The sequence below is a fragment of the Bacillus sp. LR_5 genome (assembly GCF_042709275.1).
In genome coordinates, this window is record NZ_JAVAXX010000031.1 from 1 (window position 1) to 40895 (window position 40895).

Genomic DNA, 40895 nt, shown 5'->3' on the forward strand with positions numbered 1-40895 from the left:
CTATTTCTGTCAATGATAGATTATCTCCACACATCGTTGGCAATGTCGATGACATGGCGAAGCTTTGCCCATTGCTGCTCCTCTGTCAGAAGGTTGCCTTCTTCTGTAGAGGCGAAACCGCACTGCGGGCTCAGGCATAGCTGGTCCAAGCTGACAAAACGCGCGGCTTCATTGATACGGCGTTTCACATCCTCAGGATTTTCAAGCTCGCCGTATTTCGATGTGATCAAGCCGAGCACAATTTGCAGATCCTTGCGCTTCACAAAACGGAGCGGATCAAAGTTTCCGGAGCGGTCATCATCGTACTCCAAGAAAAGGCCGTCAAGGTTTAAGCCGTCCAAAATCGTTTCCGCTACAGCGTCGTACCCTCCTGATGCCGCCCAGGTTGAGCGGAAGTTGCCGCGGCAAATGTGCATTGTGATCGTTAAATCGTCAGGCCGGTCTGCGACGGCATCGTTAATTGTTTTGGCAAATATGGCTGGCAATGTTTCTGGATCACCGCCGAGCGCCCGGACAACCTCTCTGCCTTTGTCCTCAAAGAAGAGAGACCATGACGTATCATCAAGCTGGAGATAACGGCAGCCAGCATCATAGAAGGCTTTGATTGCTTTTTTGTACGCTTGGGCCAGATCATGAAAGTATTCCTCTTGATCGTCATAAATCCCTTTATCCGCCTTTTCGCCAAAAAACAGCATATTTGGGCTGGGAATGGTCAATTTTGGCGTCGCGTTACCAGCAATCTCATGTAAAAATTGATAATCAGCAAGCGCTGGGTAGCTCGTAAAATCGAGTTTTCCCGTCACTTTGATGCTGCGCGCTTTCGTTTTTGTGTTATGGAACTGAATTCCCTCAGCCGGGATGAACGGTTCCACACCGTCAAGCCCTTCCAGGAAGTCATAATGCCACCAGGAACGTCGGAATTCCCCGTCTGTTACCACATCGAGACCGATTTCTTTTTGTTTTTCCACGATGCGGGTGATCTCTTGATTTTCGATATCACGAAGCTGTTCCGCTGTCATCTCACCAGCCGCTTTTTTTTGCCGGGATTCCTTCACCGGAACGGAACGAAGCAAACTGCCGACATGATCGGCGCGGAAAGGTGCTTTGCGTTGTTTTTCTGTTTTTTGTCCTGCAACATTCGTTTGTTGAGCCATGTTATTCGCCTCTTTTCTGAAATATTGAGCATGTAAAAAGCTCTTCCTTTGTGTAAGGAAGAGCTTGAACGATCAAATCTCCGCCTCATCTGCAAGAACGCAATGTTCTTAAGGATTTAGCACCATTCTGTTTGAAACAGCGGTTGCCGGGTATCATAGGGCCAGTCCCTCCACCTCTCTTGATAAGGTACAACTTCATATTCAGATTTCAATTATCTTAATATTATTACTTTTGGATCAATTGTCAATGCTTTTTAGAAAATACTTTCATCTTCATCGTTATATAAAACCATATCAAGCACGATAGCGATGGCAGTGCAAATCAGAACATCTCCCTCGTTTGCAATCTGCAAGTGATAGGAATCACCCCAACTGAGCCACTTTTTGCTCACTGACATCCGGACATTTTCCCCGTCCGTCAGCTGGAATTCATCCCTCCATAAATCACCATCGATTTCCCAGTTAAGCCCGGAAATCACAAATTTCGGTTTGAAAAACGTTACTTTCTTCGTTACCTCACAAACTGTTTTCCCGCCAATTGAAATCTCATAGCGCGGCAATAAAGACATTAGTTTTTGTTCTATGGAAACGAGCGTTTTCCCAGATGAGTCTGTCATTTGTAATGAGTCTCCTAACGAGAAAAAACGCCCCTCCACCTTGAATGTTTCTTGTTCATCCCGGTCATAAATGTGAAATGCATCTTTAAATGAGAACATTTTTTGTTTCATAAATAACTCGATCATTGCTGAAGTCTCCTTTGGGTTTGCCTTGTATGAAATTACGGATATGTGGCGAAAAGGTTTCAGGCTCTAAATCAAAACAATTTTAAAAGGCTGCGTGATTCAGCAGCCTTTTCGTTTGAAATATAGAATTAGGAAAGATGCATCCGGCGTTTTTGGCGGATGGCGTCAAGGTCGATTAGGTTGTTGTGATGAGGTGCGGCTGCTGGCAGAGGGCTTGTCTTTTGCGGTTTGCGGCGATTGTCCTTGCTGAAAGAAAAAAGAAGATAGCCGCATAATGCGATGATAATAAATAGGATCATATTACATACCTCCCAAAAAAAGTTTTGGTACTCTCTATTGTACGGATAAAATGCCAAAAAGTATTCAAAAAATTCAAAATCAATAAATAACAAGAAACTGTCCCTCTAAAACAGTATTACCTGATGACCTGAAAATAGTCTTGAATTACGCTGTTTGCTCTTGTTGATGATTGGTTCTATAGTTACTATCGACGATAAAATAAATTCCTTTATATAACTTTTAACCTAAGTTTACGTAATTCGAATTACCTGTTTTTGGGTGCTGTTTTCTTGCTTGTTTGGTTTATACCCTATTTTGCGGAATTGAACACAAAAAACCCAAATTACGGAGCATTTGGGCGGTACGGGTGAATACGGATTGTATTTAGGGGATTTGATGTTTTATTTGAAGAAGCGTTTGAACATTTTTCTGATTTTTTGAAATGGGCTGGATTTCTTTTGCATGTTAAGCGGCCTGGAAATGATCCATTTTTTCAAGAGACTCTTGGCAGCGATTGCATGTTTTGTCATTGTTTTTCCTCCTCATTTGTTGATACTTGTTTTACGGAGGACGTGTTTAAAATGTTTCATTTTCACACAAAAAAGCCAGTCCTTTTTTGGACTGGCTTTTGGCATTATGCTTGCGCTTCAAACTGTTTTGCAATCTCAACGATGACATTTACGGCTTTGACCATGTTGTCAACTGAGATGTATTCAAATTTGCCGTGGAAGTTTTCCCCGCCTGTAAAGATGTTTGGCGTCGGAAGCCCCATGTAGGACAGCTGTGATCCGTCGGTGCCGCCGCGGATGGGGGAAATCTTCGGTTCGATGCCGAGGTTTTCCATCGCTTGCTTGGCAATGTTGACGATTTCGATGACAGGTTCAATTTTCTCTCTCATGTTGTAGTATTGGTCGTTCATATCCAGCAGAATCCGGTCTTGCCCGTATTCGTTTTGAAGTTCTTCAACGGCACGCTTCATTGTTTCTTTTCTGTTTTGGAAATTCTCTTTGTCAAAGTCTCTGATAATGTAGTGGAGCTTTGTTTCCTCTACGTCTCCTTGAATCGACAGCAGGTGGTAGAAGCCTTCATAGCCTTCCGTATATTCAGGCGCTTCGTCTGCCGGCAGCAGGCTGTTCAGCTTCATCGCGATTTTCGCAGAGTTGATCATTTTTCCTTTAGCTGTTCCGGGATGTACGTTGTTGCCTTTAATCGTAATTTTTGCGGCAGCGGCATTGAAGCTTTCATATTCAAGCTCGCCGAGCGGCCCGCCGTCAACCGTGTAGGCAAAGGATGCATTGAACCGTTTCACATCAAATTTGTGCGGCCCTCTTCCGATTTCTTCATCAGGCGTAAAGGCGACTCTGATTGTGCCGTGCTTGATTTCAGGGTGTTTGATGAGGTAATCCATGGCTGTCATGATTTCAGCGATACCGGCCTTATTGTCTGCGCCGAGAAGGGTGGTGCCGTCTGTGGTGATGAGTGTATGGCCCTTATAGCCAGACAGCTCAGGGAATTGATCAGGTGACAGGGTGACCTGCAGCTTTTCGTTAAGAACGATGTCTTTTCCATCATAGCTTTCGATGATTTGCGGATTCACGTTTTTGCCGGTAAAGTCTGTAGCGGTGTCGACGTGAGCGAGAAAGCCGATTGTCGGCACGTCTTTTTCAGTATTGGAGGGAAGAGTTGCCATGACATAGCCGTTTTCATCAATGGCTGCATCCTGCATGCCGATGGACTTCAATTCATCAACGAGCATGTTTCCTAATGTCAATTGGCCGGGTGTGGAAGGACAAGTGTCAACGGATTCATCGGACTGTGTGTCGACTTTTACATATGTAGTAAACCGTTCAATGATTTCTTCTTTCATTTCCAATCATCTCCTTTGTCTTATTTTAGCATGGCGGGATGAGAGATTTCTATTGCACAATACCGTTTCGAATGGCAAAAACGACTGCCTGTGTCCGGTCTTGGGCATTGCATTTTTGCAGGATGCGGTGCACGTGGGTTTTCACAGTGCTTTCACTGACGAAAAGCTTTTCAGCAATATCCTCATTTCTCAGCCCGTAGGCCATTTGCTGAAGAACCTCAAGCTCTCTTTTGGTGAACGGCTCTGCCAGTTCTTCTGGATGGGGCTGTTGCTTCGCCCGAAATGTCTCACTGATAATTTTAGCAGCTGTGACTGTACGGAAAATCGCCTCGCCTCTGGCCGCAGCGCGAATCGCATCTATCAACTCTTCAGGAAGTGTATCCTTCAGCAGATAGCCTACTGCTCCCGCACGGATGCCTTCAAATACGTATTCTTCCGTGTCAAAGGTGGTTAAAATGACTATCTTTGTATCTGGAAGTGCGGACATAATGTCTTTCGCCGCTTCGATGCCTGAGCAATGCGGCATCTGGACATCCATGAGGATGACATCGGGTTTTGTTTGTTTTGCGAGTGCTATAATATCGTGACCGTCGCCGGCCTCGCCAGAAACCGTCATATCCGTCTGTGCGTTGATGACGTAGCGGAAGCCTTCACGCACAAGCGGCTGATCATCGGCAAGCGCGACGCGTATTTTATCTTTGTTCATCTTTTTGCTCCTTATTCGTTGTCATGAGCGGCAATGACAGCTCAATTTTCAGGCCGCTCGGCTGTACGGCACTGAAAGTAAGGGAACCGCCTGCTTTTTCTGCGCGCTCTTTCATTCCTGTCAGGCCAAATCCATAAGTAAGGCTGCCGGTGAATTGTCCATCGTCGGTGATTGTGATATAGAGATGGGACTTGTCGTTAGAAATGACGGCCGCCGCATGGGAAGCGTCAGCGTGACGAATGATATTGGTCAGCGCTTCCTGCAAGATGCGGTAGATCGTTTCGCTCACGTTTGGAGGCCAAGACTCTTCTGACAGTCCGGCAGTATCTAAAGAAACGTGCAAGCCGCTCCGTTCCTCCACTTGATGAATGAGCCCCCGCAAAGCGGTAAGCCCCACCATCGATTCACTACGGCCCATTTGGTGAACGACAGACCGTACTTCTTGAAGACATTCCCTGGCGACACTCAGTACATTTTGAATGACTTTTTCTGAATCCTCCTTGCTGCTTTTAAGGATATAGGGAAGGGATTGAAGCTGAACAATCACAGAAGTCAGCTCGTGACCGATGCTGTCATGAATGTCGCGGGCAATTCTTGTACGCTCCTCAAGGACCGCGTACCTTAATGAAAGAACAGAAGCCTCCTGCAGCTCTGCATGTGCTTTCTGGAGTTCTTTATGAGCATGCTCCAGCTGCACATGCATTTTTGCCAATTCAGCATGATTCCGTTCAGCCTCCTTTCTCGCTTCTCGTCTGAAACGCATGGAGGAGAAGAAGACGTAGAGTCCGATCATGATCGAGATGTTGCTAATGATGGTTTCCAAGCTTCCTCCATGTGAGGATAGGAGGAATATGTTGCCTCCAATTAAACATGCTGTGAAGATCAAGGATAGCCGTGAAGGGAGTCTAAAGGCGGCATATATCATTAAAAATACAATCAAAAAATAGGCGGCACTCTGCTCTTGGCCGGAAACAGCCCAAAAGAAATCGGTCAGGAGCCAAAGCCCGATGAATATGCTCAAACTAACAGCAGTGGATGCCACATAGGGAATGATCCAAATGAATGCTAAGTATACCGCAAATACAAATGCTAACAAAATGGGATCAGCCTTAGTTGGATGAGATAAAAATTGTATGCAATTCAAAATGAGAATAAGGCTCGGCACAAGCTTCTTGTAGTAGTGCCGAGCCGGAGTTTGTCCGTTCATGCTGGTCCTTCTTTCGGTTATGGAATGGATACTTTGCCGGCGGTCAGCCGTCTGTATGCTTTGTAAAGCATGATGTTGCGGGCTGTGATGGTGCCGAGGGGAACGAAGAACATAGAATGAATAATGGCAATAAACATCTCGTTGCTCTCAGGCAGCCATGTTCTCGCGGCCATGCGCAAAGAAAGTATCACTAGAATGAGGATAACACTCCCAAGTGAGCCGCGTGAAGTGACCTTTCCGGTTTCCGGGTGAATCCGCACATTTACCATCTTCCCAATGCCAAACCCGCAGACCAGCCCGATCAGTAATAAAATGCCGCTGATCGCCACATGTAATACGGAATGAAAATACGCCGGCTGAAACGATGCAGATACGCCCCATAAGAGCAGCAGTGGAATGATCAGCAACTTCCCGGGCTTTACCGTTCTTTCTCGATACATCGATAAAATAATAAGAATCAATACAATAAAAATATAAGGGCTCATCGCCATGTCATCAAATCCTTTCTGCATTAAGCATAGCGAAAATAGGAAAGAAAAACGTCAACCGGCAGATTGATTTTTCAGCTCTATACTTGTTCGCGCTGCATAAAGTCATGTAACATGGCGTGAAAATGCTGAATGTCTTCGCTGTTTCTTTTCCACATCATAAACGTTTGGGACGCAGGCAATTCTAGATGTGCAGGCGTGCTTACAGCCATCAGCTTTTTTTCGGCTTCTTCCTGTTTGATAATGTAGGTAGGGAGGAAAGATGCCCCCATTCCCGCTTTCATCATGTGGACAGCCGTATCCGTCTGCCCGACAGCCATCATTTGAAGAGACGGGTAATGTGATCGGATGTTATCTAAAAAGGCATCCCCATAAGACGGATGATCATGCGTTAGCAGCCGATAGCGGGTTAAGACGGATGCAGCATCCGGCCTGCTTTCTTGGAAAGGAGCCGCCAGACAAAGCGTACCTTCGCATATGTGCTGATAATAAAGAGTGTTGGTGTTCGGGTCTTTCCGCGACAAACCAATATCAGCTTCATTGTGTTCCACCGCTTGTTTAATAGCGTCAGATCCAGCCACATGAGTTGAAAGCTCGACATTCGGATGTTTTTGGATATAGGCTGGCAGAAATCGAGGCAAGATATAGGACGCAATGTAGGGGTGTACGGCCAGCGTGAGTGATCGGCTGTACCCCTGTTTCCATTGGCTGACTTTCTGCTTTCCAGCTTGGTAAACATGGATCATTTCTTTGGCATAAGGCAAAAAGAGCCTGCCTTCGTCAGTCAGTACGATTCGTCTTCCGCTATGCAAAAACAACCTCATGCCCAGTTCATCTTCCAATTTCCTCATATGCTGAGAAACGGCAGGCTGTGTGAGATACAGACGCTCAGCCGTCTTCCTGAAGCTCTCTGATTCCGCTGCGGCAATAAAGGTTTGCAGCCACTTTAAATCCATGAAATATCTCCTTCACTGCAAGTTATCCATAACAAATTGTTACGTTTACATGCGCATTTGTTTATCACTGATTATACATCCATTCGTTTAGTATACCTATAGAACGAGAAAATAGAGAGAGGGATTCATATGAACATATACGTAGAAGCAAATCCATATTTACATGACAAGTATTCAAAATACGCGGATGAAAAATATAAGAGAGAAGGAAACCCATTTGTATCCTTTCCGATTCATTTTGATGACATCCCGTCCGGAGCAAAGACGCTCGCACTTACTTTCATCGATCATGACGCCATTCCCGTATGCGGATTCAGCTGGATTCACTGGACAGCGGCTAATATTCCGGCTTACATCGGAGAGCTTCCTGAACATGCGAGTGAGGAAAGACAGGACTTGATGATACAAGGGCAAAACAGCTTTGCTTCACCGCTTGCGGGAAGCAACGATCCAAAGGTGATTCACCAGTATTGCGGGCCGACACCGCCTGACAAGGATCATGCGTATACATTGACGGTCTATGCTTTAGATGCTGAGCTGAATCTTCAGCCGGGCTTTTACTTGAACGAGCTCTATCAAGAAATGAAAGAGCACATTCTTGCTGAAGCCTCTATCGAATTGCTGGCAAGGGTTTAAGCTAAAAAATATGAAAAAACTATTAATAAACGATTAAACTTCTTAAAAATGGATGTGGACCGGTTTTAAACACTATATAATGAAAACAGGTCATTTTTTAGGAGGGTTACATCATGGCAATACTTGTTACTGGCGGTGCCGGGTACATTGGCAGCCACACATGTGTTGAACTATTGAACAGCGGCTACGAGATTGTTGTTCTTGATAATCTGTCTAACAGTTCGGCTGAGGCGCTGAACCGTGTAAAGGAGATTACAGGAAAAGATTTAACGTTCTACGAAGCGGATTTATTGGACCGGGAAGCGGTAGATTCCGTTTTTGCGGAAAATGAAATCGAAGCTGTGATTCATTTTGCGGGGTTAAAAGCAGTCGGTGAATCTGTGGCGATTCCGCTCAAATATTATCATAACAATCTGACAGGAACGTTTATTTTATGCGAGGCCATGGAGAAATACGGCGTTAAGAAAATCGTGTTCAGTTCATCTGCGACAGTGTACGGCGTTCCGGAAACATCGCCGATTACGGAGGACTTTCCATTAGGTGCGACAAATCCTTATGGGCAGACGAAGCTCATGCTTGAACAAATATTGCGTGATTTGCATACAGCCGACAATGAGTGGAGCGTTGCGCTGCTTCGTTACTTTAACCCGTTCGGCGCGCATCCAAGCGGACGGATCGGTGAAGACCCGAACGGAATCCCTAATAACCTTATGCCGTATGTGGCACAGGTAGCAGTCGGGAAGCTCGAGCAATTAAACGTATTCGGAAATGACTATCCGACAAAAGACGGGACAGGCGTACGCGATTATATTCACGTCGTTGATCTCGCAGAAGGCCACGTCAAGGCGCTGGAAAAAGTATTGAACTCTACAGGAGCCGATGCATACAACCTTGGAACAGGCACAGGCTACAGCGTGCTTGAAATGGTCAAAGCCTTTGAAAAAGTGTCAGGGAAAGAGGTTCCGTACCGTTTTGCGGACCGCCGTCCGGGAGACATCGCCACATGCTTTGCAGATCCTGCGAAAGCCAAGCGGGAACTGGGCTGGGAAGCGAAACGCGGCCTTGAGGAAATGTGTGCTGATTCCTGGAGATGGCAGTCTTCTAATGTGAATGGGTATAAGAGTGCGGAATAAGAATGGAGGCCTTCTCAATAGAGAAGGCCTTTAAAGAACAAGGGTGCCTGAACAGGCACCCTTGTTAGCTGTTATTTGATTTTCACAATAACATCATTACTGAATTTTAGTTTCCAAGTGCCTTTTGCATAAGCTTCCTTGTCAACTTCAAATGCTTTTACACCTGTTACTTTAATATTAGGATTTAGATCACTCAAAATTTTAGAGTTATCAACTTTTGTCTCAGTTGCATAGTTTACAGAAGCATCAATATCAGAATCATAAGAAGTACCATCAGCATCAACTAATTTAACAGTTGGAATTGAAAAAGAACTTATTGGCTTTTTAGATACGTTTTTAATTGTATATTGAACAGCTACAATTGTACCACCATCAGATGCTTTCTTTTCAACATATTGAGTACCGACAGTATCTCTGTCCTCTACCTTCGTAACTGTCACTTCAGTTTTTTCAGTTTTTACAGTATCACCGATATTGTATGTTTTTTCAGTTTCTGCTTTGCTTCCGCTTGATGTTTTGGAAGTGGCTTCTGAACCGCCTCCGCCGCCAATCATATTACCGATAATAATGATGACAACAACTGCGAGAATAAACGTAATGATTTTATGTCGCATAAAAAAGTTACGTTGATCCTTACCGCAGTTAGGACATTTTTTTACACCCTTTGCAATTTCTTGACCGCAAGCTTTACAGGGTACTAGTTTTCCTGCCATTATATTTCCTCCTATGTAATAAAATATACGAAACATATGTACTATAATGCCTATATTATTTCGCTTAGTCAATATAAAATTATGAATTTCTTATAATTATTATCATTTATAGTTAAATTAACTTGTAAAATATATGCTTTTTTTCTTATCGGTTATATCTGTTCTTTTTTTAATAGATAAATCATATTTTCTTCCAGCTTATCCGATGAAAACTCCGCAAATACCCCTTGAACCAATTCGAACCGTCCCTTATAATGCTAATATTGGAAAGTGAAAAGGATATGATAAAAACAGTGGTTTTCTAGGGTTCCGCAATGCAAATTGGACTGTGACCGAGAGAAAACACATAGCAGTTTGGCTGTTATGACACGGTGGGATAAAAGCCCAGGAGTTTCTGCTCTTTTTCGAGAGCGTTCTCCTGGGTTTTTTTATTTGCTAGAACAGAACAATGAGAAGGAGTGTTTTCGTGATGAAAAAGAGAATGCTGGATGTACTTATGCTTGTGATTGGCGCTTTTTTCTTCGCGCTTGCGGTTAATTTATTTGCGATTCCCAATGATCTTGGGGAAGGCGGAGTCACTGGGATTACGCTGATTTTGTATTATCTGTTTCAATGGTCTCCTGGTGTCACGAACTTTATCTTAAATGCGTTTTTGCTTTTAATCGGCTACAAGTTTCTGGATGGAAAAACAACGGTTTATACGATCATTGCGGTTGCGGCAAATTCGCTTTTTCTTCATCTGACACATGGGTGGAGCATTCCGTCTGATGAATTGATCATTAATACGATTTTCGCAGGTGTATTTGCGGGAGTCGGGATCGGCATGATTATCCGGGTCGGCGGGACGACTGCTGGTTCCGCGATTCTGGCCAGAATTGCTAATAAATATTTAGACTGGAATATCAGCTATGCACTCTTGTTTTTTGATTTAATCGTAGTATTCAGCTCTTATTTTATTATTGGTGCAGAAAAAATGATGTTTACGATCGTGATGCTGTATATCGGTACCAAAGTGATGGACTTCATTATTGAAGGTTTGAATACGAAAAAAGCGATTACGGTCATTTCAGAAAATAAGAGTGAGATTGCAGAGCAGGTAAATACCTTGATGGATCGGGGCGTGACGATTTTATCAGGGAAGGGAAATTATACGGGCCAATCAAAAGAGATTTTGTATATCGTCATTAACAAACAGGAGCTGTCTATGCTGAAAAAAATCATTAGAAGCTGCGACAAAAAAGCGTTTGTGATCGTTCATGACGTACGCGATGTGTTTGGCGAAGGGTTTGTGGATATATCTAAATAAAGAAAAATCCCTCTGTACTTGAAGCAGAGGGATTTTTTCATTTAGAACGGATATTTGCGGTATTGCTTCTGTATCGAAATCCATTTCGTCACGGTAAATTCCTCTACTACCCATGGGTTGCCAAAGCGGCCGACACCGCTTGCTTTGTTTCCGCCAAAGGCAATATTCGGCGAATCATTGACGGACTGGTCGTTGACATGGGTCATGCCGCTGTCAATTTGCAGGGCGAACTTTTCGCCTTTTTCTAAATCAGAAGTGAAAACCGCAGAGCTGAGGCCGTATTCGGTATCATTTGCCATGTCAATCGCTTCCTGGTCGCTGCCAGCTTTAATAATGGTCGCGATTGGGGCAAACAGCTCCGTTTGGGCAATTTTGCTGTTGTTGTCCGCACCGACAAAGACGTACGGCGTCAGCACGTTTCCGACGCGTTTTCCTTCAACCGCAAGCTCTATGCCGTCTGCCTTTGCCTGCTCAATGATCTCCAGTGCTTTCTCGATTTGGCGCTCGTTGATCAGCGGGCCGACAACGGTTTTTGGATCGGTTTGATCGCCGTACGGAAGCTGTTTGACACGGGAGGTGAACTTTTCTACAAACTCATCGTACACATCTTGATGAACGATGATCCTGTTGATAATCATACAGATTTGTCCCTGGTGAATAAATTTTCCGAAAATCGCGGCATCCACAGCACGATCGACATCCGCATCTGAAAGAACGGCAAATGGATTGTTGCCGCCGAGCTCAAGTGCCATTCGTTTGAAGGCACGCCCGGCGATTTCACCGATGTGGCGCCCGACTGCTGTTGATCCTGTAAAGCTGATTAATCTCGGGATTGGATTGGTGAGCATGCCGTCCCCGATTTCCTTTACATCCGTCAGCATGACGTTAAGGACACCGGCAGGAAGACCGGCGTGTTCAAACGCTTTCGCAATGATGGTCCCGCCGGAAATAGCAGTTTGGATATCAGGCTTGTGAACAACACTGTTACCCAGCGCAATTGCGGGCGCAATGGATCTCATGGATAGATTCATTGGGAAATTAAATGGAGAAATCGATGAAATGACACCTAGCGGAAGGCGGTAAATCTTATTGGTTTTCCCTTCAATGTCGGATGGCACCTCTTTGACGCCGCCTAATTCACCAGTATACGTCATGGCTTCATCTAAAATCGCAATCGTTTGTTCCAGCTCGATTGTTGATTTAATGATCGTTCCGCCAGTTTCGCGGGCGATCATCATAATGATGTCTTCACGGTTTTCCTGTAAATAGCCGCGCGCTTTTTGCAGGACGGCTTTTCGGTCTTCCGTCGTGCTCTTGGCCCACTCTTTTTGGGCTTTCTGTGCAATGCCAAACGCATCCTCCAGCTGTTTGCCCGTTGCCAAAGATGCTGTTGTGATCACAGACTGGTCATACGGATTCAAAATGTCCTCCGTACGTCCGCTTTCTCCCTCAGTCCATTTTCCATTGATAAAACTTTTGTTTAACGTTTCGAAACTCATAAGATGGCCCTCCTTTGGTCCTGCATATCCTCTTCTATTTCCGCTGAAGCCAATATGTAAACGAATGAGGTTTCCCTTTCAGTTTCTCGTCTATCTATACCGGATATACTCTTTTTTAGTGGAGAACATGTGTGTTTCGCCTTATACTGAATATACAGATCCTTACATAAGAGAGGAGACTCTATGAAATCGCTGCTGGCTATTTATCCCGGTTCGATTGTGTCTGAGGAGCTTTGCATAAGGGAAGGCTGTCTATGTTTTTTTGATGAGAGCAATCAGAGGTATATCTCCATTCCGAAAACAGAGATCAGTGAAAAAGAAGTATTGGTGCTGCAATCATTTTTGACGCCTGCGGATGAGGGCAATCAACTGTCTATGAAATCACCTGAGGAAAACAAGTGGTTTTCGTTCCTTTTTTCCAGAGGGGAATTGCCGGCGTACATAAAGAAACGGACGAGATTTGTTCACTTTCATTTATTCGGCAAAATAGAAAGGACGTCCTTTACAGAAGCGGTTCGCCATTTTTGGCCGGTGTCTTTTGTGATTGTGTGGATTCATGAGGACAGAGGCGTGATTGTCGAGCAGGAAAGTGAAGCGGCGGCGAAGAAGGGCGAACTGGAATCGCTCGCAAAAGTTCTTGAAAGTGATTTCTACTTCAGTGTCCGTTTTTACGCCGGAAGATTTTACGAGCCGGATGAGTGTCTGCGAAAACATTACACTCGTGAACAGGCGTATTTCCTGTTTGCTGAAAAACGGCTGCCTCAGGTGCAGAGTGTGACCTTTGAGATGATCTTTCCTTTTCTATTATTAGAAACAGAAAAAGAAAAACTAGAAACACTGCTCTCTGAAGAAGCTGAGCTTTTATTTGGAAGTGAATCTGAGCTAAGGAAGACCATTAAGCTGTTTATTGAAAACAACTCAAACGTCACATTAACAGCGAAAAAGCTGCATCTGCATCGCAACAGCCTGCAATATCGGATTGATAAATTTATTGAGCGGTCAGGGATAGATATCAAATCGTACAAAGGCGCGCTTCTTGCCTATTTTATCTGCCTGCAAAATGAAAGTTCAGAATAAATTGGAAATATGCACGAAAAATGGCTGGGTGATTTTATGAACGCTGCCCATTTTAGCGAGAGAGAATTGCTGTTACACTCAATATAAGAAAGCGTTTACAATAACAAAGGGGGATGTTAGATGGCTGAATTGCGGATGGAGCACATTTATAAATTTTATGATCAAAAGGAACCGGCGGTTGATGACTTTAACCTTCATATTGCCGATAAGGAATTTATCGTATTCGTTGGCCCGTCCGGCTGCGGGAAATCAACGACGCTGCGAATGGTCGCAGGACTTGAAGAAATTTCGAAAGGCGATTTTTATATTGAAGGAAAACGGGTCAATGATGTAGCGCCAAAGGACAGGGATATCGCGATGGTATTTCAAAACTACGCGCTCTATCCGCATATGACGGTCTACGATAATATCGCGTTCGGGCTCAAGCTTCGGAAAATGCCGAAGCCTGAAATCAAAAAAAGAGTCGAAGAAGCCGCTAAAATTCTCGGGCTGGAGGAATATTTGCACCGTAAACCGAAAGCGCTCTCAGGCGGACAGAGACAGCGGGTTGCGCTGGGCCGGGCAATTGTGCGGGATGCAAAGGTGTTCCTGATGGATGAGCCTTTGTCAAACCTGGACGCGAAGCTGAGGGTGCAAATGCGGGCGGAAATCATTAAGCTCCACCAGAGACTGCAGACTACTACGATTTATGTGACGCATGACCAGACAGAAGCGCTGACAATGGCGACACGGATTGTAGTCATGAAAGATGGGAAAATTCAGCAAATCGGGACGCCGAAGGATGTATACGAGTTCCCTGAAAACGTCTTTGTCGGCGGGTTTATCGGATCACCAGCGATGAACTTTTTCAAAGGGAAGCTCACGGATGGCTTAATCAAAATCGGTTCTGCGGCATTAACCGTCCCGGAAGGAAAAATGAAAGTGCTGCGTGAAAAAGGCTACATCGGCAAAGAGGTCATCTTCGGCATCCGTCCTGAGGATATACATGATGAATTGATTGTCGTGGAATCATATAAGAACTCTTCGATTAAGGCCAAAATCAATGTTGCAGAGCTGCTCGGTTCTGAAATTATGATTTATTCGCAGATCGACAACCAAGACTTTATTGCGCGGATCGACGCCCGCCTCGATATTCAATCGGGCGATGAACTGACGGTTGCATTTGATATGAATAAAGGCCATTTCTTTGACAGTGAGACAGAAGTGAGAATTCGATAAGATCAAAAAAACCGGACATGGGGATGTCCGGTTTTTTGCTATTGAAAATCTCAGAATCAAACCGATGAAAAAGGAGGAAGAAATAGACAGAAAGCAGGAGAACGATGAAACGATTGTTTTTAAGCATCTTTCTTTTGGGCAGCTGTTTGGCTCTTGCGGCTTGCGCTGATCAAGAGGCGAATGCAGAGCAGCCGATGCCAAAAGCGGAACAAAAGAAACCGGAAAAAAAGGCAGTACAAGTTCAGAAAAAAGAAGACGATACATCCGCATGGATCAAAACAGAGAAACCGGCAAAGCTGCCGATTTTGATGTACCACAGCATTTCTTCAGGAAACAGCCTCCGTGTGCCAAAGAAAGAATTCGAGGCGCATATGAAGTGGCTTCATGATAACGGCTATCAGACATTAACGCCGAAAGAGGCATATCTCATGCTGACGCAGGATAAAAAACCGAGTGAGAAGTGCGTGCTGATCACATTTGATGACGGGTACACCGACAATTATCAAGATGCGTATCCGGTGCTGAAAAAGTACGAGATGAAGGCAACGATTTTTATGATCGGCAAATCGATCGGACATAAACACCATCTGACAGAGGAACAAATGAAGGAAATGGCACAGCACGGCATATCGATTGAAAGCCATACGATTGACCACCTTGAGCTGAACGGATTAACGCCTCAACAGCAGCAAAGTGAGATGGCGGATTCGAAAAAGCTGTTCGACAACATGTTTCATCAGCAAACCACCATCATCAGCTATCCGGTAGGGCGCTACAATGAGGAGACGCTGAAGGCCGCTGAAAAAACAGGCTATCAAATGGGCGTGACGACAGAACCGGGCGCGGCTTCGAGAGACCAGGGAATGTATGCCCTCCATCGAGTGCGCGTGTCCCCAGGCATGTCAGGCTCGGCTTTTGGTGCGTACATCGAATCAATGAAGTAAAAAAAGGCGGCGTTTAATCGCCGCCCCCTCCGCCGCCACAGCCGGAATCGCTGAAACCTCCGTCACTGCTGCATCCATCATGGTGTGAGCCGTTGTCTGAATAACCGAAATACCCGCTGTCCGCCTGCTGGCGGCTTTTATTATCCGATGACTGCGGCTGAATGACTGAAAGAAAAACAATAATAGCTATTATCAATAAGATCACTATCACTTCTGCTCACTCCCTTTTTTCACCATATCTGTTATACGGATGAAACGCTGACCGGTTTCATTTCAAAGTGATTGATTCTTTCAGGCGGTCTCTGAGCCAGCGCTTTAGCACCCCATGTCCTTTGTTTGACAATAAAGTGCCGACACGCCAATACATAGGGGGATGAGGAGCGAACTGAAAATCAATCAGTCTGAAAAGCCAGCTTTTATCACGGGTGAGAGAATCAATTTGAAGCTCGTCTTCACCTGCTTCAGAGCTGTAGGCACTTTGTTTCTGTATGTCCTCATCCTGCCGAACCGCCAAGATTCTCAAGGCTTCAGCCATTTGTTTGTAACCGCCCTCCAGCAATGATGCGCCAAGGTTGTCAGCACGCACCTCCATCCATTGTGAACAAAAGGATTGATAGAGCTGGAACAGGATAATGATTGCCATAATGAAAGCCCAAAGCGCAATTTTGTGGGCCTCGGGATGGGTGATATGCTGCTCAAACAAGAGGAAAATCCCAACGACAGCTCCAAGATATAGAAAACGCAAAAGCTGTGATGACAGAACGTCACGTTTTTTGATATGAATTGCCTCATGGGCCAGAATGCCTTCGATGACACGCTGTGGAAGTGTTAGTGTGGCGCTTGTCAGGATGACCATTGACCTCCCGACATTCATGCCTACTGCCATTCCGTTGTAATCATCACTCTCCGTTTCGTATATGCGGACATGGGAAATGCCGACCGATCGGAAAATCTTATCGGCCGCTGCCTGTACATGCGGATGATGACAAGGCTTGGCGTCCATCGCCGCCCGCAACACACGGTCTGACATATACATGTTGAATACCCAATACAGGATTACGGCAACAGCCATGACCCATGGAGAGGCGTGTAATGCGTATAACGCGAGCACCAATAAGGCGTAAGCGGATACCCCTTTTACGCTGGCGGCAAAATAAAGCTTACCGAGCAGCCGCTTCACATTTTTTCTATGATAAAACGGCAAAACAGAAATTACATTGTCCACATCGTTTTCTGCATCTGTGTACTCCTGGAGAATTGTTTTCCATTTTTGCGGTTCCTTCACCGTCAAAAACAGTGTTTCGCCGGGAAGAGACAGTTTAATGACTTGCTGAAAGCTTGTTGTTAAATCTAGACGTGATGAATACATCGTCAGAAGCGGATGGAGCTTTAAGAGATCTGCCGTTGATTCAAGCTGAATATCCTTCAAATCGGAAAGCGGGTATGTACGGGTTTCATAGTGTGAGCTGATATGCAATTTTTCTAAGGCAGCTGAATAAAAAACCTTTACGCTGAAAACATTCAATATACGCTTTACCAGTGCCCCTCCGCCGGAAATCATGCCGAGAAGGATCACATATTTGAGAGGGCTTGTGTCAGGTCCATAGATGAAAAAAATAACAGCCCCTGCAAACACAATGGCGGTCAGCGTAATGTCTGACAGGAGACGTGTTTTGTTTCTGGCCAGCTCGATTTCCTGCCAGTCTCCCGAAGGTTTTTCCACACGCTCTGAAACAATGAGATCCATTGCAGTCCAATAGCAGAAGAACATTGTCGCGATTGAGACAATGCCGTCCATGAATGAGAGATGAGAGAAGATGTAAACTGCAGCGCCGACCCAAAGAACAATATCAATCCAGAAGTCTACGGCCGGAATGAGTTTTGCTGCCAGGGCTGATATCAAATAAAATCCCAGCCCGAGAAGCATAAAGAGAAATAGATGAGTTCCCATAGGCATGCCATATTCCTTTCTATCTAGTATTTCCAACTATTACTATAGCATGAGGCGGGAACTTGCAAAAACATGGACATGCAAAAAAGCAAGCTCTTTCGTTTGACGAAGAACTTGCTTGCGGGGATCAATAAAACTGGTGCAGCAGCAATAAGGTTAAGGATACTGTAATCGCTCCCCCGATGCGGGTAGACACTTGGGCGAAAGGCATTAGCTCAAGCCTTTCAGCGGCGCTTAAAATGGCAACGTCACCCGTGCCGCCTTGCCCAGAATGACACGCATTGATTATGGCGGTTTCAATCGGATACATGTTCAGCCATTTTCCAGTGAAGAAGCCAACTGCCATCATGGTCACAACGACAGACAGAATCGTAATAATATTGCTGAGGTTAAAAGCGGCGACAAGCTTGTCCCACGGCGTCATGGATACCCCAATCGCAAAGAGAAGCGGGTAGGTCACAGCTGTTGAAAAGAAGCGGGACACTCCAAACGCGCCATTTTCAATTGAGGCAGGCACCAATCTGAACAGCTTGATTAGAACAGCCAGTAACAGCATGGCAACGGGTGCCGGAAATCCGAAAAAGTCATGGGCGAGCATGCCGACTAAGTATAAAGAAACAGCAAGGATACCGCCTGACGCAAATAAAGAAAGGTTGAACATTTGCTGTCCGCTTTGAGATTCCTCCAGCGCAGGGGACTCTTCTTCGGAGCGGTCCACTTTGCCGTTGCCTGTCCATTCCGGTTTTTTCTTTCCGATGCGGTTCAGCAATCCCGCTAGAATAATCGCGCACAAGCTGCCCAGCATAATCGATGGCAGAACAAGTGCAAACGCTTCCCCTTGAGAAATGGGCATGATGTCAGAATATCCGATGGACAGCGGGATAGCGCCTTCTCCGACTCCTCCAGCCATAATCGGAATGACAATGTACAGCAGGGTATGCTGAAATCCGAGTCCGAGCAATGTCCCGACAGCCAGTCCGACAATAGCGGCTGTGACAGATCCGACAATAAGCGGAATAAAGATTTTCATGAATGCTTTTACGAGTGTTTCTCTTTTCATGCCGAGAATGCTTCCGACGACAATACCGGCGATAAACAAATATAGAAAGTTTGAGTTTTCTGTAAATTCTGTGGTGGATTTGACGATATCATTAGGCAGCAGGTGATAGTACACGACAGCGGACGGAATAAAAGTAGCTAGGATGGCCGGGCCGCCGATAGAACGAACAATCGGTATCGATTTGCCGATTTGGGCAAAGGTAAACCCGAAAAACGCCATGACGGCAATGGATGTCAAAATGTCACTTTTTACATCGTGATGCATAACAAAAACAGTGATTAATATAAACAGCAAGGCATACACAGGAAGCGGTATGATGCCTACTTTTATATTCATGGCTTTCGCAAACCAATTCTCTTTTCGAACCCCTTCGTGAATTGTATCCGTTTGCAATTGCATGTGTGTTTGAAGCTCTCCCATTGAAAAACCTCCCCTATTCTTGATGCAGTGAAATTGTTCACTATGTTAAGTATACTAAAAAATTGAAATTATTAATATATTAAAAATTTACTATTCAACTTTTCTCCACTTGCCGGTTCAAATGAAAAGAGGCATCCTGCCTAAAATCTGTTTATGACGGAGTGCTGAGAAACGAGTGCTGGTGCAGGGCAAGCATTTTGTTCGCAAGGAACGATGTGTTGATGTACGATAATAAAGGGTCATTTATCCTAGCAGCCGACATAAATAAGCAACAAAATAGACAAAAATCCGTCACATAGGGCGGGACTTTTTAGGTATTTTAGGCTTTATTTTTGAAATGAATCGTTGTAAAGTACTTAATATGAACCAGTCAGAGATTGTGTCATTTGGTCAGTCTGGCAATCTTGTCTCATATTGGACGACTTTTTGACACATTTGTGAAATATTGAACAATATTTTTTTCGTCTATTTTGTGAATTACTGATCAAAGTCTCGGTTCTATTTGTGAAGTAGTGAGCAAATTAACAGTTTTAACCGGAAATGGAGGAGAAAGCATGAGTGAATTGGTATTAGCCCGCATACAATTTGCATCAACAACGTTGTTTCACTTCTTGTTTGTGCCGATGTCTATCGGGCTTGTGTTTATGGTTGCGTTGATGGAGACTCTTTATCTTGTAAAGAAAAATGAACTGTATCTCAAAATGGCAAAGTTTTGGGGACACTTATTCTTAATAAATTTCGCAGTCGGTGTTGTAACGGGGATTTTGCAAGAATTCCAGTTTGGACTGAACTGGTCAGATTACTCCCGTTTTGTCGGAGATGTATTTGGCGCTCCGCTTGCGATTGAAGCATTATTGGCGTTTTTCATGGAATCTATTTTTATCGGATTATGGATTTTTGGCTGGGACCGCCTGCCGAAGAAAATTCACGCTCTCTGCATATGGCTCGTATCATTCGGAACGATCATGTCATCTTTCTGGATTTTAACAGCAAACTCCTTTATGCAGGAGCCGGTCGGCTTTACGATCAAAAACGGCCGCGCGGAAATGAATGATTTTGGCGCGTTGATTACAAACCCTCAGCTTTGGGTTGAATTCCCGCACGTTATTTTCGGTGCGCTTGCCACTGGAGCTTTCTTTATTGCCGGAGTGAGTGCTTTTAAACTGCTGAAGAAAAAAGAAGTGCCGTTCTTTAAGCAATCTTTTAAACTCGCAATGATCGTCGGCCTTTGTGCCGGTCTTGGCGTCGGCCTTAGCGGACACATGCAGGCTGAGCACTTGATGGAATCACAGCCGATGAAAATGGCTGCAAGTGAAGGCCTATGGGAAGACAGCGGTGACCCTGCTGCTTGGACCGCTTTTGCGACGATCGATACAAAAAATGAAAAAAGCTCAAATGAAATCAAAGTTCCTTATGCCTTGAGCTACTTGGCTTATCAGAAATTCAGCGGAAGTGTCAAAGGGATGAAAACCCTTCAGGCTGAGTACGAAAAAATATACGGTAAAGGCGACTACATTCCGCCAGTGAAAACGACATTTTGGAGCTTCCGCATCATGGTAGGAGCAGGTGTTGTCATGATTCTTGCTGCGTTAGGCGGCCTCTGGTTAAACCGCCGCAAAAAGCTTGAAAACAGCAAATGGTATTTGCGCATCATGATTGCTTTGATTTCCTTCCCGTTTCTTGCGAACTCCGCGGGCTGGATTATGACAGAAATCGGGCGTCAGCCTTGGACGGTTATGGGTTTAATGACAACGGCTCAATCCGTGTCGCCTAACGTAACAGCGGGTTCCTTGTTATTCTCAATCATCGCATTCGGTGTGATGTACATGATTCTGGGCGCGCTGCTTGTCTTCTTGTTTATCCGTGAGATTAAAAAAGGTGCGGAGCATGATAATCATCATGATGTGCCTGTATCAACAGATCCATTTAGTCAGGAGGTATACCATGGCATCTCTTCATGATCTTTGGTTTATACTCGTTGCTGTATTGTTTGTAGGATTCTTCTTTTTGGAAGGCTTTGATTTCGGGGTCGGCATGGCGACCCGTTTTCTTGGCCATAATGAATTAGAACGCAGAGTGCTGATCAACACGATCGGGCCGTTCTGGGACGCGAATGAAGTCTGGCTTTTGACTGGCGCAGGCGCCATTTTCGCGGCATTCCCAAACTGGTATGCAACGATGCTGAGCGGTTATTACATTCCGTTTGTCATAGTGCTGCTTGCGTTAATGGGCCGCGGGGTCGCGTTTGAGTTCCGCGGCAAGGTGGATCATTTAAAATGGGTAAAGGTTTGGGACTGGGTCGTTTTCTTCGGCAGTCTGATTCCTCCGTTTGTGCTTGGTGTGCTGTTCACGACATTATTCCGCGGGATGCCGATTGATGCCGACATGAACATTCACGCACATGTATCTGATTATATCAATGTATATTCTATACTTGGCGGTGTGACGGTAACACTTCTTTGCTTCCAGCATGGATTAATGTTTATCACGCTGCGTACGATTGGTGATTTGCAAAACCGCGCCCGGAAAATGGCGCAAAAGATAATGGGTGTTGTTTTTGTAGCGGTTCTTGCCTTCGCGGCCCTTTCTGCGTATCAGACAGACATGTTTACACGCCGCGGCGAGATTACCATTCCGCTCGCTGTTTTGATTGTCATCTGCTTTATGCTCGCGGCTGTATTTATTCGTAAGAAAAAAGACGGCTGGACATTTGGGATGACAGGCGCTGGTCTGGCGCTGACCGTGGGAATGATCTTTATTTCCCTATTCCCTCGCGTAATGGTCAGCTCGCTTCATAGCGCATACGATTTAACAGTAGCTAACGCTTCTTCCGGAGATTATTCGCTTAAAGTCATGTCAATTGCAGCATTAACGCTATTGCCGTTCGTCATCGGCAGCCAGATCTGGAGCTATTATGTCTTCCGGAAGCGCGTCAGCCATAAGGAGCCTATGACTTATTAATGGGAAAAGACCTGTTTCGATATAAAGGAATGAAGCGGATTCTCACCTTGATTACTTGTTTAACGCTGATTCAGACAGCCGCCATTATTATGCAGGCAGAGTGGCTGAGTGAGGCCGTAACCGGACTGTTCAACGGGAAGGGCATTACCTCTCTTTTTCCGGTGATCAGCTTTTTCCTCATCGCTTTTATCGCCCGGCACGGGGTGACGGTGGCGCGACAGAAAATCGTCTATCAATACGCCGCCCGGACAGGAGCAGATTTGAGGAAAAGTTTTCTTGATCAGCTGTTCCGATTAGGCCCCCGCTTTGCAAAGAAAGAGGGGACGGGGCAAATGGTGACGCTGGCGATGGAAGGCATCAGCCAGTTCCGCCGCTACCTGGAGCTGTTTCTGCCGAAAATGGTCAGCATGGCGATTGTGCCTGCGGCAGTTGTCATTTATGTGTTTTTTCAGGATCGGACATCAGCCATCATTTTAGTCGCTGCTATGCCGATTCTGATCATCTTTATGATTCTCCTCGGCCTTGTCGCGCAGAGAAAAGCGGATCGTCAGTGGAAATCCTATCAGAGACTTTCCAATCATTTTGTTGATTCTCTTCGCGGGCTGGAGACATTGCGTTTCCTAGGTTTGAGCAAGTCACACATCAAAAATATTTTCTATGTGAGTGAGCGGTATCGCAAGGCAACGATGAGCACACTCCGGGTGGCGTTTTTGTCATCATTCGCCCTCGATTTTTTCACGATGCTGTCGGTGGCGACAGTCGCAGTATTTCTGGGCCTGCGCCTAATTGACGGCGATATTTTGCTTGGCCCTGCTTTAACGGCGCTTATTCTGGCGCCTGAGTATTTTTTGCCGGTGCGGGAAGTGGGGAATGATTATCATGCAACGCTGAACGGCCAGGAAGCAGGAAAAACCATTCAAGAGATTTTGTCGCAGCCTGGTTTTAAAGAAGAGACGCCGCTTCAGCTCGAAGCTTGGTCCGATCAGGATGAGCTGAAGCTGTCAGGCGTGTCAGTCGGCCGTTCGGTGTCTGATATTCATCTCTCATTCAAAGGCAAGAAAAAAATCGGCATTATCGGTGCAAGCGGCGCCGGAAAATCAACATTAATTGATATTCTCGGCGGATTTTTAGAGCCGGATGGCGGGATGATTGAGGTTAATGGTACAAGCCGGTCCCATTTGCAGGACGGCAGCTGGCAGAAGAACCTTCTTTACATTCCCCAGCATCCGTACATTTTTGATGATACGCTTGGCAACAACATTCGCTTCTACCATCCAAGCGCTTCGGCAGAGGATACAACACGTGCTGCTGCCTCAGCGGGACTGACGGAGCTGGTGAACAACCTTCCTGACGGATTAGAGGGACGGATCGGGGAAGGCGGCCGGGCGCTCAGCGGCGGCCAGGCACAGCGTGTCGCGCTGGCCCGCGCCTTTTTGGGAAACCGTCCGATCCTGCTGCTGGATGAGCCGACCGCCCATCTTGATATCGAAACAGAATATGAAATAAAAGAAACGATGCTGGATTTATTTGAGGATAAGCTCGTCTTTCTCGCGACTCACCGCCTTCACTGGATGCTCGATATGGACGAAATTATCGTGCTTGACGGGGGCAGGGTTGCGGAAATCGGGACTCACAATGAACTGCTGGAGAAAAACGGTGTGTATACCAAACTCGTGAAGGCACAACTGGGGGAAAGAGCATGAAGAAAGAAGAATGGATTTTGCCGTATATCAAGCAAAATGCCCGCCTGTTCGTTCTGGTTATCTTTTTGGGTGCGGTGACGATTTTTTCTGCTGCTTTTCTCATGTTCACCTCAGGTTTTTTGATTTCTAAAGCGGCGACAAGGCCGGAAAACATTCTGCTCATTTATGTGCCGATTGTCGCTGTGCGCACCTTTGGGATTGCGCGCTCTGTGTCGCGATATGTGGAACGGCTCGTCGGCCATCACATCATTTTGAAAATCGTATCTGACATGCGCGTCCGCCTTTACAATATGCTTGAGCCGGGTGCTTTGATGCTGCGTTCCCGTTTTCGCACGGGGGATATGCTCGGCATTTTGTCTGAGGATATTGAGCATTTGCAGGATGCTTTCTTAAAAACGATTTTTCCTGCGATCTCAGCCTTGCTCCTGTATGCTGTGTCAGTGATAGCGCTCGGCTTCTTCTCTTGGCTGTTTGCCATATTGCTTGCGCTTTATTTGTTTGTTCTTGTTGTATTGTTTCCGGTTGTGTCTTTGCTCGTGACGAGAGCGAAGAATGCGAGGCTGAAAAGCGGACGGAATGTGCTGTACAGCCGTCTGACAGATGCCGTGATGGGTGTCAGCGACTGGATGTTCAGCGGACGCCGGCATGCTTTTATTGATGCTTATGAAAAAGAGGAACATGATTGGTTTGAGCTTGAACGGAAAAAACAACGTTTTACGAGATGGCGGGACTTTGCTGCGCAATGCTTTGTCGCCGGCCTTATTTTGCTGATGCTGTTTTGGACAGCGGGACAGCAAGCGGACGGCGAGCTCGCTAAAACGATGATTGCCGCTTTTGTGCTAGTGGTATTTCCGTTGACGGAAGCCTTTTTGCCGCTTTCGGATGCCTTAGGCGAAGTGCCGGGCTATCAGGATTCTATCAGACGCATGAACAAGGTGGCTCCTCAGCCGGAGGCGTCACAAACAGAATCAGGGGCTCAAATGCTCGATCTTCAAGATGTCACCTTGGCCTTTCGTGATGTGACGTTTTCTTATGACAACAGCAGCAAAGTGCTTGACAACTTTTCCTTTACGCTGCGCCAAGGAGAAAAAATGGCGCTGCTCGGCCGAAGCGGCTCTGGGAAATCAACATCGCTTGCATTAATCGAGGGCGCCTTGAAACCGGACTCCGGTTCTGTAACGTTAAACGGAGTGGAGACAGCGCTGTTAAAGGATCAGATTGCGGATGCGGTGGCCGTGTTAAATCAAAAACCGCACCTGTTTGATACAAGTATTTTGAACAACATCAGGCTCGGAAACGGAGAAGCAAGCGACGAGGATGTGCGCCGCGCCGCAAAGCAGGTCAAGCTGCATGACTACATTGAGTCATTGCCTGATGGATATCATACCTCTGTACAAGAAACCGGCATCCGTTTTTCCGGTGGAGAGCGCCAACGGATCGCACTTGCGAGGATTTTGCTGCAGGATACACCGATCATCATCCTCGATGAGCCAACAGTCGGCCTCGATCCTATTACCGAACGTGAATTGATGGAAACGGTGTTTGAGGTGCTGAAAGGAAAAACGATTTTATGGATTACCCACCATCTCGCGGGAGTGGAAGCGGCTGATAAAATCGTATTTCTCGAAAACGGCAAAACAGAAATGGAAGGAACCCATGAGGAGCTTCTGGCGGCAAATGAACGGTACAGCCGCCTGTATCACCTTGATGTTCCTGTAAAATAGAAGACAGCCCTAAAAGGCTGTCTTTTTTGTTTGAAAAAGAAAAGGGACAGGAAAAATAGGAAAAGAAAGCAGAGGAGGGATCGAGATGAATGTTCCATATTGGACGGAAGAGCATGTAAGGGCCACGCTTCCTGAAAGAGATGCGGAGAGCCATAAAGGCACGTACGGTACGGCTTTGCTGCTGGCTGGAAGTGACGACATGCCGGGGGCAGCGCTGCTTGCAGGGCTTGGGGCCATGCGGAGCGGTCTCGGCAAGCTTGTCATCGGTACATCAGAAAGCGTAATCCCGCTAATTGTTCCTGTTTTGCCCGAGGCGACCTATTGGCGTGACGGCTGGAAAAAGGCGGCGGATGCTCAGCTTGAAGAGACGTACCGGGCCATTGCCATCGGACCGGGCCTTCCGCAAACGGAAAGCGTACAGCAGGCAGTCGATCATGTGCTTACGGCTGATTGTCCTGTTATTTTGGATGCCGGAGCGCTGGCGAAGCGCACATATCCGAAACGGGAGGCTCCCGTCATCCTCACGCCGCACCCGGGCGAGTTTTCCCGAATGACAGGGGTGCCCGTGAACGAATTGCAGAAAAAAAGAGCGGAATATGCAAAGGAATGGGCGGCTCAGCTGCAGACTGTCATTGTGTTAAAAGGAAACCAAACCGTCATCGCGTTTCCTGATGGAGACTGCTGGCTCAATCCAACCGGAAACGGGGCGCTCGCCAAGGGCGGAACCGGTGACACGCTGACGGGCATGATATTGGGGATGCTCTGCTGCCATGAAGATCCAAAGCACGCCATATTAAACGCGGTCTATTTGCATGGTGCGTGCGCCGAGCTCTGGACGGACGAGCACTCCGCTCATACGTTGCTCGCTCATGAGCTATCTGACATCCTGCCCCGCGTGTGGAAACGATTTGAATGATAAAAAAGCTGTCTTCAGAGAGAAGACAGCTTTTCTTGATACCCCGCCCGTTTTTTCAGACGCGGTTTCATTAATACATAGTAAAGCACAGAAGGCACGGCCAAGCCGATAATCCATGCGATGTCTCCGCCGCCAAACATTTTGGCAAGCGGTCCGATGTAAAAGCTTGTGTTGATAAACGGAATTTCCAGCAAGATAGACAGAACGAACGCAATTGTGGTGATCCAATTGACCTTTCCATAAGGCCCGTTTACGTCGAACATGGCTTTGACTTGATACTTTCCGTGGCGAACGAAGTAGTAATCGACTAAATTGATTGCCGTCCACGGAATTAAGAAATAACTGATGAAAAAGATAAAATTCAAAAACAGCTCCATAAAATTGCTCTGTCCCAGTAGGCTTAAGACTGTGCCGACAAGCGTGACACCCAGGATCATGATGATTCTGACTTTGGGCGTGACTTTTAATTTCAGAAACGGCTCCAGCGTTGTTGTCGTGGACATGAAGGCCCCATACAGGTTAAAAACATTAATTGCCATTTGTCCAAATAGCACAATGATCAGCATAATAAACGAGAAGGGACCGAACAATTGGACAATCTGGCTGCCTGAGTTTGCCGTAAAGTCAGGAAGTGAGGTTGTCAGCAATGCGCCGAGCAGCATCATCCAGATGGAGCTGACAGATGTACCTGCATAGCTGTACCAAAATGTTTTTGAAGCCGGTGTTTTAACTGGCAGATATCTTGAATAATCGGCAACATACGGCGCGTAGGCAAGCTGCCACGTCGCAACTGCGCTAACTGCCACCAAGAAAATTGGCAGATCAATCGCTCCGGGAATCCAGCTGCCTGCCGGAATCGGCAATTGAAAAATGAGAATCGTTGCAGCAAAAAATACAGCAAAAGAGGTCCAAGAAAGGATTTTTTGCATTTTGTGAATCAAATCATGGCCGAAAATGGTGAGTAAAAAACATACGGCGCTTAAGCCTATAATGCTCCATGATCCCGGGATGGGAACAAAGCTGCTTAAGGTTCCGGCCGCCAGAATCGTGCTGCTTGCGAAGAAACCAAGGTAGATAAACATGACTAAGAAGAGGGGAAGAATCGCTCCGATTACGCCGAATTGGGCACGGCTTTGAATCATTTGCGGGATGCCTAGCTGAGGGCCTTGCGCGGAATGAGACGCCATAAATATGGCACCGATTAAGGTTCCGCAAATAATAGCGGCAACACTCCAAAACAGATTAAGTCCCATTGCAACGGGAATCGTGCCGGTCACTAACGTGGTGATATGCATATTAGCCCCGAACCATACGGGAAATAAATCTTTCGCTTTACCATGTCTCTCTTCATTCGGAATATATTCAATCGTTCGCCTTTCTACTTTCAATGCATCGTCCTCCATATTGGATGTTTTTTTGAAATCGACATAAAGTCATAGCTTAACAGACTATAAGGGGGTTTACAAATAAGGATATGCAGCCAAACGGCCGGGAAGCCTGATCTGTCAATGGCTGAAAAGAATTGTAAAAAAGATGAACGCTTTTGAATCCGGTGTCGTCTCATAAGGCAGAAAAACAAAAAAGGGGGGATCACGGTCATTGGATACACATGAAGAACAGCGGCTGATCCAGCAGGCGAAAGAGGGAAACGACGAGGCGTTTACAGCCCTTTTCCACTATCACTATTCTTTCTTATATAAATACTTGTTAAAGCTTTCCCTTCACCCCGATCTCAGCGAGGAACTTGTTCAGGAAACCTTTCTGAAAGGGTACATCCATTTAAGAAGCTTTCAGGGCCGTTCAAAATTCTCCACATGGCTGATCTCCATTGCATCGCGGCTCTATCTCGATCACCAGAAAAAGAGAAAGAGAGAATGGAAACGGAATCAGACAGTTACGGAGGAAACAATCCGCAAGATCAAGTGGGACGTGTCGGCGAAAGGGGCAGAGTGGAGCGAAACGCTCGATCTGTTTTCAAAGCTGGACCCTAAACTGCGCACACCGGTTTTATTAAGGCATTACTACGGCTATACCTACGCTGAAATCGGGGTGATGCTTCAAATCAAAGAAGGCACTGTAAAGTCCAGAGTTCATAAAGGGCTCCAGCAAATCAGAAAGGAGTGGGACGATGAATAAAGAAAAGCTTTCTGATCATTTAAAGTCAGAATGGAAAAAAATTGATCAAACAGCCAATCCCTCTATACCGAATCAAAAAGAACTGCTTCACCAGCTGTCACAAATGAAAGCTGAATACAGAAAAAAACTTCTTCAAGAGATCATTTTATTTGTATTCTGCGCGCTGATGGTTGTGAGTGCTGCAATCTTAGCTTTCACTCAAGCTCCTGCTGTGTTTATTGTGCTTCAGGTTTGTGTGCTTGCGGTGCTGCCGATTTTGATTGCGGCTGAGAAAAAAAGGCATCTCGGCGAATGCGAGGTGAAACGCGGATGACACAAACAGAAATTATCATAACGGTTGCGGCTTGTCTCATCGTATTGGCGCAGGGAATCTTTTTATTTATTGATGCGAAAAAACGTAATCGCATGGCATGGGTTTGGGGGATTGTCGGATTGATTCAAGCACCGATGCCTCTGATTTGTTATTACTTTTTTGTCATTAGGCCGGATCGGAAGAAAAGGGGGATCAAGCAATGAATATTTCTTGGGAAATGATTTTGCCGCTGATTGTATTACAGCTGGCTTTGGCGGTGTTTGCCCTCATCAGCTGTATAAAAGAAGAGCGGACGAACGGGCCAAAGTGGATGTGGGCTGCAATCATCGTATGTATCAATATTATCGGGCCGATATTATTTTTCACCGTCGGCAGAAAGCAAAGGTGAGCTGGCATGCTGTCTATTGAGTCATTATGCAAAACATATCGGCATCACGAAGCTGTAAAGAATGTCAGTTTTCACGTGAATGAACACGAGTGTGTCGCACTATTAGGACCTAATGGAGCCGGCAAAACCACGACTCTGCAAATGCTGGCCGGACTGCTTTCGCCAACCTCCGGAAACATTAAGCTGTTAGGAGAAAAAAAGCCGGATCGGCGTTTGATTGGGTACCTCCCGCAGTATCCTGCTTTTTATTCGTGGATGACCGCAAATGAATTTTTGACATTTGCGGGGAGACTGTCCGGCCTTTCGAAGAGAAAATGCCAAGAGGAAATCGGCGAGATGCTGGAATTTGTCGGTTTGCACGAAGCGGCGCACAAAAGGATCGGGGGCTATTCAGGAGGCATGAAACAAAGACTCGGTCTGGCACAGGCACTGCTCCATAAACCGAAGTTTTTGATATTGGATGAACCGGTGTCTGCACTTGATCCGACAGGACGGTTCGAGGTGCTGGACATGATGCGTGAGCTGAAAAAGCATATGGCCGTTCTGTTTTCTACACATGTTTTGCACGATGCAGAGCAGGTGTGTGATCAAGTGGTGATTATGAAAAACGGTGAAATTTCATGAAAAGGCGAGTTACAGGAGCTGAAACAACAGCAGCAAACGAACGTTTTTACCCTTTCAGTGAAAGAGAAGCTGGAAGGCTGGCTTGAAGAGAAGCCTTACGTCTCAGCTATTGTCTATAAGAATCCGTCCCAAGCTGTTTTCGAGCTGCCTGATATACACGCTGGCCGGTCATTATTAAGTGACTGTATCCGAAAGGGATTGACCGTCACCCGATTTGAACAGAAAACGGAGTCTCTAGAAGACGTCTATCTAAAGGTGGTGCACGCATGAAGGTGATGATGACGCTTTTGCAGAAGGAGTGGCTGGAAGGATGGAAAAGCGGCAAGCTGATTTGGCTGCCGATTGCGATGATGATCGTCGGGCTGACACAGCCGCTGACCATTTATTATATGCCGGAAATCATCGCACATGGAGGGAACCTTCCTGACGGCATGAAAATCAGTTTTACGATGCCCTCCGGGTCTGAAGTGATGGTCAGCACGCTTTCTCAATTCAACACGCTTGGCATGGCTCTGGTCATCTTTAGCGTGATGGGCAGTGTAGCCAATGAAAGAAATCAAGGGGTAACAGCGCTGATTATGTCGCGGCCTGTGACGGCAGCCCATTATATCGTGAGTAAATGGCTCATCCAAAGCGTGATCGGCATTATGTCGTTTGCAGCTGGATACGGGCTTGCTTACTATTACGTCCGGCTGCTGTTTGAGGACGCATCATTCAGCCGCTTTGCCGCAAGCCTTGGCCTTTACGCTCTTTGGGTGATATTTATTGTGACCGCCGGCCTTGCCGGAAGTACGATATTCCGGTCTGTCGGAGCAGCTGCGGCTTGCGGGATCGGGCTCACAGCAGCTGTTTCCTTTGCTGTTTCACTATTTCCAGATGGTGCGAAGTGGCTTCCGGCTGAGATTTGCAAGCAGGCGGAGCATATCCTTCTTCATGGAGAGCGGGCAGATTTTTTCGGATGGTCACTCACTTTCTCCATTCTGTGCATCATGCTTCTGGCCGTGTTTTCTGTGTGGCGCTTCCGGCGGTATGAAAGCTATTAATTGATCATGTTACGTTTTTGCGCGAGCATCACAAAAAAGGCGGCAAATGCCAGAGACCCGGCTCCATAAAAAACTCCCGCAAGCCCGACAAGCTGTGCGATTTTTCCGGCAAGAAGGGGCCCGAGGAAGATGCCTAGCGCATAAAATGATTGATAAAACCCCATCACTGACATTTTTAAACGGGCAGAACTGATTTCGACGACATGGCTTAGCAGCAGAGGAAAAACGAAGCCGAGCGCCAGTCCGATACAGGCGTGTGTGATGCAAACCGTGAACAATGCAGCTGAAAAAGGAACGTATAGCAAACAGACCCCGGTGACAGCGAAACTAATGAGCATCACGAAGTAAGCGATACGGCTTGTAAAGCGCAGAAACACAAAGCTTAATGTGGCGGCTGCGTGTGGGAGGAAAAAGGCGCTCATCACCCAAAGAAGCTCCGCGTCGCCCATTCCGAGCTGATTCATGTAAAGCGGCGTAAAACCAAACACTGTGATAAATAATACGGCATGGGCCGTCATAGACAGGATGGTGAAAAGCTTCAGCTTTGGCAGCCGCAATGTATCTTTGATGTACTGATTGACACGAATGGTGCCACGGTTTGCGGGAGGAGCAGACGGATCCTGAATAAAGCAGCAGATCACCAGACCTGCGGCAGAAGCTGCCAGCGCCATCCAAAAAGGAACCTGCCTCCCTAAATGGGCTGCGGCGAGCCCGCAGAACACAATGCTGGCAAACTGAGGCATGACGGTAAAAAACTGCATGATGCCCATTGCTTTTGATGCATTGCCATTGTTGAAATAATGTGCGTATAAAATGGTCGCCATCACCCACGTAGAAGCAGTGATTCCCGCGAAAAGCCGGGCGGCCAGCACGAAGAAGAAAGAATCAAACATCAGAAAAAGCAGGCTGCTGAGGACGGAAAAGCCGAACCCGGCAATTAACAATTGCTTGCGCAAGGAAAACAGGATGTCTGACAAAAGGCCGAGCGGGAATCGCAGAAGGATTTGCGTGACCCCGTAGCTGCCGAGAATGATGCCGATTGCGCCATATGAAAAGTGCAGATCCTCCAAATACAGACTGAATACAGGAACGTAAATATAGCCTGAAAACCAGAAACAAAATACCATGCATAAAAAAACGGCGTGATCTAAGGCGCCGATTGTTTTTTTCTGAGGAATCAAGTCCTGCTGTAATTCCATCGTATCTCTCCACCCCTTTCCTTCCAGTACAACACAATTGTTGAAAGCGTTTCAATAGAAAAATAAAAAAACAGGGCTTCAAAAAAAGCCCTGTTCGCTTTTGTTAATACGGATCAGATGGATGGCTCTCCTGTTCAGCCTGCTTTGCAGCCTGTTCCGTTTCAGTTGTGCCGATCGGCCCGTTGCTGTTGTTTTCGGAAACCTTTTTTAGCCCTTCTGCTACACGTTTTCCGTAGTCAGGATCAGCTTTTGTGAAATTCTCAATCATTTGATCCTGAATTTCTTTTCGGCACGTAGAAAGCGTATTCACCAAATTCGTAATCAATTCGTTCCGCTCAAATTCAGTAAATCTCCGGTACGTTTCTCCAGCCTGTCCGAAGTTGTTTGTTCTGTCAATCGCTTCACGCTTTACATCACCTTCGACATGCGGCGTATGGTCTTTTCCGTCCTGCTTCGCTTCCTTCAGCCCGCCCATAATGGATGGCTCATAGTTGACGTGCGGGTTTTGTCCTTCTGCTCTATCGACCCGATATTGCATCTGCCCGCCTTCCTGGTTGGTGGCGACATGCTTTTTCGGCGAGTTGATCGGAAGCTGCAGGTAATTTGCGCCTACACGGTAGCGCTGCGTATCAGAGTAGGCAAACGTACGCCCCTGGAGCAATTTGTCGTCTGAAAAATCAAGCCCGTCGACAAGCACCCCCGTTCCAAATGAAGCTTGCTCCACTTCCGCATGGTAGTTTTCCGGATTTTTGTTCAGAACCAATTTGCCGATCGGTTTCCATGGAAAATCGTCTTTATACCACAGTTTTGTCGGATCAAGAGGATCAAAGTCCAGTTCAGGATGCTCATCATCGCTCATGATTTGTGCATACACTTCCCACTCTGGATAATCGCCATTTTCAATCGCGTCATATAAATCCTGTGTGGCATGGTTAAAGTTTTTCCCTTGAATCTCTTCTGCTTCCTTCTGTGTCAGGTTGCGGATGCCCTGCTTCGGTTCAAAATGGTATTTCACGAGAACGGCCTTGCCCTCCTCATTCACCCATTTATAGGCATGTACGCCTGAACCCTGCATTTGCCGGTAGTTGGCCGGAATGCCCCAAGGCGAAAACAAGAAGGTGATCATGTGTGTCGCTTCAGGAGATTGAGAAATGAAATCGAAGATACGTTCACCATCCTGGATGTTTGTCACTGGATCAGGCTGAAATGCGTGTACAAGATCCGGAAATTTCAGCGGGTCGCGGATAAAAAAGATTTTTAGGTTGTTCCCGACCAAATCCCAGTTTCCGTCTTCTGTATATAGCTTTACAGCAAAACCGCGCGGGTCTCTCAATGTTTCAGGCGAGTGTTTTCCATGATTCACAGTTGAAAAACGGACAAATGCCGGTGTTTTCTTGCCTTTTTCCTGAAAGAGCTTGGCCCGTGTGTATGTTGAAATCGGTTCGTCTCCGAAGCTTCCGTACGCTTCAAAATACCCGTGTGCACCTGCTCCCCTGGCATGAACAACCCGCTCAGGGATGCGTTCCCGGTCGAAGTGGCTGATTTTTTCGAGAAAATCATAGTTCTCAAGTGTTGTAGGCCCTCTATTCCCGACGGTTCTCACATTCTGGTTGTCAGTAACAGGATGCCCCTGCCTATTCGTTAAGGTATCCTCTGACTCGTTTTTCCCGGATGTCTTATGGGAAAGCGCTTCCTCGCTTCCTTGGGCATTTGTTTGGTGCTGCTTGTTTTGATGATCATCTTTCAATGGTTGGCCCTCCTTTTTTGAACGGTAACAATATTCCCTGAATGGAAAGATTTTAAAACAGCCGTTTTTTTTGATCTGCTTCGGGAATGGTACAATGTACAAAAATCGGTAAAAGGAGAGGTCGATTCGTGACGAGAGAAAAAAATCCGCTGCCCATCACGTTTTATCAAAAAACCGCTCTTGAGCTTGCCCCATCGCTTCTGGGCTGCCTTCTTGTAAAAGAAACAGACGAAGGCACAGCGTCAGGCTATATTGTGGAAACAGAGGCCTATATGGGGGCTGGAGACAGAGCGGCCCACAGCTTTAACAACCGCCGGACGAAGCGGACTGAGATCATGTTTGCAGAAGCTGGGCGGGTATATACATACGTGATGCACACCCATACATTGCTGAATGTCGTTGCCGCGGAAGAGGATGTCCCGCAAGCGGTATTAATCAGGGCGATTGAGCCGCATGAAGGCCAGCTGTTAATGGAGGAGAGAAGGCCGGGCAGGAGTCCGAGGGAATGGACAAACGGACCAGGAAAGCTGACGAAAGCGCTTGGCGTCACGATGAATGACTACGGACGCTGGATCACGGAACAGCCGCTTTACATCGAAAGCGGGTACACACCGGAAGCAATTTCAACCGGCCCGCGCATCGGCATTGACAACAGCGGGGAGGCACGCGATTATCCATGGCGTTTCTGGGTGACGGGAAACAGGTACGTGTCGCGTTAGCATGTTTAAGGAAGAGGCAATCAGGGGAATGGTTGAGAAAAAAGAAGGGAGAATCGGAGCTTTGAAAAAGATGATCAAAACCGTTATCAAATGGGCGCCGGTCATTTACCCGATTGTTCGAAAAATCATGAAGGACCGCAAGGCGTCTAAACAAAAGAATATGTCCGCATCTAGAACAGCCGGCTGACTCCGGCTGTTTTTTTATAGGCCAGTTTTCCCTCTAGTCCTCCGGATGCTCATTGACTTGCCATTCTCTCCATTATAGAATTTATATACATTTCGCATCCCTTCATCATCCTTTCTGCCTATTCACTGAATCCCTGCATCTACTAGATAGGAGGTTTTTCTCATGCTTCATGGGCGACTTCGTGATATTCTGCGCTTGCTGATGGCGGCTGAAGCCCCGGTGACAAGTTCGTTTTTTGCCGCGCAATTAAACGTAACGACGCGGACAGTCCGCAATGATATAAAGGAACTGCAAGGTGTGCTAAGCGGCCACGGTGCCTTTGTACAATCTGTAAGAGGCTCCGGCTACAAGCTCCGCATTGATGACGAGCAAGTATTCAGAACACTGCTGCAAGATGTATTTCAGCAAAAAAAGGGCCTGCCGGTATTGCCGGAGGAGAGAATGGCCTATCTTATGAAACGTCTGCTGCTGGCGGACCATTATCTCAAGCTCGATGAACTTGCTGAAGAACTATTTATCTCAAAATCTACACTCCAAACGGATTTAAAGGAAGTAAAGAAACGTCTGCTGCCTTACCGCATCGTCATGGAAACACGTCCGAATTACGGCTTCAAGCTGCGCGGGGACGAGGTGCAGATGAGGTACTGCATGGCGGAGTACATTGTCGATGAAAGAGAAACGGAGATAGATGTTTTAAATGAAAAGGCTGATATTTTGCCAAAAGAAGAAATTGAGATCATCCGTTCCGCCATCTTGAAAAAAATGAAAAACGACCGCATCCCTCTGTCCAACATGGGACTGAATAACCTCATTATCCATATCGCTATCGCCTGTAAACGGATCAGAACGGAAAACTATGTATCTCTTTTCCCGAAAGATATGGATCATATCCTGCATCAAAAGGAGTACCAGGCTGCAGAAGCCATCGTAAAAGAGCTGGAATCAGCGCTTGCCGTTACGTTTCCGAAAGACGAGACGGCCTACATCACCATGCATCTCCTTGGCACAAAACGAATGACACAATCACAATGCGGAGAGGGCACATTCTCAATAGAAGAGGAAACCGATCAGCTGACACTTGCCATGATCAAAGCTGTTGATCGTGAACTGAAGCTTGGCATACTGCATGACAAAGAGCTGAAAATCGGCTTGGCCCTGCATATGAAGCCAGCGATCAGCCGCAACCGATACGGCATGAATCTTCGAAATCCGATGCTGGCAGCGATCAAGGAACATTATCCACTCGCTTTTGAAGCCGGGATCATTGCCGGAATCGTGATAAAGGAACAAACGGGTATTGAGATTCATGAAAACGAAATTGGATATTTGGCTCTCCACTTTGGCGCCGCGATTGAACGAAAAAAAACAGAAAGCCCGCCGAAACGCTGTATCATTGTATGCGCATCGGGTGCCGGAAGCGCCCAGCTTCTGCGCGAAAAACTCCGTTCCCATTTCGGCAAGCGGCTCGATATTCTTGGAACGGCTGAGTATTATAGTCTTGATCAAATGTCCTACGAATCAATTGATTTTGTCATCAGCACCATTCCGATTAAAAAAGAGCTCCCTGTACCAGTACTGAAGGTTAACACCATCTTAGGCGGAACTGACTTTACAAAAATAGAATCTATACTGAGTGATGAAAAGGAAAAAGCCAATCGCTACCTAAAAAAAGAACTCGTTTTTTTTCAGGAGGATCTGCGCTCAAAAGAAGAAGTGATTCAATTTTTAGGGCAGAAAGTGGTCGAATGCGGCTTTGCCGATGAAGAAATCATAGATTCCATTTTTGAAAGAGAAGACATGTCGCCAACGTGTTTTGGCAATCTTGTTGCCATCCCGCACCCGCTTGTTCCGCAGACGAAAACAACGTTTTGGGCCGTTTGTACGCTCAAAAAACCGATTGATTGGGAGAGTCAGCGAGTTCAATTTGTCTGTCTGCTTTGTGTCGAAAAGGAGAACAAAGCGGATTTGCAAAGCATGTATAAGCTGCTTGGAAGCATTTTGGATGACCCGGCGGCGGTGAACCAGCTGGTCAAATGCCGTTCATATCAAGAGCTTTCGGAGGTGTTTGACCAAAAAATGCTGAGCTGACAGCCTGTATATACCTTTTTTCCGTTGCCTGCGGAAAAACCCTGAGTGTTTATGAAAGCGATTTCATAATATGATGATAGCAACAGCAGGACATTACAAAATTGATCAAACTTTAGGGGGTTTTTTACATGAATATATTACTCGTTTGTGCAGCAGGCATGTCTACTAGTTTACTGGTGAGCAAGATGGAAAAAAGTGCGCAGGAACAGGGAAAAGACTATACCATTTGGGCAGTTTCAGGCGATTCTGTACAAAATCATATCGATAAAGCGGATGTATTGCTTCTCGGTCCGCAAGTCCGTTACATGCTTCCGCAGCTCAAAAAATTAGGAGAGTCAAAGGGGGTTCCGGTAGACGTCATTAATACCGTCCATTATGGCACGTGCAATGGGGCGGAAGTGCTGAAATCAGCTGAACAGCTTGGACATGTGTCATAGAGAGGGGCGGGCTATGTGAATAAAGTCAATCAGATCTTAGAAGAAAAGGTCATGCCTATAGCGGGAAGAATTGCGGGACAGCGTCATTTGCAGGCGCTGCGTGATGGTATCATCCTCACGATGCCCCTGATTATCATCGGTTCCTTTTTCCTCATCATTGGCAACCTCCCGATCCCGGGATACGCTGAGTTTATGGCGAAAACGTTTGGCAGCTCCTGGTCTGAAAAACTGGCCTACCCAGTCGACGCGACCTTTGAAATTATGGGTCTTGTCGCCGCGTTCGGCATCGCCTACCGGCTCGCCGAGAAATACGGCGTTGATGCCTTGTCGGCCGGAGCCATTTCCCTTGCGGCATTTTTATTAGCAACACCTTATCAAGTGCCGTTTATGCCGGATGGCGCGACGAAAGAAATCATGGTTGGCGGCGGGATTCCGCTTTCGCTCATGGGGAGCAAAGGCCTGTTTGTCGCCATGATTATCGCAATGGTGTCCACAGAGATTTACCGCCTCATTATCCAGCGCAATTTAGTCTTCAAAATGCCGGACGGTGTTCCGCCGGCGGTAAGCAAGTCATTTGTCGCGTTAATCCCCGGCTTTGCCGTCATCTTCCTAATTTGGGCAGCCCGGCTGATTGTTGAAGCGACACCGTTTGAAAGCCTTCATAATATTGTAAGCGTTTTATTGGGGACTCCGCTTTCCATTCTGGGAGGAAGCCTTGGAGGAAGCCTTGTCGCCGAAGCCGTCAAAATGCTTTTATGGGCCTGCGGCCTTCACGGTGCAAACATTGTCGGAGGCGTCATGGCACCAATTTGGTACGGCGCAATGGATGCCAACCGGATCGCATTCCAAGCCGGTGAGGAGCTTCCTAAGATTTTCACCCAGCAATTTTTCGATATCTGGGTCAATATCGGCGGAAGCGGCGCCACATTGGCACTGGTTGTCACGATGTTCCTGCGCGCCCGAAGCAAACAAATGAAGCAGCTCGGGAAGCTTGCGGTCGGCCCGGCCATCTTCAATATTAACGAACCGATTATATTCGGAATGCCGATCGTCATGAACCCAATGCTCTTACTTCCGTTTATCATCACACCGCTTGTCACAGTGACACTTACGTACATCGGAATGAGCACCGGCCTTGTCGCAAAACCGGCGGGTATCGCAGTGCCGTGGACCATGCCGCCGATCTTTTCAGGCTACTTGGCGACAGGAGGAAAAGTCTCAGGCGCGGTCATGCAAGCCATTAATATTGCCGTGTCCTTTGTTGTCTACTATCCATTCTTCAGAATGTGGGATAAGCAGAAGCTGAAAGAAGAAAACGATCTGGAGCTGGTCCAAACGCCTGCAGCATCAGATGACAAAGAAGCGGTCCTGTAGAGAAAGGAAGTGAATCGCGTGAATGAGGAAATGGAACAAATCATTTTTCAAATCATCCTTCACGGAGGAAACGGTAGGAGCTCCGCAATGGAGGCCATTGCCGCTGCGAAAAGCGGTGACGCAGAAGAAGCGCGGAAAAAGCTTCAAGACGCTGCTGAAGAATTGTCAAAAGCCCATCATTATCAGACAGAGCTGATCCAAAATGAAGCGGGCGGAGAAAAGACGGAAATGACGCTTCTGATGGTTCATGCACAGGATCATTTAATGAATGCAATGACAGTGAAGGATATGGCTGCAGAGATCATTGAGTTATATGAAAAAATCACCGAGCAAAGGGGAGCAAGCATATGACAAAAGGATTGAAGATTGTAACGATTGGCGGAGGTTCAAGCTATACGCCCGAGCTAGTGGAGGGGTTCATTAAACGGTATGATGAGCTGCCTGTCCGAGAATTATGGCTTGTCGATATCCCCGAGGGCGAAGAAAAGCTGAATATTGTCGGCACACTCGCCAAACGGATGGTTGAAAAAGCTGGCGTCCCGATTGACATTCATCTTACGCTCGACCGGAGAAAGGCGCTGAAAGACGCAGACTTTGTCACGACTCAATTTCGCGTCGGACTTTTGCAGGCAAGAGCAAAGGATGAGCGCATTCCGCTAAAATACGGAGTGATTGGCCAGGAAACAAACGGCCCGGGAGGCCTGTTTAAAGGATTGCGCACAATTCCGGTCATCCTTGAGATCGCAAAGGACATAGAAGAGCTTTGCCCGAACGCTTGGCTTGTTAACTTCACAAACCCTGCCGGCATGGTAACAGAAGCCTTGCTTCGCTACTCCAACCTGAAGAAAGTCGTCGGTCTCTGTAATGTTCCAATCGGCATCAAAATGGGCGTAGCCAAAGCGCTTGATGTAGATGTGGACCGCGTAGAAGTCCAATTCGCCGGACTGAACCATATGGTATTTGGGCTGGATGTTTTCTTGGATGGCGTAAGTGTGAAGGAGCAAGTCATCGAGGCGATGGGCGACCCGAAAAACGCGATGACGATGAAAAATATCTCAGGCGCCGAATGGGAACCGGATTTCTTAAAAGCGCTCAATGTCATCCCTTGCGGCTATCACCGTTACTATTTCAAAACAAAAGAGATGCTGGAGCACGAACTGGAAGCATCACAAACGGAGGGCACCCGCGCTGAAGTCGTACAGAAGGTCGAAAAAGAGCTGTTCGAGCTTTATAAAGATCCGAACCTTGCGATCAAACCGCCGCAGCTGGAAAAACGGGGCGGAGCTTACTACAGTGATGCAGCATGTAACTTAATCAGCTCCATTTATAATGATAAACATGACATTCAGCCGGTGAACACGATCAATAATGGTGCAATAGCGAGTATTCCAGACGATTCGGCAGTTGAAGTGAACTGTGTGATGACGAAAACCGGCCCTAAGCCAATTGCTGTCGGCGACCTGCCGGTGTCTGTCCGCGGCCTCGTCCAGCAAATCAAATCCTTTGAACGTGTCGCGGCAGAAGCGGCAGTTACAGGTGACTATCAAACTGCGCTCCTTGCCATGACGATTAACCCTCTTGTCCCGTCCGATACTGTGGCCAAACAGATTTTAGATGAAATGCTGGAGGCGCACAAAGCGTATCTGCCGCAGTTTTTCAACAAAATTGAAGCGTAAAAAAAGCCGGCCTGTACTGGGCCGGCTTTTTCTTACTTGCTTTCAGTCAGCGCTGCAACTTCGGTCGTCCATCCGAATTCGTCTGCGACAGCGCCTTTTTGAATGCCTGTAATCGTGTCATATAGTTTTTTTGCGATTTCCCCTGTTTCACCGTTGTTGATCGAAAGTGTTTCATCCTGCCAGATCAACTCGCCTACTGGGGAAATAACAGCTGCTGTACCTGTTCCGAAGGCTTCTTCCAGGATGCCGTCTTTATGGGCTTGGATGACCTCATCGATCGCAATTTTTCGTTCTGAAACTTGG

General features: G+C 46.6%; 40 protein-coding genes, 2 pseudogenes and 2 riboswitches. Of the genes and pseudogenes, 24 read left to right on the forward strand and 18 right to left on the reverse strand.

The genetic code is table 11. The annotated features are described in order from the left end of the window. Positions 1–20 precede the first annotated feature (20 nt). From RAC86_RS09430 to RAC86_RS09470, 9 genes are all read right to left on the reverse strand, one after another. Positions 21–1154 carry a 5-methyltetrahydropteroyltriglutamate--homocysteine S-methyltransferase gene (locus RAC86_RS09430; protein ID WP_377885530.1) on the reverse strand — a complete coding sequence of 378 codons (1134 nt, stop codon included), beginning with the start codon at positions 1152–1154 and terminating at the stop codon, positions 21–23. A gap of 82 nt (positions 1155–1236) precedes the next feature. Then, a riboswitch (SAM riboswitch) is annotated at positions 1237–1343 on the reverse strand. Between the two features lie 65 nt (positions 1344–1408). Continuing rightward, positions 1409–1897 carry an LURP-one-related/scramblase family protein gene (locus RAC86_RS09435; protein ID WP_014481330.1) on the reverse strand — a complete coding sequence of 163 codons (489 nt, stop codon included), beginning with the start codon at positions 1895–1897 and terminating at the stop codon, positions 1409–1411. A gap of 128 nt (positions 1898–2025) precedes the next feature. After that, complete coding sequence (locus RAC86_RS09440; protein WP_120027631.1) at positions 2026–2289, reverse strand: hypothetical protein; 264 nt, start codon at positions 2287–2289, stop codon at positions 2026–2028. 288 nt (positions 2290–2577) lie between these two features. Further along, positions 2578–2706, reverse strand: coding sequence for a hypothetical protein (locus RAC86_RS09445; RefSeq protein ID WP_003227241.1), 129 nt, complete (start codon positions 2704–2706; stop codon positions 2578–2580). A gap of 104 nt (positions 2707–2810) precedes the next feature. Continuing rightward, the gene (gene pepT / locus RAC86_RS09450) at positions 2811–4043 is read right to left on the reverse strand and encodes a peptidase T (RefSeq protein ID WP_038429865.1); all 1233 of its coding nucleotides are present in this window, start codon (positions 4041–4043) and stop codon (positions 2811–2813) included. Positions 4044–4092: 49 nt separating this feature from the next. After that, positions 4093–4749, reverse strand: a complete 657-nt coding sequence (gene yxjL, locus RAC86_RS09455; protein ID WP_161621117.1) for a two-component system response regulator YxJL — start codon at positions 4747–4749, stop codon at positions 4093–4095. Next, a complete protein-coding gene (gene yxjM / locus RAC86_RS09460; protein ID WP_377885532.1) occupies positions 4736–5956 on the reverse strand; it encodes a two-component system sensor histidine kinase YxjM in 1221 nt (406 codons plus the stop codon). Before yxjM ends, yxjL begins: the two co-directional genes overlap by 14 nt. A gap of 17 nt (positions 5957–5973) precedes the next feature. After that, positions 5974–6447, reverse strand: coding sequence for a CcdC protein domain-containing protein (locus RAC86_RS09465; protein WP_377885533.1), 474 nt, complete (start codon positions 6445–6447; stop codon positions 5974–5976). 77 nt (positions 6448–6524) lie between these two features. Beyond that, positions 6525–7400: a LysR family transcriptional regulator gene (locus RAC86_RS09470; RefSeq protein WP_377885535.1), complete on the reverse strand. Its 876-nt coding sequence runs from the start codon at positions 7398–7400 to the stop codon at positions 6525–6527. A 129-nt stretch (positions 7401–7529) separates the two neighbouring features. On the opposite strand from RAC86_RS09470, the gene RAC86_RS09475 reads away from it, so the two are divergent. Continuing rightward, positions 7530–8036, forward strand: a complete 507-nt coding sequence (locus RAC86_RS09475) for a YbhB/YbcL family Raf kinase inhibitor-like protein (RefSeq protein WP_015385045.1) — start codon at positions 7530–7532, stop codon at positions 8034–8036. A gap of 113 nt (positions 8037–8149) precedes the next feature. Further along, complete coding sequence (gene galE / locus RAC86_RS09480; RefSeq protein ID WP_029318629.1) at positions 8150–9169, forward strand: UDP-glucose 4-epimerase GalE; 1020 nt, start codon at positions 8150–8152, stop codon at positions 9167–9169. Between the two features lie 71 nt (positions 9170–9240). On the opposite strand, the gene RAC86_RS09485 is transcribed toward galE, so the two are convergent. Continuing rightward, the gene (locus RAC86_RS09485) at positions 9241–9783 is read right to left on the reverse strand and encodes a DUF4352 domain-containing protein (protein ID WP_003227255.1); all 543 of its coding nucleotides are present in this window, start codon (positions 9781–9783) and stop codon (positions 9241–9243) included. 389 nt (positions 9784–10172) lie between these two features. Next, positions 10173–10275: riboswitch (guanidine-I (ykkC/yxkD leader) on the forward strand. A 76-nt stretch (positions 10276–10351) separates the two neighbouring features. Here RAC86_RS09485 and RAC86_RS09490 point away from each other — a divergent pair. Next, positions 10352–11188, forward strand: a complete 837-nt coding sequence (locus tag RAC86_RS09490; protein ID WP_003242615.1) for a YitT family protein — start codon at positions 10352–10354, stop codon at positions 11186–11188. A gap of 41 nt (positions 11189–11229) precedes the next feature. On the opposite strand, the gene RAC86_RS09495 is transcribed toward RAC86_RS09490, so the two are convergent. Next, positions 11230–12687: an aldehyde dehydrogenase family protein gene (locus RAC86_RS09495; protein ID WP_003227259.1), complete on the reverse strand. Its 1458-nt coding sequence runs from the start codon at positions 12685–12687 to the stop codon at positions 11230–11232. Between the two features lie 183 nt (positions 12688–12870). On the opposite strand from RAC86_RS09495, the gene RAC86_RS09500 reads away from it, so the two are divergent. The 3 genes from RAC86_RS09500 (at position 12871) to RAC86_RS09510 (ending at position 15926) form a co-directional block, all read left to right on the forward strand. After that, entirely contained in the window at positions 12871–13764 is an 894-nt protein-coding gene (locus tag RAC86_RS09500; protein ID WP_046664013.1) for a PucR family transcriptional regulator, read from the forward strand. A 120-nt stretch (positions 13765–13884) separates the two neighbouring features. After that, on the forward strand, positions 13885–14982 hold the full coding sequence (gene msmX / locus RAC86_RS09505) for a maltodextrin ABC transporter ATP-binding protein MsmX (RefSeq protein ID WP_003242648.1): 1098 nt from the start codon (positions 13885–13887) through the stop codon (positions 14980–14982). A 104-nt stretch (positions 14983–15086) separates the two neighbouring features. After that, positions 15087–15926, forward strand: coding sequence for a polysaccharide deacetylase family protein (locus tag RAC86_RS09510; RefSeq protein ID WP_377885537.1), 840 nt, complete (start codon positions 15087–15089; stop codon positions 15924–15926). A gap of 13 nt (positions 15927–15939) precedes the next feature. Here RAC86_RS09510 and RAC86_RS09515 read toward each other — a convergent pair whose 3' ends face one another. From RAC86_RS09515 to cimH, 3 genes are all read right to left on the reverse strand, one after another. Next, on the reverse strand, positions 15940–16137 hold the full coding sequence (locus RAC86_RS09515) for a hypothetical protein (RefSeq protein WP_033882860.1): 198 nt from the start codon (positions 16135–16137) through the stop codon (positions 15940–15942). Positions 16138–16194: 57 nt separating this feature from the next. After that, a complete protein-coding gene (locus tag RAC86_RS09520) occupies positions 16195–17883 on the reverse strand; it encodes a M56 family metallopeptidase (protein WP_377885538.1) in 1689 nt (562 codons plus the stop codon). Positions 17884–18004: 121 nt separating this feature from the next. Continuing rightward, positions 18005–19357, reverse strand: coding sequence for a citrate/malate transporter CimH (gene cimH, locus RAC86_RS09525; RefSeq protein ID WP_003227271.1), 1353 nt, complete (start codon positions 19355–19357; stop codon positions 18005–18007). Between the two features lie 554 nt (positions 19358–19911). Here cimH and cydA point away from each other — a divergent pair. The 5 genes from cydA to RAC86_RS09550 all read left to right on the forward strand — a co-directional run bounded on the left by cydA (position 19912) and on the right by RAC86_RS09550 (position 26661). Continuing rightward, positions 19912–21318, forward strand: a complete 1407-nt coding sequence (gene cydA / locus RAC86_RS09530; protein WP_003243795.1) for a cytochrome ubiquinol oxidase subunit I — start codon at positions 19912–19914, stop codon at positions 21316–21318. After that, a complete protein-coding gene (gene cydB, locus RAC86_RS09535; protein WP_003244559.1) occupies positions 21302–22318 on the forward strand; it encodes a cytochrome d ubiquinol oxidase subunit II in 1017 nt (338 codons plus the stop codon). Before cydA ends, cydB begins: the two co-directional genes overlap by 17 nt. Next, a complete protein-coding gene (gene cydD / locus RAC86_RS09540; RefSeq protein WP_377885540.1) occupies positions 22318–24021 on the forward strand; it encodes a thiol reductant ABC exporter subunit CydD in 1704 nt (567 codons plus the stop codon). Before cydB ends, cydD begins: the two co-directional genes overlap by 1 nt. Then, on the forward strand, positions 24018–25745 hold the full coding sequence (gene cydC / locus RAC86_RS09545; RefSeq protein ID WP_377885542.1) for a thiol reductant ABC exporter subunit CydC: 1728 nt from the start codon (positions 24018–24020) through the stop codon (positions 25743–25745). The genes cydD and cydC overlap by 4 nt, the downstream gene beginning before the upstream one ends. 85 nt (positions 25746–25830) lie before the next feature. Continuing rightward, positions 25831–26661, forward strand: a complete 831-nt coding sequence (locus RAC86_RS09550; RefSeq protein ID WP_038429854.1) for an NAD(P)H-hydrate dehydratase — start codon at positions 25831–25833, stop codon at positions 26659–26661. Between the two features lie 14 nt (positions 26662–26675). Here RAC86_RS09550 and RAC86_RS09555 read toward each other — a convergent pair whose 3' ends face one another. Next, positions 26676–28049: a cytosine permease gene (locus tag RAC86_RS09555; RefSeq protein ID WP_003244111.1), complete on the reverse strand. Its 1374-nt coding sequence runs from the start codon at positions 28047–28049 to the stop codon at positions 26676–26678. 211 nt (positions 28050–28260) lie between these two features. Here RAC86_RS09555 and sigY point away from each other — a divergent pair, with 211 nt between their 5' ends. From sigY to RAC86_RS09585, 6 genes and pseudogenes are all read left to right on the forward strand, one after another. Further along, positions 28261–28797, forward strand: coding sequence for an RNA polymerase sigma factor SigY (sigY, locus tag RAC86_RS09560; RefSeq protein WP_015250905.1), 537 nt, complete (start codon positions 28261–28263; stop codon positions 28795–28797). Continuing rightward, a complete protein-coding gene (locus RAC86_RS09565; RefSeq protein WP_003227289.1) occupies positions 28790–29110 on the forward strand; it encodes a YxlC family protein in 321 nt (106 codons plus the stop codon). The genes sigY and RAC86_RS09565 overlap by 8 nt, the downstream gene beginning before the upstream one ends. Next, positions 29107–29313 (forward strand): sigma Y negative regulator YxlD, encoded by a 207-nt coding sequence (gene yxlD, locus RAC86_RS09570; protein WP_003227291.1) that lies wholly within the window; start codon positions 29107–29109, stop codon positions 29311–29313. Before RAC86_RS09565 ends, yxlD begins: the two co-directional genes overlap by 4 nt. Next, the gene (gene yxlE / locus RAC86_RS09575; RefSeq protein ID WP_003227293.1) at positions 29310–29498 is read left to right on the forward strand and encodes a sigma Y negative regulator YxlE; all 189 of its coding nucleotides are present in this window, start codon (positions 29310–29312) and stop codon (positions 29496–29498) included. The genes yxlD and yxlE overlap by 4 nt, the downstream gene beginning before the upstream one ends. Positions 29499–29504: 6 nt before the next feature. Continuing rightward, positions 29505–30392 (forward strand): annotated as a pseudogene (locus tag RAC86_RS09580) (ABC transporter ATP-binding protein). Next, positions 30389–31165, forward strand: a complete 777-nt coding sequence (locus RAC86_RS09585) for an ABC transporter permease (RefSeq protein ID WP_335449964.1) — start codon at positions 30389–30391, stop codon at positions 31163–31165. Before RAC86_RS09580 ends, RAC86_RS09585 begins: the two are co-directional and overlap by 4 nt. Here the strand turns inward: RAC86_RS09585 and RAC86_RS09590 are convergent. Both RAC86_RS09590 and katX read right to left on the reverse strand, forming a co-directional pair. Continuing rightward, positions 31162–32364, reverse strand: coding sequence for an MFS transporter (locus tag RAC86_RS09590; protein ID WP_015250907.1), 1203 nt, complete (start codon positions 32362–32364; stop codon positions 31162–31164). The genes RAC86_RS09585 and RAC86_RS09590 overlap by 4 nt on opposite strands. 103 nt (positions 32365–32467) lie before the next feature. Continuing rightward, on the reverse strand, positions 32468–34111 hold the full coding sequence (gene katX, locus RAC86_RS09595; protein WP_015250908.1) for a catalase KatX: 1644 nt from the start codon (positions 34109–34111) through the stop codon (positions 32468–32470). Between the two features lie 128 nt (positions 34112–34239). Here katX and RAC86_RS09600 point away from each other — a divergent pair, with 128 nt between their 5' ends. The 7 genes from RAC86_RS09600 to licH all read left to right on the forward strand — a co-directional run bounded on the left by RAC86_RS09600 (position 34240) and on the right by licH (position 40592). Beyond that, positions 34240–34830, forward strand: a complete 591-nt coding sequence (locus RAC86_RS09600; RefSeq protein ID WP_003227303.1) for a DNA-3-methyladenine glycosylase — start codon at positions 34240–34242, stop codon at positions 34828–34830. 28 nt (positions 34831–34858) lie between these two features. Continuing rightward, a complete protein-coding gene (locus RAC86_RS09605) occupies positions 34859–35017 on the forward strand; it encodes a hypothetical protein (RefSeq protein WP_009968374.1) in 159 nt (52 codons plus the stop codon). A gap of 162 nt (positions 35018–35179) precedes the next feature. Then, positions 35180–37105 carry a transcriptional regulator LicR gene (licR, locus tag RAC86_RS09610; protein WP_377885544.1) on the forward strand — a complete coding sequence of 642 codons (1926 nt, stop codon included), beginning with the start codon at positions 35180–35182 and terminating at the stop codon, positions 37103–37105. A gap of 128 nt (positions 37106–37233) precedes the next feature. Further along, positions 37234–37542 (forward strand): PTS lichenan transporter subunit IIB, encoded by a 309-nt coding sequence (gene licB, locus RAC86_RS09615; RefSeq protein WP_003218755.1) that lies wholly within the window; start codon positions 37234–37236, stop codon positions 37540–37542. A 15-nt stretch (positions 37543–37557) separates the two neighbouring features. After that, a complete protein-coding gene (gene licC, locus RAC86_RS09620) occupies positions 37558–38916 on the forward strand; it encodes a PTS lichenan transporter subunit IIC (protein WP_377885545.1) in 1359 nt (452 codons plus the stop codon). A gap of 18 nt (positions 38917–38934) precedes the next feature. Beyond that, positions 38935–39267: a PTS lichenan transporter subunit IIA gene (gene licA / locus RAC86_RS09625; RefSeq protein WP_003227313.1), complete on the forward strand. Its 333-nt coding sequence runs from the start codon at positions 38935–38937 to the stop codon at positions 39265–39267. Then, positions 39264–40592 carry a 6-phospho-beta-glucosidase LicH gene (gene licH / locus RAC86_RS09630; protein ID WP_003244285.1) on the forward strand — a complete coding sequence of 443 codons (1329 nt, stop codon included), beginning with the start codon at positions 39264–39266 and terminating at the stop codon, positions 40590–40592. Before licA ends, licH begins: the two co-directional genes overlap by 4 nt. Before the next feature lie 32 nt (positions 40593–40624). Here licH and RAC86_RS09635 read toward each other — a convergent pair. Beyond that, positions 40625–40895: pseudogene (locus RAC86_RS09635) on the reverse strand (branched-chain amino acid aminotransferase); the annotation flags it as partial.

Bases quoted from the DNA above. Each gene is read 5' to 3' on its own strand.
- RAC86_RS09430 (WP_377885530.1), bottom strand. From the start codon at position 1,154: ATGGCTCAACAAACGAATGTTGCAGGACAAAAAACAGAAAAACAACGC.
- RAC86_RS09465 (WP_377885533.1), bottom strand. From the start codon at position 6,447: ATGGCGATGAGCCCTTATATTTTTATTGTATTGATTCTTATTATTTTA.
- galE (WP_029318629.1), top strand. From the start codon at position 8,150: ATGGCAATACTTGTTACTGGCGGTGCCGGGTACATTGGCAGCCACACA.
- cydC (WP_377885542.1), top strand. From the start codon at position 24,018: ATGAAGAAAGAAGAATGGATTTTGCCGTATATCAAGCAAAATGCCCGC.
- msmX (WP_003242648.1), top strand. From the start codon at position 13,885: ATGGCTGAATTGCGGATGGAGCACATTTATAAATTTTATGATCAAAAG.
- RAC86_RS09520 (WP_377885538.1), bottom strand. From the start codon at position 17,883: ATGCCTATGGGAACTCATCTATTTCTCTTTATGCTTCTCGGGCTGGGA.
- RAC86_RS09495 (WP_003227259.1), bottom strand. From the start codon at position 12,687: ATGAGTTTCGAAACGTTAAACAAAAGTTTTATCAATGGAAAATGGACT.
- RAC86_RS09435 (WP_014481330.1), bottom strand. From the start codon at position 1,897: ATGATCGAGTTATTTATGAAACAAAAAATGTTCTCATTTAAAGATGCA.
- RAC86_RS09510 (WP_377885537.1), top strand. From the start codon at position 15,087: ATGAAACGATTGTTTTTAAGCATCTTTCTTTTGGGCAGCTGTTTGGCT.
- RAC86_RS09590 (WP_015250907.1), bottom strand. From the start codon at position 32,364: ATGGAATTACAGCAGGACTTGATTCCTCAGAAAAAAACAATCGGCGCC.
- RAC86_RS09490 (WP_003242615.1), top strand. From the start codon at position 10,352: ATGAAAAAGAGAATGCTGGATGTACTTATGCTTGTGATTGGCGCTTTT.
- licB (WP_003218755.1), top strand. From the start codon at position 37,234: ATGAATATATTACTCGTTTGTGCAGCAGGCATGTCTACTAGTTTACTG.
- licR (WP_377885544.1), top strand. From the start codon at position 35,180: ATGCTTCATGGGCGACTTCGTGATATTCTGCGCTTGCTGATGGCGGCT.
- yxjL (WP_161621117.1), bottom strand. From the start codon at position 4,749: ATGAACAAAGATAAAATACGCGTCGCGCTTGCCGATGATCAGCCGCTT.
- yxlD (WP_003227291.1), top strand. From the start codon at position 29,107: ATGACACAAACAGAAATTATCATAACGGTTGCGGCTTGTCTCATCGTA.
- licH (WP_003244285.1), top strand. From the start codon at position 39,264: ATGACAAAAGGATTGAAGATTGTAACGATTGGCGGAGGTTCAAGCTAT.
- pepT (WP_038429865.1), bottom strand. From the start codon at position 4,043: ATGAAAGAAGAAATCATTGAACGGTTTACTACATATGTAAAAGTCGAC.
- RAC86_RS09485 (WP_003227255.1), bottom strand. From the start codon at position 9,783: ATGCGACATAAAATCATTACGTTTATTCTCGCAGTTGTTGTCATCATT.
- RAC86_RS09585 (WP_335449964.1), top strand. From the start codon at position 30,389: ATGAAGGTGATGATGACGCTTTTGCAGAAGGAGTGGCTGGAAGGATGG.
- cydB (WP_003244559.1), top strand. From the start codon at position 21,302: ATGGCATCTCTTCATGATCTTTGGTTTATACTCGTTGCTGTATTGTTT.
- cydA (WP_003243795.1), top strand. From the start codon at position 19,912: ATGAGTGAATTGGTATTAGCCCGCATACAATTTGCATCAACAACGTTG.
- cydD (WP_377885540.1), top strand. From the start codon at position 22,318: ATGGGAAAAGACCTGTTTCGATATAAAGGAATGAAGCGGATTCTCACC.
- RAC86_RS09445 (WP_003227241.1), bottom strand. From the start codon at position 2,706: ATGACAAAACATGCAATCGCTGCCAAGAGTCTCTTGAAAAAATGGATC.
- RAC86_RS09475 (WP_015385045.1), top strand. From the start codon at position 7,530: ATGAACATATACGTAGAAGCAAATCCATATTTACATGACAAGTATTCA.
- yxjM (WP_377885532.1), bottom strand. From the start codon at position 5,956: ATGAACGGACAAACTCCGGCTCGGCACTACTACAAGAAGCTTGTGCCG.
- RAC86_RS09500 (WP_046664013.1), top strand. From the start codon at position 12,871: ATGAAATCGCTGCTGGCTATTTATCCCGGTTCGATTGTGTCTGAGGAG.
- RAC86_RS09550 (WP_038429854.1), top strand. From the start codon at position 25,831: ATGAATGTTCCATATTGGACGGAAGAGCATGTAAGGGCCACGCTTCCT.
- cimH (WP_003227271.1), bottom strand. From the start codon at position 19,357: ATGGGAGAGCTTCAAACACACATGCAATTGCAAACGGATACAATTCAC.
- RAC86_RS09565 (WP_003227289.1), top strand. From the start codon at position 28,790: ATGAATAAAGAAAAGCTTTCTGATCATTTAAAGTCAGAATGGAAAAAA.
- RAC86_RS09605 (WP_009968374.1), top strand. From the start codon at position 34,859: ATGGTTGAGAAAAAAGAAGGGAGAATCGGAGCTTTGAAAAAGATGATC.
- yxlE (WP_003227293.1), top strand. From the start codon at position 29,310: ATGAATATTTCTTGGGAAATGATTTTGCCGCTGATTGTATTACAGCTG.
- RAC86_RS09470 (WP_377885535.1), bottom strand. From the start codon at position 7,400: ATGGATTTAAAGTGGCTGCAAACCTTTATTGCCGCAGCGGAATCAGAG.